The sequence below is a fragment of the Micromonospora sp. DT63 genome, from assembly GCF_049841615.1.
Lineage (GTDB): Bacteria > Actinomycetota > Actinomycetes > Mycobacteriales > Micromonosporaceae > Micromonospora.
This window is the reverse complement of the sequence record NZ_JBNCKQ010000006.1, coordinates 118,197-175,867: the sequence shown is the minus strand read 5'-3', so window position 1 is coordinate 175,867 and position 57,671 is coordinate 118,197. Positions and strand designations below refer to the sequence as shown.

General features: G+C 70.9%; 38 protein-coding genes and 1 riboswitch (2 of these 39 cut by a window edge). Of the genes, 19 read left to right on the top strand and 19 right to left on the bottom strand.

Going from position 1 to position 57,671, the window contains the following annotated elements; all coding sequences use genetic code 11:
- Positions 1–5,108 carry the 5' portion of an RHS repeat domain-containing protein gene (locus ACLQ27_RS22265; protein ID WP_425868462.1) on the bottom strand. It extends 1,213 nt beyond the left edge of the window, so only the first 5,108 of its 6,321 coding nucleotides appear in the window; it begins with the start codon at positions 5,106–5,108; its stop codon lies off the left edge, out of view.
- A 406-nt stretch (positions 5,109–5,514) separates the two neighbouring features.
- Here ACLQ27_RS22265 and ACLQ27_RS22260 point away from each other — a divergent pair, with 406 nt between their 5' ends.
- Together ACLQ27_RS22260 and ACLQ27_RS22255 are read left to right on the top strand one after the other, a co-directional pair.
- Positions 5,515–9,936 carry an FG-GAP-like repeat-containing protein gene (locus tag ACLQ27_RS22260; RefSeq protein ID WP_425868460.1) on the top strand — a complete coding sequence of 1,474 codons (4,422 nt, stop codon included), beginning with the start codon at positions 5,515–5,517 and terminating at the stop codon, positions 9,934–9,936.
- Positions 9,937–10,275: 339 nt separating this feature from the next.
- A complete protein-coding gene (locus ACLQ27_RS22255) occupies positions 10,276–14,724 on the top strand; it encodes a LamG-like jellyroll fold domain-containing protein (protein ID WP_425868458.1) in 4,449 nt (1,482 codons plus the stop codon).
- Positions 14,725–14,793: 69 nt separating this feature from the next.
- Here ACLQ27_RS22255 and ACLQ27_RS22250 read toward each other — a convergent pair whose 3' ends face one another.
- Positions 14,794–15,834 (bottom strand): App1 family protein, encoded by a 1,041-nt coding sequence (locus tag ACLQ27_RS22250; RefSeq protein ID WP_357574418.1) that lies wholly within the window; start codon positions 15,832–15,834, stop codon positions 14,794–14,796.
- Between the two features lie 123 nt (positions 15,835–15,957).
- On the opposite strand from ACLQ27_RS22250, the gene ACLQ27_RS22245 reads away from it, so the two are divergent.
- The 4 genes from ACLQ27_RS22245 to ACLQ27_RS22230 all read left to right on the top strand — a co-directional run bounded on the left by ACLQ27_RS22245 (position 15,958) and on the right by ACLQ27_RS22230 (position 20,338).
- Entirely contained in the window at positions 15,958–17,652 is a 1,695-nt protein-coding gene (locus ACLQ27_RS22245; protein ID WP_425868456.1) for an ArnT family glycosyltransferase, read from the top strand.
- Between the two features lie 52 nt (positions 17,653–17,704).
- Positions 17,705–18,502 carry a peroxide stress protein YaaA gene (gene yaaA / locus ACLQ27_RS22240; protein ID WP_357495048.1) on the top strand — a complete coding sequence of 266 codons (798 nt, stop codon included), beginning with the start codon at positions 17,705–17,707 and terminating at the stop codon, positions 18,500–18,502.
- Between the two features lie 107 nt (positions 18,503–18,609).
- A complete protein-coding gene (locus ACLQ27_RS22235) occupies positions 18,610–19,302 on the top strand; it encodes a hypothetical protein (protein ID WP_357495050.1) in 693 nt (230 codons plus the stop codon).
- 73 nt (positions 19,303–19,375) lie between these two features.
- Complete coding sequence (locus ACLQ27_RS22230) at positions 19,376–20,338, top strand: TAXI family TRAP transporter solute-binding subunit (RefSeq protein WP_234582181.1); 963 nt, start codon at positions 19,376–19,378, stop codon at positions 20,336–20,338.
- 37 nt (positions 20,339–20,375) lie between these two features.
- Here ACLQ27_RS22230 and ACLQ27_RS22225 read toward each other — a convergent pair whose 3' ends face one another.
- The 3 genes from ACLQ27_RS22225 to ACLQ27_RS22215 all read right to left on the bottom strand — a co-directional run bounded on the left by ACLQ27_RS22225 (position 20,376) and on the right by ACLQ27_RS22215 (position 22,870).
- Entirely contained in the window at positions 20,376–21,809 is a 1,434-nt protein-coding gene (locus ACLQ27_RS22225; protein WP_357495054.1) for a sensor histidine kinase, read from the bottom strand.
- A gap of 9 nt (positions 21,810–21,818) precedes the next feature.
- The gene (locus ACLQ27_RS22220; protein WP_425868453.1) at positions 21,819–22,475 is read right to left on the bottom strand and encodes a response regulator transcription factor; all 657 of its coding nucleotides are present in this window, start codon (positions 22,473–22,475) and stop codon (positions 21,819–21,821) included.
- Between the two features lie 83 nt (positions 22,476–22,558).
- The gene (locus tag ACLQ27_RS22215; protein WP_234582184.1) at positions 22,559–22,870 is read right to left on the bottom strand and encodes a hypothetical protein; all 312 of its coding nucleotides are present in this window, start codon (positions 22,868–22,870) and stop codon (positions 22,559–22,561) included.
- A gap of 103 nt (positions 22,871–22,973) precedes the next feature.
- On the opposite strand from ACLQ27_RS22215, the gene ACLQ27_RS22210 reads away from it, so the two are divergent.
- Complete coding sequence (locus ACLQ27_RS22210) at positions 22,974–23,312, top strand: DUF952 domain-containing protein (protein ID WP_234582185.1); 339 nt, start codon at positions 22,974–22,976, stop codon at positions 23,310–23,312.
- A gap of 160 nt (positions 23,313–23,472) precedes the next feature.
- Entirely contained in the window at positions 23,473–24,015 is a 543-nt protein-coding gene (locus ACLQ27_RS22205) for an acyltransferase (RefSeq protein ID WP_425868451.1), read from the top strand.
- A 53-nt stretch (positions 24,016–24,068) separates the two neighbouring features.
- Here the strand turns inward: ACLQ27_RS22205 and ACLQ27_RS22200 are convergent, their stop codons facing one another.
- From ACLQ27_RS22200 to ACLQ27_RS22185, 4 genes are all read right to left on the bottom strand, one after another.
- A complete protein-coding gene (locus ACLQ27_RS22200) occupies positions 24,069–25,814 on the bottom strand; it encodes a CDP-glycerol glycerophosphotransferase family protein (RefSeq protein WP_425868449.1) in 1,746 nt (581 codons plus the stop codon).
- Between the two features lie 252 nt (positions 25,815–26,066).
- Positions 26,067–27,350: a nucleotide sugar dehydrogenase gene (locus tag ACLQ27_RS22195; RefSeq protein ID WP_357495062.1), complete on the bottom strand. Its 1,284-nt coding sequence runs from the start codon at positions 27,348–27,350 to the stop codon at positions 26,067–26,069.
- Positions 27,351–27,354: 4 nt separating this feature from the next.
- A complete protein-coding gene (locus ACLQ27_RS22190; RefSeq protein WP_357495064.1) occupies positions 27,355–28,923 on the bottom strand; it encodes a glycosyltransferase family 2 protein in 1,569 nt (522 codons plus the stop codon).
- Positions 28,920–30,485 carry a glycosyltransferase family 4 protein gene (locus ACLQ27_RS22185; RefSeq protein ID WP_425868447.1) on the bottom strand — a complete coding sequence of 522 codons (1,566 nt, stop codon included), beginning with the start codon at positions 30,483–30,485 and terminating at the stop codon, positions 28,920–28,922. Before ACLQ27_RS22185 ends, ACLQ27_RS22190 begins: the two co-directional genes overlap by 4 nt.
- 297 nt (positions 30,486–30,782) lie before the next feature.
- On the opposite strand from ACLQ27_RS22185, the gene ACLQ27_RS22180 reads away from it, so the two are divergent.
- The 6 genes from ACLQ27_RS22180 to ACLQ27_RS22155 all read left to right on the top strand — a co-directional run bounded on the left by ACLQ27_RS22180 (position 30,783) and on the right by ACLQ27_RS22155 (position 40,493).
- A complete protein-coding gene (locus tag ACLQ27_RS22180) occupies positions 30,783–31,964 on the top strand; it encodes a hypothetical protein (RefSeq protein ID WP_357495066.1) in 1,182 nt (393 codons plus the stop codon).
- 162 nt (positions 31,965–32,126) lie between these two features.
- Positions 32,127–33,566 carry a glycosyltransferase gene (locus ACLQ27_RS22175; RefSeq protein ID WP_357495068.1) on the top strand — a complete coding sequence of 480 codons (1,440 nt, stop codon included), beginning with the start codon at positions 32,127–32,129 and terminating at the stop codon, positions 33,564–33,566.
- Positions 33,563–35,713 carry a glycosyltransferase gene (locus ACLQ27_RS22170; RefSeq protein ID WP_425868444.1) on the top strand — a complete coding sequence of 717 codons (2,151 nt, stop codon included), beginning with the start codon at positions 33,563–33,565 and terminating at the stop codon, positions 35,711–35,713. The genes ACLQ27_RS22175 and ACLQ27_RS22170 overlap by 4 nt, the downstream gene beginning before the upstream one ends.
- 127 nt (positions 35,714–35,840) lie before the next feature.
- On the top strand, positions 35,841–36,926 hold the full coding sequence (gene wecB / locus ACLQ27_RS22165) for a non-hydrolyzing UDP-N-acetylglucosamine 2-epimerase (protein ID WP_425868443.1): 1,086 nt from the start codon (positions 35,841–35,843) through the stop codon (positions 36,924–36,926).
- A gap of 34 nt (positions 36,927–36,960) precedes the next feature.
- Positions 36,961–38,379 (top strand): glycosyl transferase, encoded by a 1,419-nt coding sequence (locus ACLQ27_RS22160; RefSeq protein ID WP_357495073.1) that lies wholly within the window; start codon positions 36,961–36,963, stop codon positions 38,377–38,379.
- Positions 38,376–40,493, top strand: a complete 2,118-nt coding sequence (locus ACLQ27_RS22155; RefSeq protein WP_357495075.1) for a glycosyltransferase — start codon at positions 38,376–38,378, stop codon at positions 40,491–40,493. The genes ACLQ27_RS22160 and ACLQ27_RS22155 overlap by 4 nt, the downstream gene beginning before the upstream one ends.
- A 73-nt stretch (positions 40,494–40,566) precedes the next feature.
- On the opposite strand, the gene ACLQ27_RS22150 is transcribed toward ACLQ27_RS22155, so the two are convergent.
- The 5 genes from ACLQ27_RS22150 to ACLQ27_RS22130 all read right to left on the bottom strand — a co-directional run bounded on the left by ACLQ27_RS22150 (position 40,567) and on the right by ACLQ27_RS22130 (position 46,862).
- Complete coding sequence (locus ACLQ27_RS22150) at positions 40,567–42,201, bottom strand: glycosyltransferase family 4 protein (protein WP_357495077.1); 1,635 nt, start codon at positions 42,199–42,201, stop codon at positions 40,567–40,569.
- Positions 42,202–42,281: 80 nt separating this feature from the next.
- Positions 42,282–43,961 carry a glycosyl transferase family 1 gene (locus ACLQ27_RS22145; protein WP_425868440.1) on the bottom strand — a complete coding sequence of 560 codons (1,680 nt, stop codon included), beginning with the start codon at positions 43,959–43,961 and terminating at the stop codon, positions 42,282–42,284.
- Complete coding sequence (locus ACLQ27_RS22140) at positions 43,958–44,986, bottom strand: Gfo/Idh/MocA family protein (protein ID WP_234582199.1); 1,029 nt, start codon at positions 44,984–44,986, stop codon at positions 43,958–43,960. Before ACLQ27_RS22140 ends, ACLQ27_RS22145 begins: the two co-directional genes overlap by 4 nt.
- On the bottom strand, positions 44,983–46,092 hold the full coding sequence (locus ACLQ27_RS22135) for a DegT/DnrJ/EryC1/StrS family aminotransferase (protein WP_234582200.1): 1,110 nt from the start codon (positions 46,090–46,092) through the stop codon (positions 44,983–44,985). The genes ACLQ27_RS22140 and ACLQ27_RS22135 overlap by 4 nt, the downstream gene beginning before the upstream one ends.
- 125 nt (positions 46,093–46,217) lie before the next feature.
- Complete coding sequence (locus ACLQ27_RS22130) at positions 46,218–46,862, bottom strand: TetR/AcrR family transcriptional regulator (protein WP_234582201.1); 645 nt, start codon at positions 46,860–46,862, stop codon at positions 46,218–46,220.
- Positions 46,863–47,026: 164 nt separating this feature from the next.
- On the opposite strand from ACLQ27_RS22130, the gene ACLQ27_RS22125 reads away from it, so the two are divergent.
- The 5 genes from ACLQ27_RS22125 (at position 47,027) to ACLQ27_RS22105 (ending at position 53,656) form a co-directional block, all read left to right on the top strand.
- Positions 47,027–47,932, top strand: coding sequence for an ABC transporter permease (locus tag ACLQ27_RS22125; RefSeq protein ID WP_357495085.1), 906 nt, complete (start codon positions 47,027–47,029; stop codon positions 47,930–47,932).
- Positions 47,925–48,722 carry an ABC transporter ATP-binding protein gene (locus ACLQ27_RS22120; protein WP_425868437.1) on the top strand — a complete coding sequence of 266 codons (798 nt, stop codon included), beginning with the start codon at positions 47,925–47,927 and terminating at the stop codon, positions 48,720–48,722. Before ACLQ27_RS22125 ends, ACLQ27_RS22120 begins: the two co-directional genes overlap by 8 nt.
- A 148-nt stretch (positions 48,723–48,870) precedes the next feature.
- Entirely contained in the window at positions 48,871–50,385 is a 1,515-nt protein-coding gene (locus ACLQ27_RS22115) for a bifunctional cytidylyltransferase/SDR family oxidoreductase (RefSeq protein WP_357574427.1), read from the top strand.
- A gap of 42 nt (positions 50,386–50,427) precedes the next feature.
- On the top strand, positions 50,428–52,134 hold the full coding sequence (locus ACLQ27_RS22110; protein WP_425868435.1) for a CDP-glycerol glycerophosphotransferase family protein: 1,707 nt from the start codon (positions 50,428–50,430) through the stop codon (positions 52,132–52,134).
- A gap of 193 nt (positions 52,135–52,327) precedes the next feature.
- Positions 52,328–53,656: a polysaccharide pyruvyl transferase family protein gene (locus ACLQ27_RS22105; protein WP_425868433.1), complete on the top strand. Its 1,329-nt coding sequence runs from the start codon at positions 52,328–52,330 to the stop codon at positions 53,654–53,656.
- An 18-nt stretch (positions 53,657–53,674) separates the two neighbouring features.
- Here ACLQ27_RS22105 and ACLQ27_RS22100 read toward each other — a convergent pair whose 3' ends face one another.
- From ACLQ27_RS22100 to ACLQ27_RS22080, 5 genes are all read right to left on the bottom strand, one after another.
- A complete protein-coding gene (locus ACLQ27_RS22100) occupies positions 53,675–54,427 on the bottom strand; it encodes an alpha/beta fold hydrolase (protein ID WP_425868432.1) in 753 nt (250 codons plus the stop codon).
- 121 nt (positions 54,428–54,548) lie between these two features.
- Complete coding sequence (locus tag ACLQ27_RS22095) at positions 54,549–55,391, bottom strand: C39 family peptidase (RefSeq protein WP_357495097.1); 843 nt, start codon at positions 55,389–55,391, stop codon at positions 54,549–54,551.
- Positions 55,392–55,624: 233 nt separating this feature from the next.
- A riboswitch (cyclic di-AMP (ydaO/yuaA leader) is annotated at positions 55,625–55,766 on the bottom strand.
- 283 nt (positions 55,767–56,049) lie between these two features.
- Complete coding sequence (locus tag ACLQ27_RS22090) at positions 56,050–56,817, bottom strand: hypothetical protein (RefSeq protein WP_425868430.1); 768 nt, start codon at positions 56,815–56,817, stop codon at positions 56,050–56,052.
- Between the two features lie 125 nt (positions 56,818–56,942).
- Positions 56,943–57,314 (bottom strand): hypothetical protein, encoded by a 372-nt coding sequence (locus ACLQ27_RS22085; RefSeq protein WP_425868428.1) that lies wholly within the window; start codon positions 57,312–57,314, stop codon positions 56,943–56,945.
- Positions 57,315–57,407: 93 nt separating this feature from the next.
- Positions 57,408–57,671 carry the 3' end of an acyltransferase family protein gene (locus ACLQ27_RS22080; protein WP_425868426.1) on the bottom strand. Its footprint extends 972 nt past the window's final position, so only the last 264 of its 1,236 coding nucleotides appear in the window; its start codon lies beyond the right edge, outside the window — the gene reads right to left on this strand; the stop codon is at positions 57,408–57,410.

The window sequence follows — 57,671 nt, the reverse complement described above, 5'->3', positions numbered from 1 at the left end:
TCGGCGTCGTAGATGAAACTGTTGTTGCCGCTCGTGCCACCGGTGACGTCGGCGAGCTTGCCGGCGTCGTCCCAGGTGAGAGTCTGGCTTCCCTGGGCGGCGTTGCGGCCGGTGGTGTTGCCGGCGTTGTCGTAGGTGTACGACGTGGTGCCGGTTGCCCCGCCGGTCGTGGTGGTCGAGGTCAGGGTGTGGGGCTTGTTCTGACCGTTGCCGTTGTAGGCGTAGGTGGTCTTGGTGTCGGTACCGCCGGTCAGGTTGTGTTCGGTCTGCTGGGTGCGGTTACCGATCAGGTCGATCTGCCAGCTGGTCCAGTAGGCGCTACCCGCGCCGATGCTGTTGCCGACCATTGACTTGTTGGCATCGGTGGGCGTGGCGGCGCAGGCGTCGGTGCCGGTCCAGGCTTCGGTGAGGCGGGCCAGACCGTCGTAGCCGTAGCACTGCGTCTCCGCCGGGGTGGTGGCACCCAACCGCTTGCTGATCTTGCGGGTGATGTTGCCGGCCAGGTCGTACTCGTACTCCTGCTCGTCGACGTTTGTCGGCGTCGTGGTGGAGCGGGTGACGAGTTGGTTCTTCAGCCGGCTGGTGTGGGTGTCGTAGGTGTTGGTGACGTAGGCGTGGCTGGTGGACGAGCCGATCTTCTGCTGGTCTACCCGGCCGTAGGCGTCGTAGCTGACGCTCTGGCTGTATCCGGCGAGACCACCGAGGGTGGTGGGCAGGTCCAGGACCCCGGTGTAGCCGTGGATCACCGTCTCCGAGGGCAGACCGCCCTTGGCCGGGTAGGTGTCGGTCAGCGGCAGACCCAGCACCGAGGAGTAGGTGTGCCCGAACACGTACGACCCGGCGAGAGCGCCTTCGCTGTCCGGGATGGTGACCGTCGTGCCGAGGGAACTGCCGAAGACGTTGAACGACTTCTGCTGGGTGACATATGCCTGTCCGCCGCGGTAGGCGGTGGTGGTGGTCAGCTTGCCGAGCGCGTTGGTGACCCCCGCGACGCCGTTGCTGTTGTCGTACACCCATGCCGCCCGCTGGTTCGCCGACGACTGGTTCGCCACCGTGGACGCGTACTCGCCGGTCTTTCGGTCGAGGGCGTCGTAGGTGAACGACAGGGTCTTGCCACGGCCGTCGGTGGACTGCTCGACGTTGCCGTTGGCGTCGTAGCTCATGCTGCTGGCGCCGGCGTCCGGGTCGGACTTCGCCACCACCTGGCCGAGCAGGTTGTACGTCGAGGTCCACACGTTGTTGCTGGCGTCGGTGAGCGTCGACTGGTTGCCGTGCTCGTCGTAGCCGTACTTGCTGACCGTCGCGGTGCCACCGGTCACGGTGAACGTGCCGGTGAAGGTGTCCGCCGGTGTGGTCACCGTCGGACGGACGCTGTACTCCTGCAACTCCTTCTTCCGACCGAGCGGGTCGGTGAGCGCGGCGGAAACGACACCGCCGGTGGGCGGAACGACGGTGGTGCGGTCGCCGCCATGAACGGTGGTCGTCGTTGAGACGGTCACACCGTTCTTGGCCGCCGTCACGATGACCGCCCGGCCCAGACCGTCGTAGGTGGTGAACGTCTGGTTCGGTACCTGCTTACTCAAGTCGGCCGCCGACACGGGTGTGCTGACCGCCGGCAACGAGCCGTCGTCCCACCAGCCGTTGTACGACGCACGGGTCCATCCGCGCGTGTCGTAGAACGTGTCGGCGATCATTCGGCCGCCCGTCGGGGTGACCGACTGGGTCTGGCGAGTGCGTAGCAACGCGTCGTAGATGGTGACCGACTTCTGATAGCCGCTGGAGTTGTTCAGGGTTTCCGTGGTGGTGGCGGACACCCCGGTCTTCGAGACGGTGTAGCCGAACTTGTAGTTGGCTCCGACGCTCGTGGCACGGGAATTCAGCCATACCGACGTCGCGCGGCCGAGCGCGTCGTACTGCTGGGTGGTGACGATGCCGTTGGCGTCGGTGCTGACCAGCGGGATGCCGCGCTTCGTGTCGAGCGTGACCGACCCACCGTGCCCCGCGGCGTTCGTGCTGGAGGTGGCGGTGACCAGCTTGGCGGCGTTCATGGTGTAGCCGCTGCTTGTCTTGTTGCCCTTGGCGTCGTAGGAGTCGGTGACCCGGCCGTAGCTGTCGTAGGTCGACCGCTCGGTGGTCTGCCAGACGTACGCCCCGGAGGTGTAATCCTTGGCGGTCTGGGCGAGGGTGACGTCGCCCTTCGACGGTGCCGCCGCCTGCGGGAACGTCGTGGAGAAATCCAGGACGTCGTAGAAGCTTCGCTCGGCCTTCACCACCTGCGAGGGCCGGTTGACGCTGCTCGGGGCGGTCAGGGTGTTGACGCTGCCCGGCACCGACGCGGGGCTGCCCTGGGCGAACCCGCCACACGCCACGGCCACAGTCTCGGTCTGGCTGACCAGGCCGGCGAGGTTCTTGCTGGTGTTCGCCGGGGCGTAGGTGTAGGTGGTGCACTGGTTGTACGCCGTGTCGACCGGGACGGTGTAGGTGTAGGTGTTCTTCAGCTCGCCGAACGTGGCGCTGGTGGTGTTCGCGTCGTAGCTGTTGTCGCTGGCGGTGGTACGCCAGGTCACCGAGCCGCCGCTGGTGACGGCTTGGCGGGTGTACGTCTTAATCGGTGCGACCCACTGCGCCGTCAACGCCGACAGTCCCGTGCGCGAGCGCGTGGCGGTGGCCCCGGACACCCAGTAGGAGGTGATGGTGGAGGAGTCGACACGACCGTTCTCGCCGAGGTACTTGGTGCTCTCCAACTCCTTGCCGGCGAGTTCGTCGACGTCCTCATGCTTGCCGCCGACCGAGTCGGTCAGGTTCAGCACGGTGGTGTTGTTGTTCTTGGACATGCCGCGGTAGTAGACGGTCTCGGCCTGGGTGCGGCGGTCGTTGACGCCGTCGCCGGTGAACGTCTGCACCTTGCCGTAGCCGCGGAACTGGCCGTAGCTGCGGTACTTGGCCTTGACGACCTCGTTCTCGTCGTAGTGCCAGGCCGCGCCGCCCAGGTACTTGTAGCTGGTCGACAGGGCCGCCGCGCCGCCGGTCGGGTCGGTGGACGTGACGCGGGTGACGGCGTACTTGTTGAACCAGTCCTTGAACGGGTCCACGTAGCCGTCCGGGGTCCAGTAGACCGGGTAGCACGACTTCGTGTTCGTCGCCGGGTCGGTGGTGACCGGGGCGGTACACGGCACCGGCAGCTCGTAGGACGGCGAGATCACCGAACCGGTCTCGGTGGTGATCGTGGCGATGCGCTGCCGGTAGAACGACGGCAGCCCACCGGTGACGTCGACCCGGTTGGGCAACTTGATGCCGGTGAACGACACCGACGGCAACGTGATCGCCGCCGTGGAGCCGCCGGCGCTGGTGTCGTGACCGGTACGCGCGATCGAGGTCAGCCACAACGTCGGCGACGTGCCGTCACCGGTCGCCGGCATGCTGTGCGACAGGGCGTAGGAGTCGACCTTCTCGTACTGGCTGGTGGCAGTGTTGTACTGCTGGGCCTCGATCGAGGTCAGGCGCACCGTGGAGAAGAACGACGGGCTCCAGTCGTCACAGTCGGTTCCCGAGGCGCAGATCAGGTCGAACGGCACGTCCGGCCAGTTCGCCTTGTTCGTCGAGTTCAACGGCTGACACGTCCCCGACAGGCAGCGGTCGCCGGTGTTGAAGACCACCCGGTTCGCCACCGTGCCGTACGCGCCGCCGTCGGTGAAGCCGTAGTCGATGCGTGCCAGGTTGCTGTCCCGGATGTAGGACACGTCCGAGGCGCCCTTGTTGCGGCCGTAGAAGTTCGTAGCCTGGTTGTAGTAGTACGCCATCGCGTTACCGTGGGTGTCGGTGACGTAGTCCAGGTTCCACCGGTACGCCATGGTGCACACCGACGACGAGAATCCCGCCGAGTTGTAACACGGGTCGCCCGAGTGCGGCGAGTACACCGGCGAGTGGTCCACCGACTTCGTCTCCGCCTTGCCCGAGGCCCAGCCCGGCAGCCGGTTGCGGCCGAACTCGTAGCTCGTGCCGTCGCGCAGCGTCACCCGCCAGTAGTCGGTGTTGTACGTCCCCGAACCGTTGTTGGAATTCTCGACGTGGGTGACGACCTCACCGTTGTCCGACTCCGGCTTCCACACATTCTTGGACGCGTCCCACACCAGGGCCGTCGACGAACCATTCAACGACAGCGTCAGCATCGGGCCGTCGTAACAGCGGTCCGGCGTCTTAACCGGCGACGCGCTGCCACCCGGATCGTCCATGCACGACGCAAACGTCTGCTCCACGAACGAGCGCGGCGTCGACCAGCCGTCACCCACCCACGACGCCTGCGCGTTCGTCGACGCCGTCTGCCCGTCCACGCTGCCCGAGTCGTACGACAACGCCACCGTCGGCACCAGATCTGACGCCGCCGGCGGCACGGTCACCGGATATGAGTACGTGAACGAACCCGTGCTACCCCCGCCGGTCCAGGAACCCGACGGCTTCAGGTCCGTGGCCGCGTACGTGCCGCCCTTGCCGCCCTCCTCGCCGGCCGCGGCAACCGCCGCCAACACGGTCATGCCGCCGACCGCCTGCGCCCGCGCGTCCGTCGCCATCGGCACCTCCGCCGACACCGACTTCTCCGCGGCGTCGTTCGTCGACGCCAACGGCGTCGCCACCCGACACTCGCTGCGGGTCGGCGTCGTCAGGACACACGATGGCAGGCGTACCAGCCGCAGTCGCGAACCGTAGTTGCCGCCGAACGCCTCGGCGAACCCCGCGTAGTCCACACCCACCCGCACGGCGCCTGAGGACACGTCCGGAGCCACCGAAAGCAGCACGCCGTCCACGCCGGCAGCTTCGGCCGCCTTGCGGTCGGCGACCTTCACCGCCAGGCTGCGCGGACCAGCCTTCTCCCTGACCGGCTGAACCCACACCGGCGCATCCGCCACGCGCGCCTTCGCCGCAGCCGCGCCCCGCGCCCCAGCAAGCGGTGCGGCCGGCAGGTCGACCTTCGCCGACACGGCCTTCGGCCACGCCGTACGCGTCGGCCGGTACGTCGACTTCGCGTCATCAGGCGGCGTGACGAACTTCGTCGGCAACGGCTTCACACCCTTGACCGACTGGCCCGGCGATGTCGCCGGCGCCTTCGCCACCTCCGGACCCTTGGGCTTCGCTACCGCGGGCGAACCCGACAACAGGCTGGCCGCGACCGCCGCGGCCGCGACAGTCGCAACCAGACGTCTGGGACGTTTGAGCAGGCGGGATCCCCCGTGGACGGCCATGCTGACCTCACCTCTGCGCGATGGAATGAGAGGCCACACAGAGTGATCGATCATGCACCCCCGTGGCGCGAACAATGTTTCATGTCCAACCACCCCGTTAGGTCACGAAACGATAACGATGATCAGCTTCCGATGCCATCAAACCCATCTCAGTGAGTGCCAAAAGGACAGCACCGAGTGACCAGAGACGTTTCCCGTAGGCCGCCGCGACTGCTTCACTGTGGCCGCTCGATCGGATGCGTCCGCGCGTTCACGTCACTCACGGGGAGTACGTCACATGATCAGAGGACGACTGCGCCTGCGCGCTGTCGCATCGGGTGCGGTGGCCGCCGTCGCTATCGCCACGGCCACGGTCCCGCTCGCCACACCGGCCGCCGCTGCCGCCCCCGCCCCGCCGAAACCCGCTGCCGTCCCGGCCGGGCCGCTCGGGGTCGACGCGGCCCTGGCCCACGCCAAGCGGACCGGCAAGCAGGTCGAGGCGACCGCCGCCGGCACCTCGATGGAGAAACTGACCGCCCTTCCGAACGGCCAACTCCTGCTCAGCCAAAGCGCCGTGCCGACCCGCAAACGCGTGGGCACCGACTGGAAGCAGCTCGATCCCACCCTCTACCGACGGGCCGACGGTGCCGTCACCGCGATCACCACCACACACGACATCACGCTGTCCGGCGGTGGCAGCGGCCCGATGGCCCACCTGGTCAGCGGCGACCGTTCACTGATCCTGACTGCCCCCGTCGCCCTGCCCGCGCCCACGCTCGCCGGGCCGACCGCGACGTACGCCAACGTCCTGCCCGGTGTGGACCTGACCGTGACGGTCAACGCACAGGGCGGGTTCTCCCACGTCTTCGTGGTCAAGGATGCCAAAGCCGCGGCGAACCCGAAGCTGGCCAACCTCGAACTCGCCACCACCGCCAAGGGCTTCACCCTCGACGCCGACGCAGCCGGAAACATCAGCGGTCGGGACCGCACCGGCGACGCCGTCATCACCGCGCCCGCACCGATCATGTGGGACTCGTCGGCGGGCGCCGCCAGTGGACCGACCGCGCGCAGCGGCGCCGCTTCCACGACCGCAGCACCCGGCCGGGCCGCTCGCACCGCCGCCATCGGCGTTTCCATTGCCCCCGGCAAGCTCGGTCTGAGGCCCGACCGCACGCTCCTCACCGATGCCGCGACCGTCTACCCGGTCTACATCGATCCGAGCTTCAACTGGAGCGTCACCGGACCGAGGATGTCCGGCTGGGCCAGCATCTCCTACCAGCACCAGTCCTCGAACTACTGGAACAACACCCCCGACCCCATCGGCCGGATGCAGGTCGGCAACTCCGGTGAGCAGCGCTCGAACACGCTGATCAACTTCCCGGTGCCCTACGGCACCCTCGCGGGCGCGGAGATCAACGACGCCACCTTCAAGATCACCAACACCCGGTCCTGGAGCTGCACCAACAAGACAGTCAACATCTACGCCCCTGCGGCGACGTTGTCGAAGTCGAACGCCACCTGGGACTACTGGGAAGACCAGAGCAAGAGCCCTCTCGCCGCGTCGAAGAGCTTCGCCTACGGCTACAGCGGCTGCAACGCCGCAGGCGTGTCCTTCGACATCACCGGCCAGATCAAAACCGACGTCACCAACAAGAGGGCCACCCGCACCCTGTGGATGGTCGCCGCCAACGAGGCCAGCGACGCCCAGAGCTGGAAAGAGTTCCTGGAAACCAGCCCCACGCTCGAAATCCGCTACAACCACAAGCCCAACACCCCCACCGGAATGACCACCTCGCCGAAGACCGCCTGCGCGGGTGGCAGCATCGTCGGCGACGCCTCCGTCTCCCTCTATGCGCCGGTCTCCGACCGCAACGGCGGCACCCTCGGCGTCTCCTTCAAGCTTTGGAAGACCACCGACACCACCCAGGCCGCGCTCGCCTCCTCCAACCCGAGCCTGCTGACGTACCCCTCCGGCTCCACCGGGGTTCTCGTCGTACCGATGACCACCCTCCGGAACGCAGCCGCCGGCAGCATCACCAGCTTCTCCTGGAAGGTCCAGGCGACCGACTTCCGGACGCCCAGCGACTGGTCGGCGACCTGCACCTTCAAATTCGACCCCACTCGTCCGGGTCAGCCGTCAGTGAGTGACGCGCCCGCGGGGGCCACCGTCGGCCAGCCGGCCACCTTCACCATCACCAAGTCCGAAGGCAGTGGCGGCACCACGCCGAGCGGGTACGTCTCCCAGCTCAACGGCGGTCCGCCGGTCGACATCCCCGCCGACGCCACGGGTGCCGCCACCTTCACGGTGTCACCGACGCGGTTCACCAACACGCTGACCGTCACCAGCGTCTCCGCTGGTGGCAACTTCGGCGACAGCACCAGCAAGGTCTTCAACGCCGCTCCCGCCGCAACCGCGGTGGACGGCGACATGACCGGCGACGATGTCGCGGACCTGCTCACCGTCGGCAAGGCCAACAATCTGCCCTCCGGGCTCTGGCTCGCCGCCGGCAGGAACGGGACCGGCGTAGACCCGATCACGACGAACCTCGGAGCGCGGGGTAACGGCGTCACCGGCAACGAGGACCCGTCCGACTTCAACGACGGCCAGGCGATCTCCGGCCACTTCTTCGGCTCCGGGTTCCAGGACGTCCTCGTCTACTACACCGCTGGCGCCAACGCCGGCAACGGAACCGTCCTGCGCGGCAGCGGCGACGGCTCGGTCATCCAGCCCTACAACAACCAGGCCAGCGTCTCCGGTGACATGCTGGTCGACGGCAACGGCAACGCCCCGCTCCAGTTGGCCAACGCCGGCGATACCCGCGGCACCGGATCCACCATCCCGGACCTGATCGGCACCAGCGGCGACGCCACGAACGGGTACTTCCTCAACTACTACCCGATGGCCTCCGCGCCCGGCCTCTACTACTACGGGGGCAGCACCACGACCCTCACCCCGAGCGGCGGCGTGGACTGGAACAACTGGACCATCACCACCGCCCAACTCAGCAGCGGCACCGCGATGTTCCTCTGGAACAGCACCACCGGCGCCCTGCACCTCTGGACCAACCTGGCCTACAACCAGGACACCACCCAGCTCACCTACACGCCCTACACGCTCTCCACCAACTGGAACCGCGGCGCCGCACTGAACCTGCAGGCCGCCGACATCAACATCGACGGCACCCCCGACCTGTGGACCATCGGTACCGGCGGGGTCGCCACGACCTGGTTGGTCACCGGGGTGTCCGCGGGTGCTGGCACCATCACCGGGCAGCCGGCCCAGAGCCTCATCACGTCCAATCACGCCTGGCCGCTCGCCGACGCCGAGAGCGGCCCCGTGACGGGGGCCGACGTGGCGAAGGACGCTGTCGGCACCCTGCACGCCACTGGTGCCGGTAACAGCATGTGGACCTCCGGCGATCTCTTCGACCGGGCTGCCCTGTTCGACGGTACGACGAACAGCGCGCTCGCCACGGCCGCGCCGGCGGTGACCAGCAACGCTGACTTCACCGTCTCCGTGTGGGTCAAACCGACCGCCGCCGGCGGCACCGTCTTCTCCCAGGACGCGACGAACACGGCCGGCATCAGGGTCTGGATCGACGCTTCGGACAGCAGTTGGCGGGTTGCGATGGCACAGAGCGACGTGGCGAACCCGGTCTGGGATGTCGCCACCGCCGGCGCGAACAGTGCCCGACTGGGCGTCTGGACCAGGGTGACGGTCAGCTACGAGAAGGCCAACGGTCGTCTCGGCCTCTACCTCGGCGCCTTGAACAAGGGGGTGGTGACTCACTCCGGCAACTGGAACGCCGCCGGCCCGTTCCGGATGGGCGCGCACCGTACGTCGGCCGCCGGGCTCGGCGGTTGGTTCAAGGGTCAGCTCAGTGAGTTGCTCACCTGGAACACGGTGGTAAGCCCGGTTCAGCCGGTTCCCGCCGGCCCGCGCCGGGACTTCAGCGGAGACGGTTACCCGGACGTCATGGCGCGGTACACGCCCAACAACGACATCTTTCTCTACCAGGGCAACGGCGCTGGGACCTTCCAGTCCGGCTCGACAACCATCGGCGCGGCCTGGTCCGCATTTGACACCATCTTCTCGCCGGGCGACTTCAACGGCGACGGCATCACCGACGTGATCGCCCGGCACGCGACCAACAAGGACCTCTACCTCTACCGGGGCAGCGGCACCGGCAGGTTCCTCTCCGGTTCCACCATTATCGGCGACAACTGGGCCGCCTTCGACCAGATCCTCTCGCCAGGCGACTTCGACGGCGACGGAAAGACCGACGTGATCGCGCGCGATGCCACCAGCAAGGACCTCTACCTCTACCGGGGCAACGGCAACGGGGGCTTCATCTCCGGTTCCACCCTCATCGGCGACAACTGGGCCGCCTTCGACACGATCTTCTCGGCGGGCGACTTCGACGGCGACGGCAAGACTGACCTAATGGCCCGACACGCGACCAACAAGGACATCTACCTCTACCGCGGCAACGGCACCGGCAGGTTCCACCCCGGCTCCACCGTCATCGGCGACAATTGGGCCGCCCTCGACCGGATCTTTTCCGTCGGCGACTTCAATATGGACGGCAACACCGACGTCATCGCCCGCCACGCGACGACCAAGAATCTCCACCTCTACCAGGGCAACGGGGTAGGACGGTTCAAGTCCGGCTACACCGTCATCGGTGCCAACTGGTCGGCCTTCAACATGGTCTTCTGATCACGGCTGGTCCGGTCCGGGTGATGAGCCCGGGCCGGACCGGCCGGGTTTTGTTTCCACCTCGGCCATGCCCGAATCCGCGTGCCCCTGTCACTTGCGGCGAGTGCCTCGGCAAGCCCGGTAGCACGAGCGATGTTGCATGGTCAACTACCTGGAATGGTCATGGATCTGTCACGAAGATCCTCGATCTGTGCCTTCAAAACATCTCAGTGATTCGCAAATGGACTCGTCGTGTCCCTGGGGAGCCATCCCTCAGGCCGGCGTGACTGCTACACCAAGGCCGCCGATCGAACACGTCTGCCGCGTTCGCGGCACATCACTCAAGAGGAGTTCTTGCTTATGATCACCAGACGACTGCGCCTGCGCGCTGTCGCATCGGGTGCGTTGGCTGCCGTCGCCATCGCCTCGGCCACAGTGCCGCTCGCACGGCCGGCCGCCGCTGCCGCTCCCGTACAAACGAAACCCGCCGCCGTCCCGGCCGGACCGCTCGGGGTCGACGCCGCCCTGGCCCACGCCAAGCGGACCGGCAAGCAGGTCGAAGCGACCGCCGCCGGCACCTCCACGGAGACGCTGTCCGCTCTTCCGAACGGCCAGCTCCTGCTCAGCCAAAGCGCCATGCCGAGCCGCAAGCGCGTCGGCGACGCGTGGAAGGCCTTGGACCCGACACTGGTCCGGCGGGCCGACGGTGCCGTCACGGCGACCACCACGACGCATGACATCACGCTGTCCGGCGGTGGCAGCGGCCCGATGGCCCACCTGGTCAGCGGCGACCGTTCACTGACCCTGACCGCCCCCGTCGCGCTGCCCGCGCCCACGCTCACCGGGCCGACCGCGACGTATCCTGACGTCCTGCCCGGCGTGGACCTGACCGTCACCGTCAACGCCCAGGGCGGCTTCTCCCACGTCTTCGTGGTCAAGGACGCGACGGCGGCGAAGAACCCGAAGCTGGCCACGCTCGAACTGGCCACCACCGCCAAGGGCTTCACCCTCGACGCCGACGCCGCCGGAAACATCAGCGGTCGGGACCGTACCGGCGACGCCGTCATCACCGCACCCGCACCCGTCATGTGGGACTCCTCCGCGGGCGCCGCCAGTGGACCGACCGCGCGCAGCGGCGCCGCATCCACCACCGCAGCACCCGGCCGGGCCGCTCGCACCGCCGCCATCGGCGTCTCCATCGCCCCCGGCAAGCTCGGTCTCAGGCCCGACCGCAAGCTCCTCACCGATACCGCGACCGTCTACCCGGTCTACATCGATCCGAGCTTCAACTGGAGCGTCACCGGCCCGAGGATGTCTGGCTGGTCCAGCATCTCCTACCAGCACCCATCCAGCTACTACTGGAACGACACGCCCGACCCGGCTGGCCGGATGCAGGTCGGCAACTCCGGCGAGCAGCGCTCGCAGACTCTGATCAACTTCCCGGTGCCGTACGGCACCCTCGCGGGTGCGACGATCGACGACGCGACGTTCAAGATCACTAACACCCTGTCGTGGAACTGTGACGACAAGACGGTAAACGTTTACGCCCCCTCGGCGACGTTGTCCAAGTCGAACGCCAAATGGGACTACTGGAAAGACCAGAGCAAGAGCCCCCTCGCCGCGTCGAAGAGCTTCGCCTACGGCTACAGCGGCTGCGCCGCCCAAGGCGTGTCCTTCGACATCACCGGCCAGATCAAGACCGACGTTGCCAACAAGAGAGCCACCCGCACCCTCTGGATGGTCGCCGCCAACGAGGCCAGCGACACCCGGAGCTGGAAAGAATTCCTGGAAACCAGCCCCACGCTGGAGATCCGTTACAACCACAAGCCCAACAAGCCGACCGGCATGACCACCTCACCGCGCACCGCCTGCGGCGGTGGGTCGATGATCGGCGACAACCCGGTCTACCTCTACGCCCCGGTCTCCGACCCCGACGGTGGCACCCTCGGAGTGAGCTTCAAGCTCTGGAAGACCTCCGACGCCGCGCAGACCGCGCTGGCGTCCTCCAACCCGAACCTGCTCACGTACTCGTCGGGCAGCACGGGCGTGCTGATCGTGCCTGTCGCCACGCTGCGCGCCGCCGCGGGCGGCGCCATCACCACCTTCTCCTGGAAGGTCCAGGCGACCGACTTCGGGGCGTCCAGCGACTGGTCCGCGACCTGCAGCTTCACCTTCGACCCCACCCGGACCGGCGCGCCGGACATCAGCCGGCCGCAGGGACAGTCGAAGATCGGCGAAGAGGTCAGCTTCGCCATCACACCGCCGAGTACCGGCACCCAGCCGGCCAGCTACAGCTACCAGCTCAATGGCCTGCCCCCGGTCACCGTCTCCGCCACGGCCGGTGCAGCCACCGTCATCACGACGCCGACCCGGTTCACCAACACGCTGGCGGTGACCAGCCTCTCGGCGGGTGGCAACTTCGGCGAGACCGCCACCGTGGCCTTCAACGCCAATCCCGCCGACACGGCGGCTGACGCGGACCTCACCGGTGACGGTGTCGCCGACCTGCTGACCGTCGGCGCGCGCAACGGGCTGCCCTCCGGCCTCTGGCTCGGCACGGGCATGAACAGCGGCGCGGTGCGCACCACGGTGAACGACCTCGGAGCGCGGGGTAACGGGGTCACCGGCGACGAGAACCCGTCCGACTTCAACGACGGCCAGGCGATCTCCGGCCACTTCTTCGGCACCGGGTTCCAGGACGTCCTCGTCTACTACACCGCTGGCGCCAACGCCGGCAACGGAACCGTCCTGCGGGGCAGCGGCGACGGCTCGGTCATCGAGCCCTACGACAACCAGGTGAGCGTCTCGGGTGAGCTGCTGGTCGACGGCAACGGCAACGCCCCGCTGCAGTTGGCCAACGCCGGCGATTCCCGAGGCACCGGAAGCACCATTCCCGACCTGATCGGCACCAGCGGCGACGCCACGAACGGGTACTTCCTCAACTACTACCCCGTGGCCTCCGCGCCCGGCGGCTACTCCTACGGCGGCAGCACCACGACCCTGACCCCGGCCGGCGGCGTGGACTGGAACAACTGGACCATCACCACCGCCCAGCTCAGCAGCGGCACCGCCATGTTCCTCTGGAACAGCAGCACCGGCGCCCTGCACCTCTGGACCAACCTGGCCTACAACCAGGACACCACCCAGCTCACCTACACGCCGTACACGCTCTCGACCAACTGGAACCGCAACGCCGCACTGAACCTGCAGGCCGCCGACGCCAACTCCGACGGGACCCCCGACCTGTGGACCGTCGGTGGCAACGGCCTGACCACCGCGTACCTGGTTACTGGCCTCGGCACCACGCCCACCATCGCTACCCAGCAGGCGCAGGGCCTGGTCACCGCGAAGCACACCTGGCCGCTCAACGGCGGCGCGGCCGGAGAGACCGCGGCGACCGCTGTCGACATCTCCGGCGGCAGCACCCTCACCGGCACCGGCAACGCGAAATGGCACGAGGGTGACCTCTTCAACCCGGACCTGCGGCTCAACAGCGATGCCACCGGCACGGGCGTGGACGCCAGCGGCACCGGCAGCCTGGTCAGCGCCGCCAGCCCTGTTCTGATCGACACCAAGAAGTCGTTCAGTGTCGCCGCCTGGGTGAAGCCCACCACCGCCGGCAAGATCATCCTCTCCGAGGAGGGGGCACGATCCGCCCGCTTCATCCTCTGGCAGGAGCAGAGCGACAACACGTGGCGCTTCGGAATGGCCCGCTCCGACAGCGACGCCTGGTCGTACGACCAGGCCATCAGCGCGCCCAACGCGCAGCTCGGCGTGTGGACGCACCTGGTGGCGACGTACAACGCCACAACGAGCACGATGGCTCTCTATGTCAACAACAACCTTGCCGGCACGGCACAGCACGCTGCCGAGGTGTCCTGGCCGGACACCGGGCGCTTCGTCATCGGCCACTACCGCTACAAGGGTTCCCCGAGTTCGTACTACTCCGGCCAGATCAGCAACGTGCAGCACTGGGACCGCGCCCTCAACCCCGCCGAGGCCAGCGCGCCGGGCAACTACGCCCAGCAGGTCATCGCGCCCAACATCCGCGACGTCACCGGTGACGGCCGGACCGACATGCTCATCATGCAGAGCAACGGCGACGTGCTGCTGCGCCGCGGGACGAACCTGGACGGCACGCTGACGTTCGACGCCGGCATCGTGGTGTGCGGCAAATGCGGCGGCTACGACTCGTTCAACATCGCCGACGCCAACAACGACGGCAAGGTCGACCTGTTCATGCGCCAGAAGAGCACCGGCGACATGTACGTCTACCCGAACACCGTCGCCACCGGAGACCCGATCTGGACCACCCGCCAGCTGGTCTGCGGCGGCTGTTTCAACTTCGGCGTATCCGATCTCGGCGACGTCAACCGGGACGGCAAGACCGACCTCTTCATCCGGGAGAACAGCACCGGCGACATGTACGCGTACCTCGGCAACGGACCCACTGGCGGCGCCATCACCTGGAGTAACCGGGTGCTGCTCTGTAGCTCCTGCGGCGGGTACGACAACGTGAGCGTCGAGGACGCGACCAACGACGGCAAGGTCGACCTGATCATGCGCAACAGCGGCACCGGCGACATGTGGGTCTACCCCAACACGGCCCCCAGCGGAACCCCAACCTGGGGCCCCCGCATCCTGGTCTGCGGCATCTGCCGTGACTTCGACATGAGCAGCCTCGGCGACGTCACCAACGACGGGAAGGTCGACCTGGTGGTCCGGCGCCGGAGCAACGGCACCATGACCCTCTACCCAGGCAACGGCGCCATCGGCACCGTCACCTGGGGCTCACCCTCGTTGATGTAGTACGCGACGAGAACCCCCGGGTGCCGCAAAAGTCGCGGTGCCCGGGGGTTTCGTGTATGTGGTGTGCGGTCAGACCAGGCCGGCGTCGCGGAGCAACTGCCACAGGCCGGCGCCGTCGGGCGCGGACAGCCACTTCTGCCCCACCGGCCCCGACGAGGGGCGGCCGGCCGGGGCGGGCAGGCTACCGGCAAGCACCGACTGCGTCGGGGACAGCCTGCGGATCGCCACCCCGGCGACGTTCTCCGGGTGGGCAGCGGCGAACTCGCGGTAGATCTCCTGGTCGTGCTGGCCGTCGTCGCCGACCAGCAGCCAGCGCACGTCGGGGAACTCCTTGGCCAGCCGGGCCAGGGTGGAGCGCTTGTGCTCCATGCCGCTGCGGAACCAGCGGTCGGCGGTCGGACCCCAGTCGGTGAGCAGCAGCGGCCCGGCCGGGTAGAGGTGCCGGGACAGGAACCGGGTAAGCGTCGGCGCCACGTTCCACGCGCCCGTGGACAGGTAGAAGACCGGGGCGCCGGGATGCGCGGTGACCAGCCGCTCGTAGAGCACCGCCATGCCGGGCACGGCGGCGCGGGCGTGCTCGTCGAGGACGAACGTGTTCCACGCGGCGAGCAGCGGCCGGGGCAGCGCCGTCACCATCACCGTGTCGTCGATGTCGGAGAGGATGCCGAACTTCACGTCCGGGTCGATGATGCGTACCGGCGCGTCGACCGGCTCGGCGTCGGGCACGCTGAGCCGGACGGTGCCCCACCCGGGCGGCAGGTCGGCCTCGACGAGCGTGTCGACGAAGCCGCTGCGGTCGGCGCGGGCCTCATGCCGCACCCCGCCGGCCTCGATCTGCACGCTGACGTGCTTGGCGGGCAGCGTGGCGAAGCTGCGCCAACCACGGACCTTGTCCAGCCGGCCCCGCTGGCGGGTGTCCGGACGTCCCAGCAGCACCCGGCACATCACCCGCACCCAACCCGGACGGCCGTAACCGGTGTACGCGACGATGTTCATCCGCCAGCCGGTGCGCCGCAGCCGGCGCTCCACGAGCTGGTGCACGGCGTCCTCGATCCGCGCGGCCCGGTGCAGGTTCGGCACGGCCAGTTGGCCGGCGGGAGTGGGTGGCACGCGCCAACCCTGCCACACGTCGACGGACACGGCCACGCGAGCCGGTCCGGACTGCGCCGAACCACCCCGACCAGCCCGTGGTCCGTGAAACACTCCGGTCGGGACGACGACGGGGGCGTGGTCGTGTCGCATCCAGAGCAGCACCGCGGGCGGTGGCGTCCGCGACTCGACCGGCCGGCGCTCGTCGCGCTGCTGTTCGGTCTGGTCGGTGTCGGGTACCGGCTGGTCCTCACGCTGTACACCGTGCCGGTGTCGAACAGCGACGAGGCGACCTTCGGCCTGGCCGCCCTGCACATCGCGCAGGGCCGGGAACGCCCCATCTTCCTCTACGGCCAGCACTACATGGGCATGCTGGAGTCGTACCTGGCCGCGCCGCTGCTCGCCGTGGCCGGGCCGAGCTGGCCGGTGCTGCGGCTGCCGATGCTCGCCCTGTACGCGATCTTCCTCTACCTCGTGTACCGGCTCACCCGCCGGCTCTACACGCCGTGGTTCGCCGTCCTCGTCGTCGGCCTGCTGGCGCTGGGACCGGAGCGGGTGGTGCGCGACCAGCTCACAGTGGTCGGCGGCCGGCCGGAGGTGAAGCCGGCGGTGCTGCTGATGCTGCTGATCACGGTGGGGCTGGCCGCCGGGACGGTGCGCCACCGTCGACTCGCCGTCGCGCTGTTCGGGCTGCTGGCCGGGCTGGCCGCCTGGTCGGACTGGCTGATCCTGCCGTACCTGGCGGTCGCCGCGGTGGCCCTGCTCTGGGCGGTGCGGCGGGAGCTGCTCGGCTGGTCCGGGCTGCTGCTGGTGGCGGGCTTCGTGGTCGGGATCGCGCCGATGCTCGTCGACAACCTGCGCGCCGGGCCGGGTGAGGACTCGCTGACGGTGTTCCGGGAGGTCAGCACGAAAGCCGGCCCGATGCCGCAGTGGTCCGACCGGATCTCCGGCGGCCTGCTGGAGGGGGTGCCGTTGGCGCACGGGCTGTGCCCGGTCGACGGTTGCGGCAGGTGGCAGCAGTGGTTCGGGCTGCTCTATCCGGTGCTGCTGGTGGCCGCCGCCGCGCTCGCGGTGCTCGCGTACCGCCGGGCCGCCCGCACGACGAGCGGCACGCAGGGCGCCGTCGCAGCGAGCGGCACGCAGGGCGCGGGGCCCGGCACGCGGGTCGGGGGCACGCCACGTGGCGCGCGGGTCGGGGCCGTGGTGCAGCTCGCGCTTGTCGTCGGCGCGGCGTTGACCCTGCTGTCGTACGTGCGCAGCCCGCTCGCCGCGACGAGCCCCCTGGACAACGCCCGCTACCTGTCGGTGCTGCAACTGTCGCTGCCGGCGGTGCTCTGGCCGCTCTGGGTGGCAGCGGTCGCCTGCTGGCGGGGCACCGTCGGCGCGCTGGGTCGGCTGGCCGGCGCGCTCGCCACCGCCGTGCTGGCGGCGCTGGCCGCGACGGCGCTGGTGGTCACCGTGCTCTTCGCGACCACAGGCGTCGCCGCGTCGCGGACCGAGGAGCGTCAGGCCCGGGAACTGGCCGCCGCGCTGCGCGCCGACGGGCCGCACGAGGTGTACGGGGACTACTGGACCTGCAACCGGCTGATCTTCAACACCGATGAGACGGTGATCTGCGGTGTGCTCGACGGGGACCTGTCCCCCGGGCAGAACCGCTACCGCCCGTACTGGCGGCAGGTCGGCCGGGCCGCCCGACCGGGTTACGTGGTCCAGGTCGACTCGCCGATGGACCGGCGGCTGCGCCGGCTGCTCGCCGACCGGCCCGACGCCGCACCGGTACGCGAGGTGGGTGGCTATCGCGTGTACCACCCCGACACCCCGGTGCGGCCCTGGCGGTAACGGCGGGTCGTACGCTGGCCGGGCCGCCGTCGCACGTGTTCGAGGAGACCCGATGCTCATCCTGCTGCCGCCCTCGGAGGGCAAGGCCGACGCCGGCACCGGACGGCGGTGGGCCCCCGACAAGCTCTCGCTGCCGGAGCTGAACCCGGCCCGCGAGCGGGTGCTCGACGCGCTCGTGGCGCTCAGCGCGGGGCCGGACGAGCAGGCCGCGCTGGCCGCGCTCGGGCTCAGCGACGGCCAGCGCGGCGAGCTGCGCCGCAACGCCCGGCTGCGTACGGCGGCCACCGCGCCGGCCGAGCGGCTCTACACCGGGGTGCTCTACGAGGCGCTGGAGCTGGCCACGCTCCCGTCGGCGGCGCTGCGGGCGGCCCGCCGGTCGATCCTGATCAGTTCCGGGCTGTGGGGGGCGGTGCGTCTCGCCGACCGGATCCCGCCGTACCGCTGCCCGATCGGCGCCCGCCTGCCGGGCGTCGGGGCGCTGTCCGCGTACTGGCGAAAGGAGCTGGCGCCGGTCCTGGCCGGCGCGGCCGGTCGGGGCCCGGTGCTCGACCTGCGCTCGGGCGCGTACGCCGCCACCTGGACGCCGCGCGGCGCGCTGGCCGAGCGGACGGTGACCGTGCGGGTGCTGCACGAGCGGGAGGTCGACGGCGTGCCGGTCCGCTCGGTCGTGAGCCACTTCAACAAGGCGACCAAGGGGCGGCTGGTGCGTGACCTGCTGGTCGCCGGGGCCCGACCGCGTACCGCCGCGGAGCTGATCGGCACGCTGCGGGAGCTGAAGCACACAGTGGTGGCCGAGCCCGCCGCTCCCGGCCGGGTTCGGCAGGTGGACCTGGTGGTCACCGACCTGTAGCGGCGCGGGAGCCGCAAGTTTTCCTCAAGGCTGGGCGGGATGCGTTCCGCAACGGCCGCGCAGGGGCCACGGTAGGGGAACCCAGACTCCGACAAGGGAGCCTTCAGTTGGCCCGCGATCCCGCCCTGCTCGACCGGCCCCGTTCGCCGGCGACGCCACCCCCGCTGGACTGGCTGACCCTGGGCGACGCGTTCGAGGCCGCCTGTCTGCTGCGCTGCACGGCACCGCCGTCCGCTGCCCGCTCGGGCGCGGCGCCGCCGTCGCACGCGCCGAGCGTCGAGTTCAACCGGGAGGACGCCGCCCAGCGGATGCGGCAGTTGCTCGCCCGTCTCGACATCCCGGTCACCCAGGAGGTGGCCGTCGGCGGCCTGCGCCGCCGCTACGAGCTGCATCGGCTCTGGGTGCCGCCGGAGCACCGCGGCGCGTACGCCCGGATGGTGGACGCCGGTTGGTGGCAGGGGCGACGGGAGCTGCTGGGTGGTCCCGTGCCGGGCGCCTCGCCGGCCCGCCGCCGGTGGATGTCCCGGCTCGCGGCGGCGGCGTGGCGTTCGGCGCTGCTGGCCGGCGGGCGGCACGTACGGCGGCACATCCTCGGTGTACGGCTCACCGACCGGGAGTTGGCCGCCGTGCTGATCCGCAGTGCGGCAGTGCTCGACGTGCCGGCGGTGCTCCGCCCGGGCACCGGCTGTTTCCTGGTCAGCGTGGCCGACGGGCCGGACCGGGAGCGCATCCTGCGCAGCGCGTCGATGGAACCGGCCCGCGACGCGGTGCTGGAGCCGGCCCGCCGTCCGGCCTGCTGAGCGACGCCGGCGCCGCAGCCACCGGCGGCACTGACGGGTACGGGCTTGCGCGCGTCCGCCGGAGCGCGGCACAGTGCACCGCGTGAGTCGTACCTCGTCCCCTCGGGCCGGTCGACGCCGCGCGGGGGCGGCGGCGCTGGCGCTGGTCGCAGCCCTGGCCGTCGCCGGCTGCCGGGACGACCCGGGCACGCCGGTCGAGATCCGGATCGCCACCGGCAGCCCCACCGCCGTCTACTACGCGTTCGGGCAGTCCCTCGCGACAATCCTCAACCGGGAACTGCCCGGGGTCCGGGCCAGCGTGGTGATCACCGCAGCCTCGGCGGAGAACGTCCGCCTGGTCGGCTCCGGTGCTGCCGAGCTGGGCTTCACCCAGGCCGACGTGCTGCCCACCACCCCGGCGCAGAGCCCGTCGGTGGATGCGGTGGCCCGGGTGTACGACGACCAGCTGCACCTGGTCACCACCGACGGCGGGCCGGTCCGCACGATCGGCGACCTGCGCGGCCGACGGGTCTCCGTGGGTGCGCCCGGCTCCGGCACCGAGATCACCGCCACCCGGCTGCTGGAGGTGGCCCAGCTCGGTGGCGACACGGTACGCCGGGAGCGGCTCGGCCTGGACGACTCGGTCGCCGCCCTGCGCTCGGGGCGTATCGACGCGTTCTTCTTCTCGGGGGGTCTGCCGGTGCGGGGCATCGAGGAGCTGGCCGGGCGCAGCGCCACCCGGATCGTGGACCTCGGTGAGTGGACGGAGCCGCTGCGCGCCCGCTACGGCCAGGTCTACGTCTCCCGGGACATCCCCCGCTCGGTGTACGGCATGAACCCGGTGACCACCGTCGCCGACCCGAACTACCTGATCGTGCGGGCCGACCTGCCGGAGCCGCTGGTGCGCGAGGTGACCCGGCTGCTGATGGAGCGGCGGGCCGAGCTGGGCGCGGCGCATCCGGCGGCGGGACGGATGAGCCCCCGCTCGGCGATCGCCACCGCGCCGCTGCCGCTGCACCCCGGCGCCGCCGCCTGGTACCGGGCCGCCAAGCCCTGACCGTCGCCGGAGGCCGCCCCGCACCCGGCTCGGGCCGCTAGCGCGCCGGGGCGGGCCGCAGGTCGGCGGCCGTGTCCTCGTCCGCCGGCTCCCCCGCCGGCTCGGGCTCCGGCGCCGGGAACCACAGGCCGGCGACCAGCCCGCGCGGGTGCGCCGGCCGCATGGTGAGCCGCCCGTCGGAGGCGTCCACCAGCACTGCGGCGATGGTCAGGCCGAGCCCGGCGCCGTCGACGTTCTGTGCGTCCGGCGCTCGCCAGAACCGCTCGGTGGCCTGGCCGAGCTGACTCTCGGTCATCCCCGGGCCGGTGTCGCGCACCTCCAGCGCCACCCCGTCGGCACGGCGGGCCACTGTCACCGTCACCGCCCCGCCGGCCCCGCTGAACTTCACCGCGTTGTCGATCAGCGCGTCCAGCGCCTGGTCGACGGCTGTCGGCACGGTCCGCGCGTACGCCGGGGCGTCGCTCGTGGCCAGCCGCAGCGCGACCGACCGGTGCCGGGCCAGGGGCGCCCACGCGGCCACCCGGGACGCGGCGACGGCGGCGGCGTCCACGGTGACGCGCTCGTTCTCCTCCCGTTCGGCGCGGGCCAGGGTGAGCAGCGCGTCGAGCACCAGCGCCAACCGGTCGGTCTCCTCCAACGCCAACTGGTGCTCGAAGCGCCCGTCCGCGTCGGTGAGGCTGGGACCCAGCTCCTCCACCCGCAGCCGCAGCGCGGTGAGCGGGTTGCGCAGCTGGTGACTGGCGTGTGCGACGAACGCGCGCTGTCGGTCCATCACGTCCGAGACCACGTCGGCCATGTGGTTGAAGCTGGCGGCGAGTCGGCGCAGCTCCGGCGGGCCGAGCCGGTGCTGCACGCGCGCGCCCCGGTCGCCCTCGGCGATTTCGTGGGTGACCGCGTCCAGCTCGGTCACCGGGCGCAGCACCCACCCGGCCAGCCCGAACGCCGTGAGCACGCAGGCCAGCACGACGAGCAGGCCGGCCATGGTGAGCAGCAGCCACCAGGTGCTCACGGCCCGGCGGATCTCGCCGGCCGGGGTCACGATCACCACCGCGCCGAGGACCTCACCGCCGTCGTTGATGGGCACCGCCACCACCACCGGCCCCGCCGACCACGGCCAGACCGACTCGGGCGCGCTGGCCTGCTGGCCGGACAGGGCGACGTCCAGCACCGTGGCGGTCCCCGTGGACTGCCAGCTCGCCGAGTCGACGACGATGCCCCGGTCCCGGTCGACGACCGCCGCGCCGATTCCGTACAGCTCGTCGTAGCTGCGCAGCTCCGCCCCGATCGGGCCGGGCTCGCCGCCGCGCAACGTCGGCCCGGCCAGCGAGGCGAACCGGGTGGCGTCGGCGAGCCGGTCGGCGCGCACCCGCTCGGTCTCCCGGCTGGCCAGGGTGACGGCGAGCGGGCTCTCCAACGCGATGAGGACGAGCACCATCAGCAGCAGATAACTGATCACCAGTCGACGGCGCACGGCGGCCCCTCACGCATCGCGCAGCCGGTAGCCGACCCCGCGGACGGTCTCCACCAGGCGCGCGTCGCCCAGCTTGCCGCGCAACGACCCGACGTGCACCTCGACCGTGTGCCGGTCGGCCCAGGTGGTGCCCCAGGCGTCGAGCAGGATGCGGTCGCGGGGCACCGCCACTCCCGGCTGGCGGGCCAGCGACAGCAGCACGTCGAACTCCTTGCGGGTCAGCGTGACCGCGCGCCCCGCGACCGTCACCGTGCGGGCCGCCACGTCGATGCGTACCGCCCCCGCCTCGATCAGGTGCCGCTCGGGTGCCGTGTGCGCGGCCCGGCGCAGCACCGCCTCGATCCGGGCCTGCAACTCCACCATCGAGAACGGTTTGACCACGTAGTCGTCCGCGCCGAGGCGCAGCCCGAGCACCCGGTCGCGTTCCTCACCCCGCGCGGTCACCGCGATGATGCCGAGCTGGCTGCTGCGCCGGCGCAGCTCCCGACACACGTCGGTGCCGTCCCCGTCGGGCAGGGTGAGGTCGAGCAGCACCAGGTCGCAGGGGGCGGCGGAGAGCGCCGCGGCGACGGTCGCCGCGTGCTCGACCTCGTAACCGCGGCGGGTCAGGGCGGAGGAGAGCGCGGCGGCCACCCGGCGGTCGTCCTCCACCAGCAGGATCCGCACCGTGCCCCCATCCGTCGCAGCCGTCCTGCGAATGGTGGCAGAAGCAGGCCGCGAGCGGGAAGGCCGCCTCCCGGTCGGGTCGGCTACAGACCGAAGACGTCGTCGGCGACCGCGTCGCGGACGCCGTCGGCGAAGCCCCGGAATCCGGGGTCGTCGTGCCGGGCCGGCACGCTTGTGACGTTGACCCCGCTGGCCTGGGTGACGGCGTCGACCAGGGGCGGGAAGTCGATCTCGGCGTCGTCGAAGGCGTCGTCGTCCGCCTCGGCCAGGTTGATCACATGCTGTACGTCGTCGGACGGGGTGTCCGGGTCCCCGGCCCACTCACCGCCGGCCCGGTAGCACTCGTCGTACAACCCGCGCTGGGTGTCGGTCCAGTCGTCGTCGTAGCTCGCCATCGTCCATCCCTTCACGGGCCGCTCCACCTGAGCATGCCGGGCCGCGACCGAGGACGGCGGCGGTACGGCCGAAACGCCCACCGGGCCGACGTAGGCTGCGGAGATGATCTACAAGCTGCTGCCCACGACCGAGTGGGACGACGCCCGGGCCGCCGGCACCTTCACCGGCTCGGCGGTGGACCGGCAGGACGGTTTCATCCACCTCTCCGCCGGCGACCAGGTGGTGGAGACCGCCCGGAGGCACTTCACCGGCGTCACCGGCCTCACCCTGCTCAGCGTCGAGGAGGAGCGACTGGGCGACGCGCTGCGCTGGGAGCCGTCCCGCGGCGGGCAACTCTTCCCCCACCTGTACGGGTCGCTGCCCGTTGCGGCGGTGGTGACGGCGCAGGCGTTGCCGGTGGACACCCCGGCCGCCGAGGCGGTGGCGGCGCTGCTCGGCTGAGCGGTCGATATGCTACGCCGAGTCCCGCGCCCCGACGACACGTTCCGTGCCCGGGGCAGCGTGGCAGCCCCGATCCGCGCGCCCGGTGCCCGGTCTCCGGCCCGAGGCGGCGCGGGTCACCGACGGCGCCCGGCGCCCTGCGACCCATGCGAGTTGAAGGATGACTGACAGCACCTCACCGGCCCCCTCGGTCTTCGTCCACCCCACCGCCGACGTCGAGGACGGCGCCCAGGTCGGCGACGGCACGAAGGTCTGGCACCTGGCCCACATCCGATCGTCGGCCCAGGTGGGTGCGGGCTGCGTGATCGGGCGCAACGTGTACGTCGACGCCACCGTGACGGTCGGCGACCGCGTGAAGATCCAGAACAACGTCTCCGTCTACCAGGGTGTCACGCTGGAGGACGAGGTCTTCGTCGGCCCGTGTGCGGTCTTCACCAACGACTTCCGGCCGCGGGCGCAGAATCCGGACTGGACGATCACGCCGACCCTGGTCCGGCGGGGCGCCTCCATCGGCGCGAACGCGACCCTGGTCTGCGGCATCGAGGTCGGCGAGTACGCGATGATCGCCGCTGGCTCGGTCGTCACCCGGGACGTGGCACCGTACCAGCTGGTGGCCGGCAACCCGGCCCGACCGAAGGGCTGGGTCGACGAGAAGGGCGAGGTCGTCTCCCGGGACGTGACGAACCCGCCGCGTCGGGGTTGACCGGCACCGGTTGCCGGTGAGCGGAGCGCCGCTCACCGGCGACCGGGCGCAGTTCAGGCGCAGAGACGCTCGATCTCCGCGCGGAAACGATCCATCGGGTTCGGCTCGTCCGGGCCGAGCAGGTACTCCTTCAGCTCACGCCGAGCCTCGGTCATCGGGTCGTCGCCAGCTCGGGCGAGGTCGAGGATCTTCCCCAGCTCACCGCAGTCGGCGGAGAGCAGGTACGCCGCCCGGGACGTGGGGTACGAGCTACGGAACTCGTCCTCCGGCAGGCCCGCCGGGTTGGCCACCACGTACGGCCGTTGGCTCTGCACGAAGTCGGAGACCACACTGGACACGTCGCTGATCAGCAGGTCGGTGACGGTGAAGCAGTCGAACAGGGCTGGCACCCGGCCGGTGACGACCAGGTGGGCGTCGCCGTCCAGCGAGTTCACGTCCACCTCGCCGCCGGCGGCCCGGATCAGGTCGATGATCCGGTCGTTGGCCGCCCGGGCCTTGTTCCAGCGGGTGCCGGTCAGCGGGTGCGGCTTGTAGATCAGGCGCACGTTCGCGGCGAGCACGCCCGACACGATCCGCTCCCCCATCGCCACCAGCGACGTGTGGTACGGATCGTCGTCCAGCCACCCCTCCCAGGTGGGGGCGTACAGCACGGTGAACCGACGGTCGGTCGCGCCGGAGCCGAAGGTCGGCACCCCGGCCAACTGCGGCCGGCCCACCTCGACGATGTTCTGGTCGAGCACGCCCACACCGGCCTGCGCGTACCGCTCCCGTCCGGCTCGACCGGCCACCCACACCTCGTCGTACACCTTGCTGTAGGGATTGACGCTGGCCTGCTTGTCGCTGTCGCCGTGCCCGACGAACACGTGCCGGACCCCGGGCTCACGGATCATGTGGATGTTGGCGCCCACGTTCGCCGCGTAGAGCGCCACCCGGACGGGGCTGAAGTCGAGGTTCATGAAGTCGACCCCGGCGGGCACGCAGATCACCGGCAGCCGAGTGTCGGCCAGCGCCTCGAACGCGTCCTCGGCGCGCAGCAGCACGACCGCGCGGCGGCCCACCGCCTCCACCGGGGCGAGCCACATGTTGGCCTGGTAGACGTCCTTGGCGGGGCCGGCGAAGTAGAGCACCACCTCCGGACGCTCCCGGGCCAGCCAGTCGTGCACGGCAGGCAGCACCCCGGGGGCACGGCCGCGCCCACGCAACAGGGTGGACGCCAGCACGGCCGCGGCGACGAGCCCGATGGCCAGGGTGACCAGACCGGTCACCAGCACGGGCGTGATCCGGTCGACCAGCGCGGCCGCCACGGCCGCCGGCAGCAGCAGGAAGTTGAGCACCGGCATCCGCAGGCCCACGATGCGTTCGGCCCAGGCCGGCGGGATCGGCACCCGGCGTACCGCGCCGAAATCGATGTTGCGGGTGAACGCCGGCGTCGCGGCCCGGCCGTCGACGACCCGGTTCACCACGATGGTGCCGACGGCCACGGCCCAGAGCGCGGCCGGTAGCAGCATGATCCCGATCGTGGCGGCCACCCCGGGGCGGACGGTGCTGACGACCAGCAGGACCACCGAGAAGTCGCGGACGAGCCACCGCCCGACCGGCTCGATACCTGCCTTCTCCAGCAGCACGGCTGTGGCGGCGAACCGGTTGGCGAGGGCGAACTCACCCGCTGTCGCGACCAACGCGGCGACCACGAACGGAATCACCCAGCCCAGGGCGCCGGCCAGAACCATGATCCCGTAGCCCAGCAGGGTCACGCCGGCGATGGCGACACCCTGTTGGCTCCGTATTCTGCTGAACAACGACACACTCCCTGTCTGCTCGCCTGTGTTGGCGCGTTCGATACCGGCCGCCGCGACCCTAAACGGGGCAAGTGATACAAGTATCGCCGGGGCGTCTCGTTGGTGAACGGGCGGGAGAGGCGACTCACAGCGGTGCGCGCGGGGGTGGCGCACCGCACCGCTGAGCACGGACTTCAGCACGGCGAGTCAGGTGCGGACGCACAACGGGCCCCGGCCGCGGAACGGTCGGGGCCCGGAGCGGACGGGTGGGGATCAGCCGCCGATGACCACCCGGCGGACGCCGGCCCAGCGGGCCGGATCGGTGACCCGCCGACCGTCCACCAGAACGGTCACGCCCGGCAGGTCGGCCGGGGCGAGGCTGCGGTACTCCGCGTGGTCTGCCTGGATGACCGCGGCACCGAGCGGCTCACCGTCGTAGGCCGGCAGGCCGTGCGCCACCAACTCCTCGTTGGTGTACATCGGGTCCGAGACGTACGGCTTGGCGCCCCGCTGGCGCAGCGCCTCGACGGTCGGGAAGACGCCGGAGAAGGCGGTCTCCTTGACCCCACCCCGGTAGGCGGCCCCCAGCACCAGCACGCCCACGTCGGTCAGGTCCCCGTACGCGGCGGCGAGCAGGTCCACCGCGTACTCCGGCATGGCCGCGTTGGCCTCCCGGGCCGAGCGGACGACGGTGGCGGCCGGGTCGTTCCAGAGGTACATCCGCGGGTAGATCGGGATGCAGTGCCCACCGACAGCGATGCCCGGCGAGTGGATGTGGCTGTACGGCTGGGTGTTGCACGCCTCGATGACCTTGGTGACGTCGACGCCCACGGTGTCGGCGAAGCGGGCGAACTGGTTCGCCAGGCCGATGTTGACGTCCCGGTAGGTCGTCTCGGCCAGCTTGGCCAGCTCGGACGCCTCGGCCGAGCCCAGGTCCCACACCCCGTTCGGACGCTCCAGGTCGGGGCGCTCGTCGAAGTCGAGGACCGCCTCGTAGAAGCGCACGCCGTGCGCGGCGGACGCCTCGTCGACGCCACCGACCAGCTTCGGGTAGCGGCGCAGGTCGGCGAAGACCCGCCCGGTGAGCACCCGCTCCGGGCTGAAGACCAGGTGGAAGTCCGTGCCGACGGTGAGACCGGAGCCTTCCTGAAGCATCGACGCCCAACGGCTGCGGGTGGTGCCGACCGGCAGGGTGGTCTCGTAGCTCACCAGGGTGCCCGGCTTGAGGCCGCGGGCGATGGCCCGGGTGGCGTCGTCCATCCAACCGAAGTCCGGTACGCCATCGGCATCCACGAAGAGCGGCACCACCACGACGACTGCCTCGGAGTCGGCGACCGCGGCGGCGGTGTCGGTGGTGGCCGACAGCAGCCCGGCGGCCACCGCCTCCTTCAGCTTCACGTCCAGGTCGGCCTCGCCGGGGAACGGCACGGCACCATCGTTGACGAGCTGGACGACCCGCTCGGAAACGTCGGCACCGATCACCCGGTGCCCCTTCGAGGCGAACTGCACGGCGAGCGGAAGGCCGATCTTTCCGAGCGCGACGACGCAGATGTTCATGAAACTACTTTCCTCCAGAGGGCCAGATTCGGCGCAGACGGGCAAGGAACCGACCGGTGGTCACCGGCGTGATCGCGACGATCACCTGGCCCTTGTGGTTCGTGGTCGGCGTGACGAGGTGCAACCGGACGCCGCGGCGGGTGAGCAGGCGGGGCGCGGCGACCCGGCGGTCGGTCCGCAACGGCGCGGAGCCGACCCCCGCCGGGGTGCTCACCTCGGCGCGTACCGTCTCCCGTCCGCCGTTGAGCGGCACGGCCGCGAGCAGCCGGTCCACCGCGAAGGCCGTCCGTACGACGGTACCGGGCGCACCGGCGGTGACGGATGTCACGCCGGCCACCTCCCCGGCACTGATCCGCAGTGCCTCGGCGGGCAGGTCGGCCAGCTCCGCCCAGCGGCTCTGCGCGGTGACCACCAGGGATCGGGCGCCTGCGGCGTCCCGTCCCCAGGCCAGTCGGGTCGCGGTGAGCGTGGCCAGCACCTTCGCAGAGGCGTCGGTCATGTCGTACCACTCGTCCGGGTAGCCGAACGACGGGTCACGGAAGCCGACATAGTGGGCGTACCAGCGGCCATCCTCGGTGCTGATGTCGGGTGGCGTCTTCTCGGCCTGCTGCCGGATCAGCTCACGCAACCGGTCCAGCGTGGCGTCGCGGGCGACGACCAGCCGCAGCCGCAGGTCGGGGGCCAACCGGGCCAGGATGTCGTCGGTGAGGTACCCCTCGACCAACTTGCGGATCCGGTCGTGGACGCGCTCCTGGAGGTCGGCGCCGAGGTCGAGCAGTTCCGTCTGGAGGAGCTTCGCCACCTCCCAGCTGAAGTGACGCAGCAGCACCGCGTCGCGCCGCGGCCCGGGCTCGAGCAGGCCGGCGACGAAGCCGACCAGCTCCTCGGCGCAGCGCAGCCGCTCCTCGAAGCGGCTGGCGTAGGTGATGTTCTGCGCGTTGTGCCGCTTGACCGCGTAGTAGTACTCGTAGTCGCCGAGGACGGAGACCTTGTTCGCGCGGACGCAGGCCTCCAGTGTGAACGGCTGGTCGCTGCCCATCGGCATGTCGGTGCGAAAGCGCAGCCCGTGCCGTTCGATCAGATCCCGCCGGAACAGCTTGGTGTTCGACAGCGACCAGGGCAGTGCACTGTCGACGAGATCGATCTGCTCCCGGGTCTCGGCGTAGACGGCCTGGTGCACGTAGCGCTTGTTGGTGCCGACCATCCGCCCGAGCACCACGTCGGAGCCCCACCGGTCGGCGGCGTCCACCAGACGTTCCAGGGCCTCCGGGCCGAGGTGATCGTCGGAGCCGAGGAAGAAGACGTACCGCCCGCGGGCGTGGTCCAGGGCGCGGTTGCTCGGCACCGCCGGGCCGCCGGAGTTGGCCTGGCGCAGCACCCGGACCGTCTCCGGGTACCGCTTCGCGTAGCGGTCCAACTCGGCGCCGCTGCGGTCGGTGGAGCCGTCGTCGACCGCGACGACTTCGAGCCGGTCCAGCCCGATGGTCTGCCCGACCAGCGAATCCAGGCAGGTCGTCAGGTACGGCATGGTGTTGTAGACGGCGATCACCACCGTCACGTCGGGTTGGCTCACGCCCCGACCTCCACCACTGTCTGCTCGGCACCGGTGTCGCGGGCGGACGTCGGGCGCGCGGGCGCGGTGAGCAACAGCCGGGAGTAGACGTTGTCCAGCACCTCTGCCTGCGCCTCCCAGGTCCAGCCGGCCAGCAACCCGGGCCGGTCGTACGCGGCACGGTAGCTCGCCGGATCGGCGAGCACCGCGGTGACCGCCCGGACGAAGTCGGCCACGTTCTCGGCCTCGAACACCTCGCCCTGCCCGGTCTCGCGGACAGTCTCCGCCATCGTCCGCACATCGGAGACGACCAGCGGCAGCCGAGCGTGTGAATACTCGAAGAACTTGGTGATCAGGGCGATCTCGTGGTTCGGCCAGTGCTGGATCGGGATCACCCCGACCTGCGCGCCCGACAGGAACGGCACCACCTGGTGATGCGGCACGTACGGCAGCACGTGCACCCGCTGCGCCACCCCGAGTTCCTCGGCGCGGCGCAGGAGGCCCTTGACGTACGCCGACTGGGGCTTGTTGACCACGAAGGCGACGTGCGCCTCGGGCAGCCGCGGCAGTGCCTCGACCATCACCCCGAGCCCGCGCTTGGCCGCGGCCACCCCGCTGTAGACCAGCAGCGGCGTGCCCGGGCCGATCCCGCAGAGCGCCCGGATGTCCGGTACCGGCTCGGCCGAGCCCGCCGGCTGGGTCTCCAGCGTCGGCGCGTTGAGCACCACGGCGGGACGCTCCGCCAGCCCGTGCTCGCGCTGCAACAGGTCGGCCAGGCCGCCGGAGACGGTCATGGTGGCGTCCGCGTACGGCACGAACTCCCGCTCGTGGGCGACGTTCCCCGGCAGCCACCGGGCGTTGTCGCGCCACGGCTGCACGCCGGGCAGGTATTCGTGGGCGTCCCACAGCAGTGCGATCCGGCGCCCCTTGGCGGCGGCCCGGATCTTGGCGCGGGCCCCGACGCCGATCATCCGGAAGTCGTTGGCGTGGATGAGGTCCGGTGCCAGCTCGTCGACCACCGGACCGTAGGCCAGTTCGTAGTCCCACAGGCCCGGCTCCAGGCGGCGCCACGCGCCGCCGCCGCGCAGCCGCTGCCAGAAGAGCGTGTACGCCCGGTCCCAGGGGCTGGTCAGCTTACGGCCACGACGGGCCCGGGTCAGCTCCCGGTTGCGCAGCGACACCCAGCGACGGACCAGGCCGGAGAACTTCTCCTCGAACCGCAGCGTCGGCCAGGCCAGCGACGGGACGCGACCGCCGTCGCGGGCCGCCAGCGTCAGAGCCGCGCGGCGGACCTGCAGGTCGGCACGCCAGGCCTTCACGGCCTGGGCACGATGGGCGCCGATCCCGCTCGGCGGGTAGGCAAGCGGCGCACGCAGCAGTGCACGTCGGAATTCGTGTCGGCGCTTGGCCAGCGGCTCCGGCATCGGGATCAGCCGAACCTCGGCGGCACCGAGGCGCCAGCTCTGCGACTGCCCCCCGGCCGGCGCCCGGCCGAGCAGGACGACGTCCCAGCCGGCGTCGGCCGCGGACCGAGCCGCCTTCTGTACCCGCGAGTCGCCGATGACCCCGTTGTCCACCAGCATGACTACCCGTCCCCGGGTGGCCACCGCTGCGGTCGCGCCGTCAGATCCCATTCCTGCCCGTTTCCGTGTCAGCCAGCACCGCGCCCGCGGGACCCGAGCGAGTCTACGACACGTCAGGCGTGGTACCGGCCCGCGCGGCGCTCGGTGTCCGCGCCGAGCCGCGTCGGTTGCTAACCTGCACTCTGGATCGACCACCGGTGACCGCCGCGCCAGGCGAGGCCCTGCCCGGGTCCGGTCATCTCCAGTTCCCCGGACAACCCACCCGATCGACCCGGATCGGCGCAGACAGGACCAGACATGGACGTGGTGACGACCGGCGAGCGCCGGCCGCCGACGACGGACTCGAGCCCTGACGAGATCCCGTCGGCCCCCGACAGCCGGGCCCGCCGGCTGCTCGCCAGCGCCCGATACGCGCTGCCCGCGCTCGGTGCCTACGCCGCGGTACGCGTTCTCGGCGGGCTGACCCTCTACCTCTGGGCCTCCCCCAGCCGCAGCACCGAGGGCCTGCTCACCAGAGCCGACGGCAACTGGTACCTCGCGATCGCGCAGCACGGTTATGACGGCTATCAGCGGCTGCAGAGCAACATGGCCTTCTTTCCGCTCTATCCCGGCCTGACCGCCGCTCTGGAGCCGCTCACCCCGCTCGATTTCCGCAAGACCGCACTCGCGCTGGCCTGGATCGCGGCGCTCGCCGCCGCCTGGGGGCTGTTTGCCATCGGCAACCTGCTGCACGGTCGGCGGGTCGGGATCATGCTCGCGGTGCTCTGGGGACTGCTGCCGCACAGCATTGTGCAGACGATGTCGTACAGCGAGGGCCTGTTCACCGCGCTGGCCGCCTGGACCCTGTACGCCCTGCTGCGCGAGCGCTGGCTCACCGCGGGCGTGCTCTGCCTCTTCGCGGGGTTGACCCGGCCGACGGCATCGTCACTGATCGCGGTGGTCGGGCTCGCCGCGCTCATCGCCGCCTTCCGCCGGCGGGACGGCTGGCGTCCCTGGGTCGCCATGGTGCTCGCGCCCGCTGGCTGGGTTGGCTACCTGGCCTGGGTCGGTGTGCAGACCGGCCGGCCCGACGGCTGGTTCCACATCCAGGACGCCGGCTGGGGGACCACCTTCGACTTCGGGGTCGACACCCTGGAGAGGGGCCGGATGGTGCTCATGGGGGCATCGCCCCTGGAGTTGTACACCGTCACGCTGGTCGCGGTGCTGGCGATCACGCTCTTCGTGCTGAGCCTGCTCGACCGGCAGCCGTGGCAATTGCTGCTCTACAGCGGCCTGCTGCTGGTCACCACGCTCGGTGCCGCGGGCTACTACCATTCCAAGGCACGTTTCCTGTTGCCGGCATTCCCGCTGCTGATCCCGGTGGCGGTCGCGTTCGCGAAGGCCGCACGGGCACGAGCGATCGCCATACTGACTCTGCTGGCCCTCATGTCCGCTTACTTCGGCGGCTATCTGCTGATCGTCTGGCGCAGTTCGCCGTAGGCGGCGCGAGGGCGTCGGCGGCCTCACGCATGGGACGGCGTTATTGTGGTTTCCGCGCTCTGTCCGACGGTCGTCCGACCTCGTCGCCGGCCGGCCGGGCCACCTGACCATTTCCACCCTGGCCCCGACGCGGCCCTCTCCCACTCCCCAGGATCGGAATCGATGAACAACGGGCGAACTCTCTGGGACTCGTTGAAACTCCCCCGGCCGCGACGGTCCGGAACCCGACCGCACCTGGTCTACCTCGCGATCGGTTTCCCGCCGGCGGCCAAGAGCTGCGCCTACCGGATGCGGGAGACGGCGAACCAGTTCGCCGCCGCGGGTTGGGACGTGACCGCTGTCACCATCGCGGACGAGGCGTGGGAGCGGGAGCACGGCCTCGACCACACCCTCTCCCAGGGGGTGGACCCCAGCGTCCGGGTGGTGAAGCTGCCGCTGTTCCGGGACGACCTGGAGACCGACATCCGCTCGTTCACCGAGCAGCGTGCCCTGGCTCACAAGGACTACCTTGCCGAACTGCGCAAGCAGGACCTCAAGGTCTTCCCCGAGGCAGTCTTCGGCGGATGGCGTCCCACGCTGGAGAAGGCCCTGCTCCAGATCCACCGGGAGCGGCACGTCGACCTGCTGGTGACCACCTGCGCCCCGTACGTCAACCTGGCCGCGACCTGGAAGCTGTGGGAGACCCGCAGGGTTCCGTACGTGGTGGACTTCCGCGACGGTTGGTCCGTCGACGTGATCAACAACGGTGAGGCGTTCGCCCGGGAGTCGACCTCCGGGCAGTGGGAGCTCAAGCTGCTCACCGACGCCGTGGCCATCTGGAACGTGAACGAGCCGATCTCCCGCTGGTATCGGGAGCGCTACCCCGAGCTGGCGCACAAGATGCGGATCGTGCGCAACGGCTACGACGCGGCCAGCATCCCGGCCCAGGTGCGTCCCGCCCCGCCGGACCGGCCGCTGACCTTCGGCTACCTCGGCGCGCTGACCCTGCCCGTGCCGCTGCTGGACGCCGTCCTTCAGGGCTGGCGGACGGCGCGCGCGGAGGATCCCGCGCTGGCCGACGCCCGCTTCGAGGTGCGGGGCCACATCGGCTCCGCGTGGGCGCGCGGTGACAACGCGCACGCCGAACTGCTCAGGGCCGCCGCCGTCGACGGCGTGCTGGTCGGCGGCTCGGTGCCCAAGGCCGAGGTGGTCGACCTCTACTCACGCTGGGACGCGGTGGTGCTCATGGTGACCGGCGGCCGCTACATGACCTCCGGCAAGGTGTACGAATACATGGCGACCGGCCTACCGGTGGTCTCCGCCCACGAGGCCGACCACGACGCCTCCACTGTGCTGTCCACGTACCCGCTCTGGACCGGCGCGGTCGGGCTGGACCCGGCCGAGTTGGCGAGCGCCTTCCGGCGGGCCGCCGCAATGGCCCGTACCGCCGACGTGGCGGAGCGGGAGAAGGCCCGCGCCGAGGCGCGGCAGTACGCCCGCGAGGAGCAGCTCATCCCCGCCGTCCGTGAGGTCACCCAGCTGGTGCTGGGCGCCGGCGGACCGACCGTCCCGCAATCCTCCCCCGCCGGCGCACGCGTCCTGGCCCGAGAAGGTAGGTCATGATCGAGGTCCTGATGGTTATGGGCACCGTCCCCGGACGGGTGGCGGTCCTGACCGACGCGCTCGAGCAGTTCCGCGCCAAGGGCGTCACCGTGCGGGTGGCCACGACCTTTGACCCGGTGGAGAACATCCCGGCAGCCACCGAGCTGGCCGAGGTGCACCAGCTGCCCACCTCGGCGGAGCTGGGTCCGCGGTTCGCCCGGATGGCCAAACGGGCGAACCCGGCCCGGCGCCCGTGGCTGCGCGCCCAGCGCGACCCGTGGGTCCGCCGACACGCCAAGCGGGCCGACGTCCTGGTTGCCCTGGACCCGCGAGCCCTGCACACCGTCTGGCAGCTCGCCCAGCGGCACCGACGGACCGACGCCGTCTACGGCATCGCCCCGGCGCTGCGGGCCGTGGAAAAGCGGTCCGCCGACCCGGCACGTTACCGCCGTGCCCGGCTCAGCACCGCCGGCCCCGCCCCGGCCGTGCTGGCGAGCGCCACCCGCAGCCAGACAGTCGACCTGGCGATGCGGGTGTTCGAGATGAGCACCGGCAAGAGGGCCATGAAGCTCGGCCCGGTGCGCTGGTTCTGGCAGGGGGCCGTCACGGCGCCCGGTCTGCCGGAACGGCACCGGGGCAAGATCGCCGGGCGAGTCACCGGCACCATGCTCAAGTCCGGGCACGCCGCCAGCGCGAAGCGGCTGGCATTGGCGGCCAAGGGTCGAGTGAAGAGCCCGACGACCAGGAGGCAGTTCCTCGGCCCGATCGTCGACGCGGAGCTGAGCCAGGGCAAGGTGCCCGAAGACCTGATGACCGTGGTGCGGGGCGAGCTCAAGCTCGCGGACGGCTTCCTCAAGACGCGGAACCCGGGCAAGGCCGCGCCGCACGTGCTGCGCGCCTTCAACCTGATGTTCCACCGGATCGTGCAGTTCGACGGCACCAGCTCTCCACTGGCCGAGGACCCGGCGAAGTTCCTCGCCCCGCTGCACAACAGCGAGGCCGGCCGAGCGATGGCGACTCCGCGCGGCCGGCAGAGCCCGGCGGCTTTTCCGCCGGCCGGCCGGCCGCACCGGATGCTCTTCTTCACCGGGTTGAACGACAACTTTCTCGGGCCGATCCTCGACCGCTACGAGGCGATGCCCGGGGTTGAGGTCCGCCGGCTGAACCTGCGGGAGGAGTCGATCCTCCCGGTGCTCAGCGATGGGCGCACGAACGTGGTGCAGCACCTGCTCGCCGGCAGCTCCAAGCGGGCCGAGGAGGTCCAGGAAGCCTGGGGTCCCCACCTCGAGTGGGCGGACACGGTCTTTGTGGACTGGTGCAACCTCGGGGCCGCGACGCTGACGATGATCGACCCGGGCACGACCCGGGTGGTGGTCCGCCTGCACAGCTTCGAGGCGTTCAGCTGGTGGCCGCACCTGACCGACTGGTCCCGGGTGGACGACCTGGTCTTCGTCTCCGAGCACCTCCGCGACCTGGCGCTGGCCGCGGTGCCGCGGCTGGGCGCCCCGCAGGGGCCCCGGACCCACATGATCAACAACGCGATGGAGCTGCACCGGTACGTGACGCCCAAGGTCTCTGCCGACAGCCGGTTCACTCTCGGGCTGGTCGGTTTGAGTTCGCTGGCCAAGGACCCGCGCTGGGCCCTGGCGGTGCTACGGGAGCTGCGCCGACGGGACGAGCGGTACCGCCTCAAGCTGATCGGCGACGCCCTCAACCCGGAGCTCAGCCCGGCGATCAAGGCGTACGTCCGGGAACTCGACGCCGAACTGGCCGAGCTGGAGTCGTCCGGCGCCGTCGTGCGGACCGGCCGCACCGACGACGTCCCCGGCGCGCTCACCGACGTCGGGGTCATCCTCAGCACCTCGCTGCGGGAGAGCTTCCACTGCGCGCTCGTCGAGGGCGCGGCCAGCGGCGCTGTGCCGGTGGTACGCGACTGGCCGTTCTTCGCCGGCCGCCGGCACAGCGCCCGGACCCTCTTCCCCAGCGACTGGGTGGTCGGTACGCCGGAAGAGGCGGCCGAGCGGATCCTGGCCCTCACCGCGTCCGAGGAGGTCTGGCGCGAGGCGGGCCGGGCGGCCTCGGCGCACGTGCTGAGCACCTGGGACTGGTCGGTCACGCAGAAGGACTTCGACCGGCTGCTGCTGGAGCCGCCGGCCACGGCCGACTGACCGGCGGATCAGGAAGAATGATTCGGCCGTCAGCCCCGGCGGGGAGCCGCTTGAACGGCGCCAACCCGCGTCTCGGGTGGCACCCTCCGTTCGTCGTTACCGTCGCAGACCCTCGAGGAGTCAGGTAGTGAAGGTCGTCAGCATCGTCGGCGCCCGTCCGCAGTTGGTGAAGCTGGCACCGATCGCCGCGGCGTTCGCGGCGGAGGGCTGTGAGCACGTGATCGTGCACACCGGCCAGCACTACAACGCGGATCTGTCCGACGTGTTCTTCTCCGGCCTCGGCATCCCCGACCCGGACGTGCACCTGGGCATCGGCTCCGGCAGCCACGGCGTGCAGACGGGCCGGACGCTGGCCGCGCTCGACCCGGTGCTCGCCGCCGAGCGGCCGGACTGGGTCCTGGTCTACGGCGACACCAACTCGACCCTGGCCGGCACCCTGTCGGCGGTCAAGCAGCACCTACCGGTCGCCCACCTCGAGGCCGGACTGCGCTCGTTCAACCGCCGGATGCCCGAGGAACACAACCGGGTACTGACCGACCACGCCGCGGACCTGCTGCTCGCCCCCACCGAGGAGGCGATGCGGCACCTGGCGTCGGAGGGTCTGGCTCCCCGATCGGCCCTGGTCGGGGACGTGATGGTGGACGTCTGCCTGCGGGTCCGGGACGACGTGACGCGCGCGAGCCAGCCCCGGCCGCCGCTGCCCGACGGGATCGACCCGCAGCAGCCGTACCTGCTGGCCACCCTGCACCGCGCCGAGAACACCGACGACCCGCAGCGGCTCGCCGCACTGCTCGACGCGCTGGCCGACCTGCCGGTGCCGGTGGCGCTGCTCGCCCACCCGCGGCTGGTGGCACGCGCCGAGGAGCACGGCCTGAAGCTCTCCCGAGGCGCACTGCACGCCGGCCGGCCACTGCCGTACGGCGCCATGGTCGCCGCGGTGCTCGGCTCCGTCGGGGTGGTCACCGACTCGGGCGGTCTGCAGAAGGAGGCCTACCTGCTGGACCGCCCCTGCACGACGCTGCGCACCGAGACGGAGTGGGTGGAGACCCTCGAAGGCGGCTGGAACGCGCTGGTCCCCGACCCGCGCGAACTGGGTGCGCAGTGGGCGACCACCGCGACCCGCCCGGCCCCGCAAGCCCGGCGGGGAACCCCGTACGGCGACGGCCGGGCCGCCCACCGGGTCGCCGAGACGCTGCGGCGTCACCTGGCATGATGGCGCATCTCCTCCTCACGATCGGGTACCAGCGATGAGCAATCGAGTTGCACCCCTTCCCCGGTCCGGCGGCGGGCAGCGACCGCACGCCATCTACCTGGCGATCGGGTTCCCGCCCGCGGCGAAGAGCAGCGCATACCGACTGCGCGAGACGGCGAACCAGTTCGTCGCCATGGGTTGGGACATCACCGTCATCACCATCTGCCAGGAAGCCTGGGAACGCGAGTACGGCCTGGACCACACCCTTTCCGAGAAGGTCGATCCCCGGGTCAAGGTGATCGAGCTGCCGCTGATGCGGGAGGACCTGGAGACCGACATCCGCGCCTTCTCCGAAGAACGGTCGATCGACCCGGTGGGGTGGATCAGCCGGCTCCGCAAGCGCGAGCAGAAGATCTTCCCTGAGCGGGACTTCGGCGGCTGGCGCTACGAGTTGGAGAAGGCGGTGGTCCAGCAGCACCGCCAGCACCCCGCGGACCTGCTCATCTCCTCCTGCGCCCCGTACGTGAACCTCGCGGCGACCTGGAAGCTGTGGGAGGAGTACCGGGTTCCCTACGCGGTCGACTTCCGCGACGGCTGGTCGCTGGACGTGATCGGTGGCGGCGAGGCCTTCACCCGCGACTCGGTCTCCGGGCGTTGGGAGTCCAAGGTCCTCGAGCACGCCCTCGCGGTCTGGTGCGTGAACGACCCCATCGCCGGCTTCTACCGTGAGCGTTACCCGCACCTGGCCGACCGGGTGCACGTCGTGCGCAACGGCTACGACGAGGACAGCCTCCCCGATGTCAGCGGCCGGTCACCGGATCCGAACGCGGGGCTGACCTTCGGCTACCTCGGCTCGGTCAACTTCACCCCGGCCTTTTTGGAGTCGGTGCTCGACGGGTGGCGGATCGCCCGGCGCAACGATCCGGTCCTGGCCCGCTCCCGATTCGAGGTGCGCGGCCACATCGGCGCCGGCCCGATACGCGAGGCCAACCGGCACATGGACCTGCTCAAAGAGGCTGCCGTCGACAATGTCAGCTTCGGCGGCCCGGTACCGAAGTCGGACCTGGCAGCGACGTACGGCTCCTGGGACGCCCTGGTGCTGATGCTGGTCGGTGGGCGCTTCGTCACCTCCGGCAAGGTGTACGAGTTCATGGCCACCGGGCTGCCGGTGCTCTCCGCCCACGACGTCGACCACGACGCGACGAACATCCTGGCCGGACATCCACTCTGGACGGGCGCGGTGGGTCTGGACCCGCACCGGCTGGCGGACCTGTTCTCGGAGGCGGCGCGAATGGCCCTGAAGGCCACTGACGAGGATCGGGCCGCGGCACGCCAGCTCGCTCGCCGGTTCGCCCGGCCCGCCGTGCTCGCTCCGGCCGTGCGACACCTCACCGAACTCGTCCGGCCGACGCCGGCCGGCGTTCGCGTTCCCACCCCGGCCGCGACCGCTTCGACCGGAGATGTCCAACCGTGACCGCCGTGCTCATCGTGGCCACCGCCGCGCCGATGCAGCCGGCCGTCCTCGTCGAGGCGCTGGAGCGCTTCCGGAGCAAGGGTGCCACCGTCACGGTGGCCTGCTTCTTCGACGGCGAGGAGTTGGGGATCGACCCGACGCTGGCAGAGGTTCGCACGTTCGTCGTACCGGCCGAGAAGTGGGACGTCCGGTTCCGCAAGGCTCTCGGGCGGGCAGCGGCCAACCGGAAGATCTGGCTGCACGCTCGACGCAGCACCTGGCTGCGGCAGCAATACCGCCGAGCCGACCTGCTGGTCGCTCTCGACGCCCGCGCGGTGCACACGGTCTGGCAGATGGCGCAGCGCAACACCCGGGCCGGCGCGTACCACGGGCTCGTGCCCGCGCAGAAGGCCCTCGCCGCCAACCGCAGCGAGCCGGTCGGGAAGCGGCTGGAGCGCCGTGTCTCCGCCGCTGCCGGCATCGGTGCGCGCGGGGCCCGCAGCGCCGCGGAGCAGACCATCCGGACCGCCCTCAACAAGGCCACCGGTAGGCGGGTGATGAGCAACCCGGCAGGGGCCTGGCTCTGGACCCGGGCCGTGGCGGCGCCCCGCATCCCGGACCGGCTCCGCAGCAAGCTCGCCGTCCGCCTGCACGACAGCGCGGTCCGGGCCGGTCGCCCAGCCGCCGGCGGCCGGGCCGCGTCGGCAGCCGTACAGCGGATCAGCAGCCTCGCCACCCGCGCGGACGTGCTGACCAAGGCAGCGAAGGCGGAGCTGGCGCTCGGCCACCAGCCGAGCGGCCTGCACGACGCGATCCGGGCCCAGCTCGCGTTGGCGGACGACCTGCTGCCGCGCGACACCAAGCGGGCCGCGGCGGCCATCTCCATGGCCTGGAGCCTGTCGTCCAACCGGGTGCTGCACTTCGATCGACTCACCTCGCCGATGAGCACGGACCCGGGAGCCTTCATGGCACCCTTTCGGGCCAGCACCGCAGCGCGAAAGCTGTCCCAACCGCGCGGGCGACGCACCCCGGCCGCCCCGGCGCCGACCGACCGCCCGCTGCGACTGCTCGTGACGACGTTGATCAACGACAACTTCCTGTCGGAGATTCTGGAGCGCTACCGGGCCATGCCGAACGTGGAGGTCCGATTCCTGGACCTCCACGAGGATGAGGTGACCCGCCCGCTCGCGCTCAGCGGCAGCACCGTCATGGAACACCTGCTGGCCGGTGACTCGTCCTACGGCGCCAAGATCGAGGAGTGGCTCCGGCCGCACCTCGACTGGGCGGACACCGTCTTCGTCGACTGGTGCCAAGCCGCCGCGGTGCTCTTCACCCTGCACGACCCGGGCAGCACCCGGATCATCGTCCGGCTGCACAGCTTCGAGGCGTTCAACTTCTGGCCACACCTGGTGGACTTCTCCCGGGTCGACGACGTCGTCTTCGTCTCCGACCATCTGCGCGACCTCGCCACCGCCGTGCTGCCGCAGCTCACCGATGGGCCCCGCCTCCGGGTCATCGACAATGCGATGGACCTGCAGCGCTACCCACGGTCGAAGCCGGCCGACGCCCGGTTCAACCTCGGCATGGTCGGGTTCAGCTCGGTGGCCAAGGACCCGCGGTGGACGATCGAGGTGCTGCGGAAGCTGCGCGAGCGGGACGAGCGGTACCGGCTGACGCTGATCGGCAGCAACTTCAACGACCGGACCAGCAAGCCCGCCAAGGACTACGGCAAGCTGCTCACCCAGGACCTGGCGGAGTTGGAGCCGCTGGGGGCGGTGCGGCGCTACGGGCAGACCGACGACGTCCCGGCCGCACTGCAGGAGGTCGGCGTCATCGTGAGTTCCTCGGTGCGCGAGAGTTTCCACTGCGGCCTGGTGGAGGGCGCCGCGAGCGGGGCGGTGCCGGTGGTGCGTGACTGGCCGTTCTTCGCCGGCAAGCCACACGGCGCCCGAACCCTCTTTCCGGCCGACTGGGTGGCCGAGAGCCCGGCTGAGGCGGCGGAACGGATATTCGCCGCCACCGCCACCGAGGAGCAGTGGCGGGAGATCGGCCAGGCTGCGGCGGAACACGCGCTGAAGACCTGGGACTGGAGCGTCACCCAGTCCGGCTTCGACCGGCTGCTGCTCGACGACTGAGCCGCCGGCGAGGCGGAACAGCAGGTACCGAAAGGGGGGGGGGCTTGGCCGACTGGCCAAGCCCCCCTTTCGGTCAACTCACGGGCAGTGAGGAGCGCTGCGCCACGGTCGACGGGGCGGTCGTGCGCTGCGCCGGGGCCTTCGGGCGGTCCGGCAGCAGACGGGTGTAGACCTCGTCCATCACCCGCGCCTGCGCCTCCCAGGTCCACTGGTCGAGCACGCCCGGCCGGTCGTACGCCGCCCGGTACCGCTGCGGGTCGGCCAGCACCTCCCGCACGGCACGCAGGTAGTCGTCCAGATCCTCGGCCCGGAAGACCTCGCCCTGGCCGATGGCCCGCGTCGCTTCGGCCATGGCCTTGACGTCGCTGATAACCATCGGTATCCGGCCGTGCGCGTACTCGAAGAACTTGGTGATCAGCGCCAACTCGTGGTTGGGCTTGTGGTGGATCGGGATGACGCCGAGGTCGGCCGGGGCCACGAACGCGGAGACCTGCCAGTGCGGCACGTACGGCAGCAGATGCACCCGGTCGGCCACCCCCAACTCGGCGGCGAGTTCCTCCAGCTCGTACATGATCGGGTGCTTGCCGTTGAGGGGCACCGACACGAGCGCGACGTGCGCGTCGGGCATCCGGGTCAGGCCTCGGATCATGATGTCGACGCCGCGGGATGGGTTGATGCCACCGCAGTAGACCAACAATGGCGTACCCGCGTCGATCCCGCACAGCGCCCGGATGTCGGGAACCGGCGACGCCCGCTGCTCCGGGGTGAGCTCGGCGGGCGGAGCGTTCAGCACCACCGCCGGCTGCTCGGGCAGGTCGTGCGTCTCCCGAAGCAGATCGGCCAGGGTCGAGGAGACGGTCATGACGCTGTCGGCGTACGGGGCGTGCTCGCGGACGTAGGCAATCTGAGCCGGCAGCCAGCGGAGATTTGTGGGCCGACCGATGATGCCGGGCACGAACTCGTGCGCGTCCCAGACCAGCTTGACGTCCCGCCCGGCGGCGCGGGCGCGCATCGTCGCGCGCGCGCCCACGCCGAGCATCCGGAAGTCGTGCGCGTGGATCAGATCGGGCTGCAGCTTGTCCACAACCGGCCCGAAGGCCAGTTCGAAGTCCCACAGCTCCGGGTCCAGGCGGCGCCACGCCCGGTCACCGTGCAGGCGCTGCCAGAGCCGCAGCGCTGCCCGGTCCAGCAGGGCGTTCGGGTCCTGCTGGCGCTCCTGGAGGCGCTGCGACTCGCGGGTCCGAAGCTTGACCCACCGGAACTTCGCCTTGTTGAGGAAGTACGGCACGGCCAGGCGGGCCTTGCCGGCCAGCTCCACCCAGCGCGGCCCTCCCGCACGACGGGCGACCTTGATCTCGGCCAGCCGGAAGTTGAGGTCGTTGCGGCGTGCCTTGAGCACGTTCAGGTGCCGCTTCGCGACAAGTCCCGGCTTGTACGCCAGCGGGCGGCGCAGCAGCGCGCGGCGGTGGGTGATCGGATGTGGAATCCGCCGCGCCACCCGGATCAGCCGGACCTCGGCCTCGCCGATCCGCCAGGTCTCCTCGGTGTTGCTGCCCTTGAGGATGCCGACGAGGATCACCTCCCAGCCGGCCTCGGCGGCCGACCGGGCGGCCTTCTGCACGCGGGAGTCACCGTGGACCCCGTTGTCGACAAGCATCACCACCCGCCCGCGGGTCGGCCGGGCATCGGTATCCGGGACAGCTTGCATCGGGTGCCTTCTCCTTGTTCAAAGTCCTGCACGGGCGCGGATCAGCGGTCGCCGGTCGCCGCGGTGACGACCGGCGTCGATCACCGGAGGAATGCGTCGAAGACCTGCGCGGTGCGCCGGCCGTCGTGGTGTTCACGGACATAACGGAGACCCTCCGCAGCGAGGGCCGCCGCCCCGGCACGGTCGTCGAGCAGCGACTCGATCGTCTTGACGAGCGTGGTGGGCGTGGAGTTCGCGATCGGCGGCTGGACGCCGGCCGCGCGGTGCGCGCTCTCGCTGAGATACGCCACCACCACCTTGCCGGCGGCCATCCCCTCGCAGGAGAACGTGCAGTAGCTGCCCATCACGAGTTGGTCGACGATGATGTCGGCGTCGTGCACCTGCCGGCGCATCTCGCTGTAGGGCAGTCCCTCCACCAGCCGTAGCTCGATCCGTCCCTGGTCATGCAGCTCCTGCAAGCGGGGCAGCAGCCGGTCAGTGCCCTTGGTCCAGCGACTCGACGGCGCGTGCAGCACCACCGGGCGGGGCCGTTCGAGCACCGTGCGGTCACAGGCCCACGCGTCGACGTCCACCACCAGCGGCGCCCAGGTCGCGAACGGCACGTCGTCCAGCAGGTCGGGGGTGGTCACGAAGATCGGCAGGCCGCTCTCCTCGGCGGTGCGCCGGTTTCGCTCGGCCACCGTGGTGAGCCGCTCGCGCAGTTCGGAGTCCGCGTCCCGGAACGCGGACTCGGCATGCCGCTTAAGGTGCGCGCCCGGATGGCGGATCTCGCTGCCGTGCGCCAGCAACGCGACCTTGAGCCGGGCCCGGCGCAGCGCGGGCAGGTCTGCGGAGATGTCGTCGCCGTTGCCCCGGCCGAGCACCGGGCGGAACGCGTCCACGATCAGGTGCGTGTACCAGCCGAGCACCCGGCGTGCCTGCTCCGTCTGCACGTCGAGCCGGTGCTCGCCCGGGTAGTTCAGGTAGCGGTCGGCCGGATAGCGATAGGTGGCCGGCGGCTTGGCCATCACCAGTTCGATGCCGACGTCCGCCCGCGCGGCGGTGATCGCCACCGCCAGGGCGGAAAGTTGCCCGGCGTAGTTGGCAGTGCCCAGTCCCAACCGGACCGGACCGGCGCCGAGCGCCCGCCAGGGGCCCGGGGTGCCAGCCTCGATCGGCGCGACCGGCGGCTCGTCCGGTGCCGGCGGCTCGTCGCCGCGCTGCCGGGCCCGCTCCACCGCCTTCGTGAAGGAGGGCAGCGAGCCGGGCGCGAAGAAGTCGCCGGCCCGGTGCCGGGCCAGGTGCTCGCGGGCCGCCCGGCTGTCCGCGGCGACGACGCGCAGCCCGGCGGCGAGGTAGGTGTCGAGCAGCGCGAGACCGGCGTCCGGCTCGAACCCGAACACGGCCACGTCCGCCGACGCGAGGAACGCCGCGGTCATCGTGCTCGGGCGCGGCACCTCGTGGATCCGCCGCCGGGCCTTGCCGGCCTGGCGGATCAGGTCCTCGGTGGCCGCCCGCTCGGCCTCGCCGCGGACCAGCGCCAGGTGGAACTCGGGCAACCGGGCCATGGCGCGTACCACGCCGGCCAGCGCCCGGTCACCGGCGACCCCGCCCGCGTGCACCAGCAGCGGCGTACCAGCGGGAAGCTCACAGAGCTCGCGTACCGAAGGGGTCTGGAAGGGCCGCGTGCCTTCGGCGGCACGGCGGAGCGCGATACGCAATCGCCGGGGAACCCGCCGCCGCACCGCCGAGACCACCCGCCGAGCCGGCGCCGGGCTCATCGCAGTGCAGGCTCCGCGTCGCTGCCGCCGGGCACGACCGACACGACCTTGCCGTCGGCGGCCGACTCCAGCAGCGCCGCCGCGACCTGGACGGTACGCAGACCCTGCCGCAGGGTGACGATGTCGCTCTCCTTGCCCTCGACCGCGTCCCGGAACCGCTCGTGCTCGACGAGCAGCGGCTCCCGCTTCGGGATGGCGAAGCGGACCATGTCGCCCTCGGCCACGCCACGGAAGGCGCGCAGCGCCTCCCACTCGGTGTCGATGGCGGCGTTGGCGTAGAAGGTGAGGTCGGCGGTGAGCGTGTCGGCGACGAAGCAGCCCTTGTCACCGGTGATCACTGTGGACCGCTCCTTGAGCGGGCTCAGCCAGTTGACCAGGTGGTTGACCATCGTGCCGTCGGAGAGCTGGCCGACAACGGCGACCATGTCCTCGTGCAGCCGGCCACTACGGGAGACCGTTCGCGCCGAGACCGATGCGTACTCCTGAGCGGTCACCCACGCGGTCAGATCAATGTCGTGGGTGGCCAGGTCCATCACCACGCCGACGTCGGCGATCCGGTGCGGGAACGGGCCCTGGCGCCGGGTGACGACCTGGAAGACCTCGCCCAGCTCACCGGCCTCCAGCCGGGTACGCAGGCTCTGCAGCGCCGGGTTGTAGCGCTCGATGTGACCGACGCCGGCGACCAGACCTGCGGACTCGAACGCCTCGACCAGCCGGGTGGCCGTCTCGACCGACTGGGCCAGCGGCTTCTCGATCAGCGCGCACACCCCGTTGGCTGCCAGCTCCAGGCCGACCCGTTCGTGCAGCGCGGTCGGACAGGCGACCACCGCGTAGTCGACGCCCATCGCCAGCAGGTCACCGAGCTCGGGGACCACCGGGGCCCGGAGCGTACCGGTGACGTCGCCGGCCGGGTCGACGACACCGACCAGCTCGACACCGTCCAGGTTGGAGAGCACTCGGGCGTGGTTGCGACCCATCGCACCGAGACCGATCAGGCCGGCGCGCAGCTTGCTCCGCTCCTTCATCGGGCACCCCCGGCGAGGTTCGCGCCTTCGGCGATCCGGTCGAGCTCGACCTGGGTCAGCGACGGGTGCACCGGCAGTGAGATCACCTCGGCGGCGGCCCGCTCGGTCTCCGGCAGCTCCCACGGGCCGGGCTTGCCGTCCTCGTTGAGGTAGGGCTTGAGCCGGTGGATCGGCGTCGGGTAGTAGACGGCGTTGCCGATACCCAGCTCGGTCAGGCGCTGCTGGGTGGCGTCCCGGTCGCCCCGCGCGCGCACCGTGTACTGGTGGTAGACGTGCCGGGCGCCGTCGGCCACCGGCGGGGTGACCAGGCCGGTGATGGTGGAGTCGAGGAACTTCGCGTTCGCGCGACGCTGCTCGGTCCACTCGCCGAGCTGGGTCAGCTGCACGCGACCGATGGCCGCCGCCACGTCGGTCATCCGCATGTTGGCGCCCACGATCTCGTTGGCGTAGCGCTGCTCCATGCCCTGGTTGCGCAGCAGCCGCAGGGTGCGGGCGAGCCCGGCGTCCCCGGTGCTGATCATGCCGCCCTCCAGGGAGTGCATGTTCTTGGTGGGGTAGAAGCTGAAGCAGCCGGCGGTGCCGAAGGCGCCGACCGGGGTGCCGTGCAGGCTTGCCCCGTGCGCCTGGGCGGCATCCTCGACGACGGCGAGGCCGTGCTGCTCGGCGATCGCCATGATCCGGTCCATCGCGGCGGGGTGGCCGTAGAGGTGCACCGGCATGATCGCGACGGTGCGCGGGGTGATCGCCGCGGCGACCGCCTCCGGGTCGAGGCAGAAGCTGCCCGCCTCGATGTCGACGAAGACCGGCTCAGCACCCACCAGTCGGACGGCGTTGCCGCTGGCCGCGAAGGAGAACGAGGGCACGATGACCTCGTCGCCGGGGCCGAACCCGAGCGCCATCAGGGTCAGCTGGAGCGCCGAGGTGCCGGAGTTGACGGCGACGCAGTGCCGACCGTCGACGAGCTCGCCGAACTCCTCCTCGAACGCCGCCACCTCGGGCCCCTGCACCACCTTTCCGCTGCGCAGCACCCGCACAGCCGCCTCGATCTCAGCTTCACCGATGATCGGACGTGCCGGTGGGATGAAGTCTGGGTTCTGCCCAGCCATGGGGGGTCCTCCTGGGTCTAGACGGTGCAGGCGGGGGTTCGGTTGGCGATACTAGCCCGTCGAGGTATGCGGCGACTCGTACGGGCGCAAGCTTCACGTGCCGGCCTGTTCGGGTGCGGGCTCGGTCACTGGGCCGGCATTCCGGGGGCCCGACTCTCCACCAAACCAGCACATGTTATCCGCAACGCGGCCACGATCGCGTTAGCCATGTTCGTCAGCTCGGTGGTGTCCAGCGGCGAGCGGGAGATCGCGAGCCGCCAGTAGATCGGGCCGATGATCAGATCGATCGCCGCCGACGGGTCGGTGCCGGCCGGCAACTCTCCCCGGTCGACCGCCTGGCCGACGACCATGTCCCCGATCCGGACCTGGTAGTCGCGCAGCGCCCGCTGGAGGGTCTCCGCGATCTGCGGGTTGCGCGCCGCCTCGGCCAGCAGGTCCGGAATGATCTGCGAGGCCAGCGGGTGGCCAAGGGCCCCCGAGGCGACCATGAGCAGCAACTGGACGTCGCCCTGCAGGCTGCCGGTGTCGAGCAGCGGCAGCCTTTTCCCGGCGACCGCGGTCACCATGTCGAGCACCAGCTCCAGCTTCGAACGCCACCGCCGATAGATCGCCGTCTTGCTGACACCTGCCCGGCGGGCGACCGCCTCGACGGAGAACCGGCCGTAGCCGGTCTGCGCGAGTTCCTGCATGACGGCTCGGCGGATGGCCGTGGTGATGTCGTCGCGAAGAACGGCCGCACCGGCGGGAGCACGCCTCTTCTCGGTCGTCACGTGGGACAATGTAGCGCAACGACGCTACGGTTGCGTCCTGACGTGTTTTCCACTACCTTCCACGCAGCAGCGGAGCGGCCTCCCGATACCGGCCACGCTAGATTTCATCGCCGCGACACATCCTCATTGCTCCCCATCAGCACGAAAGATCGGAGCGCCTCACCATGGCCAACACCGCGGTGGCCGACCTCGAATCCGGGCTGACCCGCGCCCAACTCGCGCAGCGGTACGGGCTGAAGGTCGCCGGGGAACCTCCGTCCCTGGGCGCGTACGCCCGCCAACTGTGGTCGTATCGACACTTCATGTCCGCGTACTCGCGGGCGAAGGTCGCGTCGTCGTTCAGCAACACGCAACTTGGCCAGCTGTGGCAGGTGCTGACCCCGCTCACCAACGCGGCGGTCTACTACCTGATCTTCGGCGTGATCGTGGCGCAGGACCGGCACGTGCCGAACTTCATCGCCTACCTCTGCACCGGCATCTTCATCTTCACGTTCACCCAGAGCGCGGCGCTGCAGGGCACCAGCGCGATCACGGGCAACCTGGGGTTGATCCGCGCGCTGCACTTCCCGCGCGCCGCCCTGCCGATCACGGTCACCCTGGTGCAGTTCCAGCAGCTGCTCATGTCGATGTTGGTGCTGGCCGCGATCGTGCTGGCCACCGGCGAGCCGATCACCTTCCGCTGGCTGCTGATCGCGCCAACGCTGCTCCTCCAGGCGATCTTCAACATCGGGCTGACCATGATCATGGCCCGGATCGGCTCGAAGGTCACCGACCTGAAGCAGGTCATGCCCTTCGTGATGCGGGCCTGGCTCTACGGCTCCGGCGTGCTCTACAGCGTCACGCTCTTCGCGGAGCGGCTTCCCGGCTGGGCGGCGACCGCGCTGGAGTCCAACCCGATCCTGGTCTACATCGAGCTGGCCCGGTACTCACTGCTCGAATCGGCGTACCCCGCTCACATCGCGTCCTCGCCGACTCGGCTGTGGCTCCTCGCCGCGGCCTGGGCAGCCGCCGTCGGCTTCGGCGGGTTCGTTTACTTCTGGCGCGGAGAGAAGGAGTACGGCCGTGGCTGAGCAGACCCTGCCCGCGGTGGACGCCACCGTGGTGGACACGGGGCGCGTGCCCACCGTCGTGGTGGACGACGTGCACGTGATCTACAAGATCCACAAGGGCGCCACCGGCACCACCAGCCCGGTCTCCGCCCTCAAGCGCATCGTGTCCCGCACCAACGCGCCGAACATCCGCGAGGTGCACGCGGTCAAGGGCGTGAGCTTCACCGCGTACCAGGGTGAGGCCATCGGGCTGATCGGCAGCAACGGCTCGGGCAAATCGACCCTGCTGCGGGCCATCGCCGGGCTGCTCCCCCCGGCCCGGGGCGCGGTCTACACGCTCGGCCAGCCCTCGCTGCTGGGCGTGAACGCGGCCCTGCTCAACGACCTCTCCGGCGAGCGCAACGTGGTGCTCGGCTGCCTGGCCATGGGCATGCCGCCGGAGGAGGTGAAGCGGCTGGCCCCGGAGATCATCGAGTTCTCCGGGATCAACGAACGGGGCGACTTCGCCTCGTTGCCGATGCGCACCTACTCCTCCGGCATGGGCGCCCGGCTGCGCTTCGCCATCTCCTCGGCCAAGAAGCACGACGTGCTGCTCATCGACGAGGCGCTCGCTACCGGCGACCGCAAGTTCCGGGGCCGCAGCGAAGAGCGGGTCCGCGAACTGCGCGACAGCGCCGGCACCGTCTTTCTGGTGAGCCACTCGATCGGCTCGATCCGGGACACCTGCGAGCGGACCATCTGGCTGGAGGGTGGCGTCCTGAAGATGGACGGCCCGACCGACGAGGTCTGCAACGCGTACGAAGGGAAGTAGACAGGTCGACGACCGCATCGGTCGGGCGCACACTCGCCCGGTCGGTGCGGTCAGTCGTAGGCGCTAAGGTTTCCGGAGCGTCGCCCACAGCTCATATCTCGTCATCGACGCACAAAACACCCTTTCGGTGGAAGTGAGGACCGGCAGAATGACTCAGGATCACAGCCCCGCACCGGGTGCCACGCCGGCGAGCCCGGCACTCTGGCGCCCCTCGCGGACAGTGGCGGTGATCCTCGCCGGGGGTACGGGGACACGACTCGGGCTCGGCATCCCCAAGCAGCTGCTGAAGATCGCCGGTAAGCCGATCATCGAGCACACGCTGGGCATCTTCGAGGCCGCGCCGGAGATCGACGAGATCATCGTGCTGATGGCGACCGGGCACGTCCCCGACGCTCAGCAGATCGTCGACAAGGCCGGCTTCCGCAAGGTGACCAAGGTGATCGAGGGTGGCGACACCCGCAACGCCACCACCCGCATCGCCCTCGACGCGGTCGGCGACGGCGACGTCAACATCCTCTTCCACGACGCGGTGCGGCCCCTGGTCAGCGGCCGGATCGTCCGCGAGTGCGTGAACGCGCTCTGGAGCTACTCCGCGGTCGACGTGGCCATCCCGTCGGCGGACACGATCATCCAGGTCGACGAGAACGACTGCATCACCGACATCCCGGTCCGCTCCGCACTGCGCCGCGGCCAGACCCCGCAGGCGTTCCGCTCCCCCACCATCCGCGAGGCGTACCGGATCGCCGAGGGCGACCCGAACTTCGCCGCCACCGACGACTGCGGTGTGGTGCTGCGCTACCTGCCCGGCACGCCGATCAAGGTGATCGACGGTTCGGACGAGAACATCAAGGTCACCCACCCGGTCGACGTGCACCTGGCGGACAAGCTCTTCCAGCTCGCCGCGGCGCAGGCGCCCCGGCTGACCGACCACCGCAGCTACAGCGAGGAGCTGACCGGCCGCACCATCGTCGTGTTCGGCGGCAGCTACGGCATCGGCCACGAGCTGACCGAGCTGGCCCGTCGCTACGGCGCCCAGGTCTTCCCGTTCAGCCGTTCCACCACCGGCACCCACGTGGAGCGGGCCGGGGACGTCGAGGCCGCGCTGACGACCGCCTTCGAGGCCACCGGCCGGATCGACCACGTGGTGGTGACCGCCGGCATCCTGGAGAAGGGCGCCCTCGCCGACATGGACGAGGAGACGATGGACCGGCTGTTGCAGGTCAACTTCGTCGGCCCGGTGACCATCGCCCGCCAGGCCCTGCCGTACCTGCAGCAGACCAAGGGCCAGCTGCTGCTCTACACGTCCAGCTCCTACACCCGGGGACGGGCCCGATACGCGCTCTACTCGTCCACCAAGGCCGCCCTGGTCAACCTCACCCAGGCGCTCGCCGACGAATGGGCCGACCTTGGCGTACGCGTCAACTGCATCAACCCGGAGCGGACCGCCACCCCGATGCGGACGCGGGCCTTCGGCGAGGAGCCGGAGCACACCCTGCTCGCCGCGGAGGCCGTCGCCCAGTCGTCACTGGACGTGCTGATCTCGGCACTCACCGGGCAGGTCATCGACGTGCGCCGGGCGCCGGGCGAAGCGGCGCAGGCCGTGCCGGCCCAGAGGCCGCGGCTGGCCGACGAGACCAACGCCGCCTCGGCGACTGTCGGCTGACGGCCGAGCACTGCTGACCGGGACGATGGTGAACGGAGCGACATGCGTGGTGACCTGGTCCGAAAACTGATCGCACGGTGCCTGAGCATCGGGCTGGCCGTGCTGGCCTTCCTGGTCGTGGCGCTGACCGGGGCGACCGGTTGGGGGCTGGCGCTGGCGGTCGCCGCCCTCGTCGCCACCGCCGCCGAGCGACGGATCCGCAAGGGCGCGGACACCGCCGCCGAGACGACACTGATCGCCGCCGCCGTCCTGGTCGGCTACGCCCGACGGCTGGACGGTGGGTTCGACCCCGCGCTGGCCGCCGCCGCGCTGGTGCTGCTCGGGCTGGTGCTGCTGGTGGGCCCGCTGCGGCACGCCGGCAACCAGGAGATCCAGGCGGCCAACCTGCCGGTGCGGTCCTGGACGACGCTGATCGCCACGCACCTCGGCGACGCGCTGCTCGCGCTCCTCGCCGTGGTGGCGCTGGCCGCCGCGGCGACCATGCCGGCCCTGGTCGCTCTCGCGGCGGCCCTGCTGGTCGGCGCCGGCGCCGGCACGATCGCGCTGGGTCTGGCCCGGCGCCGGTTCCGGCCGCCGGCAGGCGGCGGGGCGGTGGGCCGGGCGTTGCGCCGGCACCAGCCGGAGTTCGTGCTCTACTTCTCCGCGCCTCCCGGCTCGGAGTACCAGGTCACCATGTGGCTGCCGTACCTGGAGCGGATCGGCCGGCCGTTCATGGTCGTGCTGAGGGAGCCGGAGTTCCTGGCCCCGATCGCCGCAGCCACCGATGCGCCAGTGGTCTACTGCCCCACCCTGCGGGCGATGGACGAGGCGCTGGCGCCGAGCCTGCGGGTGGCGTTCTACGTCAACCACGGTGCGAAGAACAGCCACTGCATCCGCTTCACCCAGCTCACCCACATTCAGCTCCACCACGGCGACAGCGACAAGGCGCCGAGCGCCAACCCGGTGTCGGGAATCTTCGACCGGATCTTCGTGGCCGGCCCGGCCGCAATCGACAGGTACGCCCGGGCCGGGGTGCAGATCCCGGCGGAGAAGTTCGTGATAGTGGGCCGCCCGCAGGTCGAGTCGATCAACGTACGCCCGGAGCCCCTGGCTGCCGAGGCACCCCGCACGGTGCTCTACACCCCGACCTGGACGGGACACCACGCGGACGCGGACTACTGCTCGCTGCCGGTTGCCGAACCGATGCTGCGCAAGCTGCTCGACCGGGGCGCGACGGTCATCCTGCGCGCTCACCCGTACACCACGCAGAACCCGGCATCGGCGCGGCAGCTGGGTCGGCTCACCGAGCTGCTCGCGGCGGACCGGGCGCGAACCGGCCGGCCGCACGTCTGGGGCGCCGCCGGCCGCGACCTGAGCCTGGTGGACTGCGTGAACCGCTCCGACGCGCTGATCTCCGATGTCTCCGGGGTGATCTCGGACTACCTCTACTCCGGCAAGCCCTTCGCGGTGACCGACATGAGCGGCGAGGGTGACCGGTTCACCGAGCGGTTCCCGCTGGCCGGCGCGGGCTACGTGCTGCACCGGGACATGACGAACCTGGACGAGGTGCTGGGCCAGCTGCTCGGCGCCGACCCGATGGCACCGGGGCGCTGGGCGACCCGGGGGCGCTACCTCGGTGACTTCCCGGCCGAGTCGTACGCCGACGCGTTCCTGGACGCCGCCCGGCGCGAGCTGGAGCCGGACTGGAGCCCGCCGTCTCCCGGACGGCCGGTCGAGCCGGGCCTGGTGCCGGTCTCCCCCACCACCTGAGCCGCCGGGCCGGCTCGCCTCCCACACGCTGCTCGGCACAGCGACGGCGGCACGCTCGCCGCGTGCGGGCACGGGCCGGACGGTGGCCTAGTATCGCGAGGCCTGGAGGTGAAGATGTGCCGCCTCCCGGAACATTGCCGGACGATCTCCGGGGTCGGACGCCACCGCCGCCGGACGAGAGGTGGAGCCACCGATGCATCAGCGGATCCTGCTGCGCGCCCGCAAGGGCCCGTTCCACGTCCTCAGCGCCGAGGAGACGTACGAGCGGGACTGGATCGGTAAGAACACCGGCAATCTGGTCTTCAGCCACGCCGCGCACAAGCTCCTGGCCACCTCCGCGGCTGAGATCACCCCGTCGCGCTTCCGGGCGGACCCACGCGACGCCGACGAGATCAACGAGAAGTACGACGTCTTCGTGATACCACTGGCCAACGCGTTCCGCCATGACTACGCAAAGCAGCTGACGTCGATGACTCGGCTGATCGAACGGCTGAAGATCCCGGTGGTGGTGCTCGGAGTCGGGGCGCAGACCGACGTGGACGGCGACCTGGAGCAGCTCCGCCCGATCGACGAGCCGGTCAGCGCATTCTGCCGGGCGGTGCTCGACCGCTCGCACAGCATCGGCGTACGCGGCGAGATCACCGAGAACTACCTCCGCAAGCTGGGTTTTTCGGCTGTCGAGCAGATCGGCTGCCCGTCGATGTTCCTGCACGGCGACAGCCTGCGCATCGAGAAGACGAAGGCGACCCTGGGCGTCGACGACCGGCTCGCGTTCGTCATCTCGCCGTACGTCAAGGCGCTGGCCCCCCTCGTCCTGCACCACCACCGGCGCTACCCGAACCTGCGCTACGTGGCACAGGACCTCTACACCCTCGGCACCCTGCTCTACGGCGACGCGCCGCAGCTGCGGGGAATGACCGCCGACATGCCGATCCACACCTCGCACCCGCTCTTCGTCGAGGACAAGGTGCGGATGTTCATGGACCCGTGGCCCTGGATGGAGTATCTCTCCGGGTTCGACTTCGCCTTCGGCACCCGGATCCACGGCACCATCACGGCGCTGATCTCGGGCATCCCCGGCTATCTGCTGGCGCACGACTCGCGCACCCTGGAGCTGGCCCGATACTTCGACATCCCGCACCGGTTGTTGCGCGATGTGCCGGCCGACGTCGACGCTGCCCAGCTCTATGCGGAAGCCGACTACACGGCCCTGAACGACGGCCACAAGGAGCGCTTCGAGCGGATCACCGCGTTCCTCGCCAAGCACGACCTCGGCCTCTCGTTCGCCGACGGAGACAGCGCCATCCGCTTCGACGAGCAGGTCCGTCAGACCGTCTACCCCCCTGCGGTCCGGCCGGTCTCCGCCTACTCTCCCGAGGAGTTGCTGACGCGCATCCAGTGGCTGCGGGACGAAACCCGGATGCTCCAGGAGAAGGTCAGGACCCTCCACGCGAAGTCGCTGCGCGAGCGGATCAAGCAGGCCGTCGCCGGCCGGGTCCGTCGGACGCTCGGAGCCAGGTGACCAGCCACCGCATCCAGCTCACCCACGTTGGTACGGGTCGAGCAGCGCCAGCACGGCCGCCGGGTCCTGCACGTGTGCGTTGTGGCCGAGACCGGGCAGCGTGGCGACAGGTACGCCGTACGCCTTGAGCTGCTCGTCGGTGACCATCGGGTCGTGTTCCCCGCGGGCCAGCACCACCGGCACGTCGGTCGCCGCCAGCAACGCGGCCAGGTCGGGCTCGCCGACGCCGAAGGCTGTCGGGTCCATGGCGAGGCGCCACCGGCCGTCGACCTGACGCAACCCGGCGTCCACCATCGGATGATCCGGCGGGACCAGGCCGCCCAACCCGGAGACGCGCAGGTAGCGGCGGGCCGCCTCGGTGCGGCTGGCGAACCAGCTCACCGGGTATGCGGCGAGCTCAGCGGCGCGGGCCAGCTCAGCGGGCGACCAGAGCGCCTTGATGCCGAGCCCGACCACCGCGTCCACAGGTGTCCCTGCGGCGCGGGCGGCCAGCGCCAGGCCGACCACCCCGCCCAGCGAGTGCCCGAGCACGACGAGCCGGTCGTCGGGGGCGAGGCCGGCGGCGACCCGGGCGGCGAAACCAGCAAAGGAGTACGACGGCAACGGGGCCGACCAGCCGTGGCCGGCGAGGTCCGGTGCGAGCCACCGCCCCGGCCAGTGCTGCTCCAGCAACGGCGCCCACGGCAGCCAGACGTCTCCGGTTGCCCCCATCCCGTGCAGCAGCAGCAGGACGGGCCGGCGACCGGTGCGGCCACCCGATTCATCCACCACGGCCGCAGTCTGCCACGGTTCGCGGCCGGGTACGAGAGTCGTCGATGGCGGCTGCCGGAATGCGGCCGCGGGCGCCGGCCCCTTGTGGGGGACGACGCCCGCGGCGGTCTACGTGCCTGGGTCAGGCGGAGTACCCGCGGGTGGCCATCCAGTTGGCAAGGTCGATCGTGGTGATCCAGTAGGACGGGTCGGCCGGGTTCGCCGAGTCGGCGATCCGCACGGTCCGGCCGTTGTCCTTGTACCCCACGACAGCGACGTAGTGACCGCCGCCGTAGGAGTGCCAGCCGCCGTCGGTGTCGGTGGCGTCGCCGACGACGTTGGCCACCACGCCCCGGCCGTCGGTGATGGCCTTGACCACATCGGCCTGGAGCCGGTCCATCTGGGCCGGGCTGGGCGTGCCGGCGAACATCCGGGTCCGGTACGGGGAGCCCTTCACCTCGGCGTTGAGCGCTCGGGTGGTGTCCTCGGCCGAGTTGGTGCCCATCTCGGTGGTGCCCAGCTCGGCACCGAGTTCCTCCTGGGTGCGGTCGATGCCGGTGGCGCTGAGCGCGTTGCGGGTCGCCGCGGGGCCGCAGTTGTAGTACGTGTTCTGCGCCTCGTAGTCGTAGTCGAGCACCTTGGTCGCGGGCGGCTTCGGCGGCTGCGGCTTGCGGGTCAGGTCCGGGTTGGCGCTGGCCTTGGCGGCGGGCGACGCGGCGCTGGTGGCTGGGGCGGCGGTCGTCGGCGCGGCGCTGGGGGACGCGTCGCGCGCGTCGCCGAGGGGAACGGCGGTGTCACTGCGCATCTCGGCGACAGTGGTCGCGGTGCGGTGGTTGGCCGGCGCGTCGTCGGCGCCGGTGAGCAGGGCGCCGGTGGTCGTGGCGATCACGAGGGCCGCGGCGGAGGTGGCGACGATCTGGTACCGGCGCTCGGTCGCCAGGCGACGGAGCTGACGCTGCATGGTGTGCTTCACGGGGTCCTCCACGGATCGGGGGAGAGCGGCACACCCACGGGCCGGACCGGTATCCGGGCAGGCGCCAGCGCGCGGACAGTGGTCCGCGGATGGTGAACCGCTCAGGGAAACGCCCGGCGGGACCGGGCGGGAAAGGCGATGACCCGGGGGTCAGCTCACCGTCACTGGACGGATGAGCGGGGGCACCGCTGCGCCGTGGAGGCGTGGGAACAACCGAGGGGTGGAAAGGTGCTGCACGGGTTTGGAACTCCTTCCGACACCGCCTACCGGGTTAGCTGACGGATTCGGGCGGGAAGATCGCCCTACCGCGGGCCGTGGCTCGCGGATTCACCCCAGACTTACTGATGGGTCCCCGGTTCGTTAATCACGATTGAGCGGGTCGGCGCGGCGTCGCCTGTTGCGATCGGTTACCGCACCGGACGGGACGACACTACTGGCCTGTTCGCAGCCTGCCAAGCCAGGTTCGCCTGCGTAAACCCGATTCGGTGCAGCAATTTCTGCGCGTATTGCCGATGATGTGACTCGATGGGACAACCGGTTACGGAGACGCCTACGGGCGACAACCGGACAGGCCGCCGATAACGCGCCACAATCACGGGAAATATCGAGCACAACGCGTCGGACGCCCGAATTCCGAACGACGTGACCGGGCTCACGTAACGGATCAGGCTCAACTCGCGCTAGCCGGGCGCCACCGTGCCACGGGGGCGGGACGGGACGCCCCGCTCGCCCCGGGTCGGGCGAGGGCCGGGCTGGGCCGCAGCCGCGCCGTTGCCGCGTACGCCTCCTCGGCAAGGGTGCGCGCCGACTCGGCGGCCAGTTCCGCGTCCCGCCAGGCGGCCCGCTCCGCCGTGGCGGCGGCCTGGTAGTCGGCCAGTCTCGCGTCCCGGATCGCCCGGCTGAGCAGCACCTCCTGCTCGGCCGGGTGCCGCCGGGAATCCCAGCCGCGCCGGTGGGCGAACACGTCACTGAGCTGCGCCATGGTCAGATCGCCCCGCCAGTACGCCGCCATCGCCGCACGGTGCAGGTAGCGCTCCCGGCAGGCGTACTCGGCGGGTGTCCGCGGGGTGCGCGGAGTGGGCAGCGCGCCAGAGCCGACGAAGCGGCGGGCGGCGGTGTCCGCCTCGTCGTACCTCAGCCAGGCCCGCTCCACGTGTTCCTGAGCGGTGAGCCAGGCATCGCGTCGCCGCCGTGCCGTCCTGGCGGCGCCGGTCGCGGCGACGGCCACCTCCTCGGCGTACCGGCGCAGGTCGTCGGCTTCGGCCGCGGCCATTTCGCGGGCGGTCGGCGCGGCCGGGACCGGGTCGTCCGCGGGGCGGTCCCCCAGGCGGGCGACCAGCACGGCGAGTACGCCCAGTGCCAGCAGGAACAGGGTCGACCAGATGGCGGCGGCCTGCGGCACCTCGGTCACGAACTGGTAGAAGACGGCAGTCTCCACGGTCGGCTCCTCGGGGAGAGCAAAGCGGGGGAGCCCCGGCGACGTGGCCACGGCGGGCCACGGATCGGCGGGGTCGGAGCAGGCGGATCGACAGGGCGCGACGACGGGACGCGTGTCCCGGTGACTCAGCGCCGGGGCGGACCCCGGGGAGCCCAGGGCCGCGAAGCGTCGACGAGAGGCAGCCGGTCGGACCCGGCCGCGGACACCGGCTGCACGCCGGTCGCGATGGTGCCCTGGTCGACGGGCGGTGCCGCTTGCGCGTCGAACGATCCGGCCGGGACGAACTCCTCGGCGGCACTCGCACCGACCGCCGAGGCCGGGTGCACGGCAGCCTCTGGCACGGCGCTCAGGGGTGGCACGGCGCTCACCGGTGGCACGGCGGCCGAGGCCGGGCTCGCGCCGACCGCCAGGGTCGCGACCGCGGCGAGGCTGGTCAGCACCCGCGTAGCCCAGCGCGCCACCCACCACAGCGGACAGGTGAGCGCGACCGGAAGCACGTCCCCAACGCTACTGCCGGGCCGGCCCTGACGCACCGACCACGGGCGTGTCGGCGCACGCCGCGCCGACCCTGCTGACCAGGGTGGACGGTGTCAGCGCGAGTCGACGTACGGTGATCGGCTGTCGGTCTGGTCGGTCCCGCCGGGCCCGGCCTGAGTCCCGACAGCATCGGGGCGGTGGGCGTCGTCCCCGGCAGCCGGGGTGACGGCCGTGCGTTGTCCGGGCACGCGCGGGCGGGCCGTACGACGCGGCGCGAGTCGGCGCATCATCGGCGTCTCGACGAAGCGGTGCAGCAACCCGGCGAGGACCAGGTTCGCGAGCAGGAAGCCCAGCACCGCGACGGGGCCACGCCAGCC

What these genes read in the sequence shown, in the direction of transcription:
- ACLQ27_RS22160 (WP_357495073.1), top strand. Translation starts at nt 36,961, where the DNA reads ATGAGCAATCGAGTTGCACCCCTTCCCCGGTCCGGCGGCGGGCAGCGA.
- ACLQ27_RS22185 (WP_425868447.1), bottom strand. Translation starts at nt 30,485, where the DNA reads ATGCTGGTGGACAACGGGGTCATCGGCGACTCGCGGGTACAGAAGGCG.
- ACLQ27_RS22110 (WP_425868435.1), top strand. Translation starts at nt 50,428, where the DNA reads ATGCGTGGTGACCTGGTCCGAAAACTGATCGCACGGTGCCTGAGCATC.
- ACLQ27_RS22175 (WP_357495068.1), top strand. Translation starts at nt 32,127, where the DNA reads ATGAACAACGGGCGAACTCTCTGGGACTCGTTGAAACTCCCCCGGCCG.
- ACLQ27_RS22195 (WP_357495062.1), bottom strand. Translation starts at nt 27,350, where the DNA reads ATGAACATCTGCGTCGTCGCGCTCGGAAAGATCGGCCTTCCGCTCGCC.
- ACLQ27_RS22145 (WP_425868440.1), bottom strand. Translation starts at nt 43,961, where the DNA reads ATGAGCCCGGCGCCGGCTCGGCGGGTGGTCTCGGCGGTGCGGCGGCGG.
- ACLQ27_RS22215 (WP_234582184.1), bottom strand. Translation starts at nt 22,870, where the DNA reads ATGGCGAGCTACGACGACGACTGGACCGACACCCAGCGCGGGTTGTAC.
- ACLQ27_RS22140 (WP_234582199.1), bottom strand. Translation starts at nt 44,986, where the DNA reads ATGAAGGAGCGGAGCAAGCTGCGCGCCGGCCTGATCGGTCTCGGTGCG.
- ACLQ27_RS22135 (WP_234582200.1), bottom strand. Translation starts at nt 46,092, where the DNA reads ATGGCTGGGCAGAACCCAGACTTCATCCCACCGGCACGTCCGATCATC.
- ACLQ27_RS22150 (WP_357495077.1), bottom strand. Translation starts at nt 42,201, where the DNA reads ATGCAAGCTGTCCCGGATACCGATGCCCGGCCGACCCGCGGGCGGGTG.
- ACLQ27_RS22255 (WP_425868458.1), top strand. Translation starts at nt 10,276, where the DNA reads ATGATCACCAGACGACTGCGCCTGCGCGCTGTCGCATCGGGTGCGTTG.
- ACLQ27_RS22260 (WP_425868460.1), top strand. Translation starts at nt 5,515, where the DNA reads ATGATCAGAGGACGACTGCGCCTGCGCGCTGTCGCATCGGGTGCGGTG.
- ACLQ27_RS22170 (WP_425868444.1), top strand. Translation starts at nt 33,563, where the DNA reads ATGATCGAGGTCCTGATGGTTATGGGCACCGTCCCCGGACGGGTGGCG.
- yaaA (WP_357495048.1), top strand. Translation starts at nt 17,705, where the DNA reads ATGCTCATCCTGCTGCCGCCCTCGGAGGGCAAGGCCGACGCCGGCACC.
- ACLQ27_RS22115 (WP_357574427.1), top strand. Translation starts at nt 48,871, where the DNA reads ATGACTCAGGATCACAGCCCCGCACCGGGTGCCACGCCGGCGAGCCCG.
- ACLQ27_RS22125 (WP_357495085.1), top strand. Translation starts at nt 47,027, where the DNA reads ATGGCCAACACCGCGGTGGCCGACCTCGAATCCGGGCTGACCCGCGCC.
- ACLQ27_RS22205 (WP_425868451.1), top strand. Translation starts at nt 23,473, where the DNA reads ATGACTGACAGCACCTCACCGGCCCCCTCGGTCTTCGTCCACCCCACC.
- ACLQ27_RS22180 (WP_357495066.1), top strand. Translation starts at nt 30,783, where the DNA reads ATGGACGTGGTGACGACCGGCGAGCGCCGGCCGCCGACGACGGACTCG.
- ACLQ27_RS22105 (WP_425868433.1), top strand. Translation starts at nt 52,328, where the DNA reads ATGCATCAGCGGATCCTGCTGCGCGCCCGCAAGGGCCCGTTCCACGTC.
- ACLQ27_RS22210 (WP_234582185.1), top strand. Translation starts at nt 22,974, where the DNA reads ATGATCTACAAGCTGCTGCCCACGACCGAGTGGGACGACGCCCGGGCC.